The 55,368-nt window shown below is 71.1% G+C and carries 57 protein-coding genes (2 of these 57 running past the window's edge); 35 read left to right on the forward strand and 22 right to left on the reverse strand.

Annotation, left to right across the window (positions count from 1 at the left end):
• From ABKA17_RS18690 to ABKA17_RS18700, 3 genes are all read left to right on the forward strand, one after another.
• On the forward strand, positions 1–38 hold the end of the coding sequence (locus tag ABKA17_RS18690) for a hypothetical protein (protein WP_353693214.1). Its footprint begins 1,294 nt before the window's first position; only the last 38 of its 1,332 coding nucleotides appear in the window; the start codon falls outside the window, past its left edge; the stop codon is at positions 36–38.
• A 71-nt stretch (positions 39–109) separates the two neighbouring features.
• Positions 110–1,036 (forward strand): GNAT family N-acetyltransferase, encoded by a 927-nt coding sequence (locus ABKA17_RS18695; protein WP_353693215.1) that lies wholly within the window; start codon positions 110–112, stop codon positions 1,034–1,036.
• Positions 1,029–1,823, forward strand: a complete 795-nt coding sequence (locus tag ABKA17_RS18700; protein WP_353693216.1) for a class I SAM-dependent methyltransferase — start codon at positions 1,029–1,031, stop codon at positions 1,821–1,823. Before ABKA17_RS18695 ends, ABKA17_RS18700 begins: the two co-directional genes overlap by 8 nt.
• On the opposite strand, the gene ABKA17_RS18705 is transcribed toward ABKA17_RS18700, so the two are convergent.
• Entirely contained in the window at positions 1,787–2,440 is a 654-nt protein-coding gene (locus ABKA17_RS18705; protein ID WP_353693217.1) for a class I SAM-dependent methyltransferase, read from the reverse strand. The genes ABKA17_RS18700 and ABKA17_RS18705 overlap by 37 nt on opposite strands.
• A gap of 80 nt (positions 2,441–2,520) precedes the next feature.
• Here ABKA17_RS18705 and ABKA17_RS18710 point away from each other — a divergent pair, with 80 nt between their 5' ends.
• Entirely contained in the window at positions 2,521–2,997 is a 477-nt protein-coding gene (locus ABKA17_RS18710) for a hypothetical protein (RefSeq protein WP_353693218.1), read from the forward strand.
• A gap of 36 nt (positions 2,998–3,033) precedes the next feature.
• On the opposite strand, the gene ABKA17_RS18715 is transcribed toward ABKA17_RS18710, so the two are convergent.
• The 4 genes from ABKA17_RS18715 to ABKA17_RS18730 all read right to left on the reverse strand — a co-directional run bounded on the left by ABKA17_RS18715 (position 3,034) and on the right by ABKA17_RS18730 (position 7,399).
• Positions 3,034–3,486 (reverse strand): flavodoxin family protein, encoded by a 453-nt coding sequence (locus tag ABKA17_RS18715; protein WP_353693219.1) that lies wholly within the window; start codon positions 3,484–3,486, stop codon positions 3,034–3,036.
• 55 nt (positions 3,487–3,541) lie between these two features.
• Entirely contained in the window at positions 3,542–4,228 is a 687-nt protein-coding gene (locus ABKA17_RS18720) for a hypothetical protein (RefSeq protein ID WP_353693220.1), read from the reverse strand.
• Positions 4,229–4,352: 124 nt separating this feature from the next.
• Positions 4,353–6,710: an ABC transporter permease gene (locus tag ABKA17_RS18725; protein ID WP_353693221.1), complete on the reverse strand. Its 2,358-nt coding sequence runs from the start codon at positions 6,708–6,710 to the stop codon at positions 4,353–4,355.
• Entirely contained in the window at positions 6,707–7,399 is a 693-nt protein-coding gene (locus tag ABKA17_RS18730; RefSeq protein WP_353693222.1) for an ABC transporter ATP-binding protein, read from the reverse strand. Before ABKA17_RS18730 ends, ABKA17_RS18725 begins: the two co-directional genes overlap by 4 nt.
• Positions 7,400–7,605: 206 nt before the next feature.
• Between ABKA17_RS18730 and ABKA17_RS18735 the strand changes: the two genes are divergently transcribed.
• From ABKA17_RS18735 to ABKA17_RS18745, 3 genes are all read left to right on the forward strand, one after another.
• Positions 7,606–8,889, forward strand: coding sequence for a sensor histidine kinase (locus ABKA17_RS18735; RefSeq protein ID WP_353693223.1), 1,284 nt, complete (start codon positions 7,606–7,608; stop codon positions 8,887–8,889).
• Positions 8,886–9,569, forward strand: a complete 684-nt coding sequence (locus tag ABKA17_RS18740; protein ID WP_353693224.1) for a response regulator — start codon at positions 8,886–8,888, stop codon at positions 9,567–9,569. The genes ABKA17_RS18735 and ABKA17_RS18740 overlap by 4 nt, the downstream gene beginning before the upstream one ends.
• A 232-nt stretch (positions 9,570–9,801) precedes the next feature.
• The gene (locus tag ABKA17_RS18745; protein WP_353693225.1) at positions 9,802–10,974 is read left to right on the forward strand and encodes an alanine--tRNA ligase-related protein; all 1,173 of its coding nucleotides are present in this window, start codon (positions 9,802–9,804) and stop codon (positions 10,972–10,974) included.
• Positions 10,975–10,988: 14 nt separating this feature from the next.
• On the opposite strand, the gene ABKA17_RS18750 is transcribed toward ABKA17_RS18745, so the two are convergent.
• A complete protein-coding gene (locus ABKA17_RS18750; RefSeq protein WP_353693226.1) occupies positions 10,989–11,525 on the reverse strand; it encodes a hypothetical protein in 537 nt (178 codons plus the stop codon).
• 189 nt (positions 11,526–11,714) lie between these two features.
• Here ABKA17_RS18750 and ABKA17_RS18755 point away from each other — a divergent pair, with 189 nt between their 5' ends.
• Genes ABKA17_RS18755 through ABKA17_RS18775 form a run of 5 tightly spaced genes read left to right on the forward strand, consistent with a single transcriptional unit; the run spans position 11,715 to position 17,081 of the window.
• A complete protein-coding gene (locus ABKA17_RS18755) occupies positions 11,715–13,049 on the forward strand; it encodes an ABC transporter substrate-binding protein (protein ID WP_353693227.1) in 1,335 nt (444 codons plus the stop codon).
• On the forward strand, positions 13,046–13,960 hold the full coding sequence (locus ABKA17_RS18760; protein WP_353693228.1) for a carbohydrate ABC transporter permease: 915 nt from the start codon (positions 13,046–13,048) through the stop codon (positions 13,958–13,960). Before ABKA17_RS18755 ends, ABKA17_RS18760 begins: the two co-directional genes overlap by 4 nt.
• Positions 13,957–14,901, forward strand: a complete 945-nt coding sequence (locus ABKA17_RS18765) for a carbohydrate ABC transporter permease (RefSeq protein ID WP_353693229.1) — start codon at positions 13,957–13,959, stop codon at positions 14,899–14,901. The genes ABKA17_RS18760 and ABKA17_RS18765 overlap by 4 nt, the downstream gene beginning before the upstream one ends.
• A gap of 24 nt (positions 14,902–14,925) precedes the next feature.
• Entirely contained in the window at positions 14,926–15,834 is a 909-nt protein-coding gene (locus ABKA17_RS18770; RefSeq protein ID WP_353693230.1) for a 5-dehydro-4-deoxyglucarate dehydratase, read from the forward strand.
• Complete coding sequence (locus tag ABKA17_RS18775; protein ID WP_353693231.1) at positions 15,831–17,081, forward strand: glucarate dehydratase family protein; 1,251 nt, start codon at positions 15,831–15,833, stop codon at positions 17,079–17,081. The genes ABKA17_RS18770 and ABKA17_RS18775 overlap by 4 nt, the downstream gene beginning before the upstream one ends.
• 2 nt (positions 17,082–17,083) lie before the next feature.
• Here ABKA17_RS18775 and metG read toward each other — a convergent pair whose 3' ends face one another.
• Complete coding sequence (metG, locus tag ABKA17_RS18780; protein WP_353693232.1) at positions 17,084–18,607, reverse strand: methionine--tRNA ligase; 1,524 nt, start codon at positions 18,605–18,607, stop codon at positions 17,084–17,086.
• Between the two features lie 212 nt (positions 18,608–18,819).
• Here metG and ABKA17_RS18785 point away from each other — a divergent pair, with 212 nt between their 5' ends.
• Complete coding sequence (locus ABKA17_RS18785) at positions 18,820–19,113, forward strand: hypothetical protein (RefSeq protein WP_353693233.1); 294 nt, start codon at positions 18,820–18,822, stop codon at positions 19,111–19,113.
• On the opposite strand, the gene ABKA17_RS18790 is transcribed toward ABKA17_RS18785, so the two are convergent.
• Positions 19,086–19,787, reverse strand: coding sequence for a nucleotidyltransferase domain-containing protein (locus tag ABKA17_RS18790; RefSeq protein WP_353693234.1), 702 nt, complete (start codon positions 19,785–19,787; stop codon positions 19,086–19,088). The two genes, ABKA17_RS18785 and ABKA17_RS18790, sit on opposite strands and share 28 nt — an antisense overlap.
• Positions 19,788–19,955: 168 nt before the next feature.
• Here ABKA17_RS18790 and ABKA17_RS18795 point away from each other — a divergent pair, with 168 nt between their 5' ends.
• Positions 19,956–20,648, forward strand: coding sequence for a lipoprotein (locus ABKA17_RS18795; protein WP_502994282.1), 693 nt, complete (start codon positions 19,956–19,958; stop codon positions 20,646–20,648).
• Positions 20,649–20,725: 77 nt separating this feature from the next.
• On the opposite strand, the gene ABKA17_RS18800 is transcribed toward ABKA17_RS18795, so the two are convergent.
• Positions 20,726–22,087, reverse strand: a complete 1,362-nt coding sequence (locus tag ABKA17_RS18800; protein ID WP_353693235.1) for a glycoside hydrolase family 10 protein — start codon at positions 22,085–22,087, stop codon at positions 20,726–20,728.
• Positions 22,088–22,334: 247 nt separating this feature from the next.
• On the opposite strand from ABKA17_RS18800, the gene ABKA17_RS18805 reads away from it, so the two are divergent.
• Positions 22,335–22,898, forward strand: coding sequence for an AMIN-like domain-containing (lipo)protein (locus ABKA17_RS18805; protein ID WP_502994284.1), 564 nt, complete (start codon positions 22,335–22,337; stop codon positions 22,896–22,898).
• 49 nt (positions 22,899–22,947) lie between these two features.
• On the opposite strand, the gene ABKA17_RS18810 is transcribed toward ABKA17_RS18805, so the two are convergent.
• From ABKA17_RS18810 to ABKA17_RS18825, 4 genes are all read right to left on the reverse strand, one after another.
• Positions 22,948–23,577 carry an SRPBCC family protein gene (locus ABKA17_RS18810; protein ID WP_353693237.1) on the reverse strand — a complete coding sequence of 210 codons (630 nt, stop codon included), beginning with the start codon at positions 23,575–23,577 and terminating at the stop codon, positions 22,948–22,950.
• A 114-nt stretch (positions 23,578–23,691) separates the two neighbouring features.
• Complete coding sequence (locus tag ABKA17_RS18815; protein WP_353693238.1) at positions 23,692–24,630, reverse strand: phosphotransferase family protein; 939 nt, start codon at positions 24,628–24,630, stop codon at positions 23,692–23,694.
• A 103-nt stretch (positions 24,631–24,733) separates the two neighbouring features.
• Positions 24,734–24,970, reverse strand: a complete 237-nt coding sequence (locus ABKA17_RS18820) for a hypothetical protein (RefSeq protein ID WP_353693239.1) — start codon at positions 24,968–24,970, stop codon at positions 24,734–24,736.
• Between the two features lie 261 nt (positions 24,971–25,231).
• Complete coding sequence (locus ABKA17_RS18825) at positions 25,232–25,396, reverse strand: hypothetical protein (RefSeq protein ID WP_353693240.1); 165 nt, start codon at positions 25,394–25,396, stop codon at positions 25,232–25,234.
• Positions 25,397–25,579: 183 nt separating this feature from the next.
• Here ABKA17_RS18825 and ABKA17_RS18830 point away from each other — a divergent pair, with 183 nt between their 5' ends.
• The 6 genes from ABKA17_RS18830 to ABKA17_RS18855 are packed head-to-tail and all read left to right on the forward strand — an operon-like array spanning position 25,580 to position 30,751.
• Positions 25,580–26,926 carry an ATP-binding protein gene (locus tag ABKA17_RS18830; protein WP_353693241.1) on the forward strand — a complete coding sequence of 449 codons (1,347 nt, stop codon included), beginning with the start codon at positions 25,580–25,582 and terminating at the stop codon, positions 26,924–26,926.
• Positions 26,923–27,345 (forward strand): roadblock/LC7 domain-containing protein, encoded by a 423-nt coding sequence (locus ABKA17_RS18835; RefSeq protein WP_353693242.1) that lies wholly within the window; start codon positions 26,923–26,925, stop codon positions 27,343–27,345. The genes ABKA17_RS18830 and ABKA17_RS18835 overlap by 4 nt, the downstream gene beginning before the upstream one ends.
• Entirely contained in the window at positions 27,342–27,692 is a 351-nt protein-coding gene (locus ABKA17_RS18840) for a DUF742 domain-containing protein (protein ID WP_353693243.1), read from the forward strand. Before ABKA17_RS18835 ends, ABKA17_RS18840 begins: the two co-directional genes overlap by 4 nt.
• Entirely contained in the window at positions 27,664–28,293 is a 630-nt protein-coding gene (locus ABKA17_RS18845; protein WP_353693244.1) for a GTP-binding protein, read from the forward strand. Before ABKA17_RS18840 ends, ABKA17_RS18845 begins: the two co-directional genes overlap by 29 nt.
• Positions 28,290–29,528: a cytochrome P450 family protein gene (locus tag ABKA17_RS18850; RefSeq protein ID WP_353693245.1), complete on the forward strand. Its 1,239-nt coding sequence runs from the start codon at positions 28,290–28,292 to the stop codon at positions 29,526–29,528. The genes ABKA17_RS18845 and ABKA17_RS18850 overlap by 4 nt, the downstream gene beginning before the upstream one ends.
• On the forward strand, positions 29,525–30,751 hold the full coding sequence (locus ABKA17_RS18855) for a cytochrome P450 family protein (RefSeq protein WP_353693246.1): 1,227 nt from the start codon (positions 29,525–29,527) through the stop codon (positions 30,749–30,751). Before ABKA17_RS18850 ends, ABKA17_RS18855 begins: the two co-directional genes overlap by 4 nt.
• A 170-nt stretch (positions 30,752–30,921) precedes the next feature.
• Here ABKA17_RS18855 and ABKA17_RS18860 read toward each other — a convergent pair whose 3' ends face one another.
• Positions 30,922–32,394, reverse strand: a complete 1,473-nt coding sequence (locus tag ABKA17_RS18860; RefSeq protein ID WP_353693247.1) for a helix-turn-helix domain-containing protein — start codon at positions 32,392–32,394, stop codon at positions 30,922–30,924.
• 162 nt (positions 32,395–32,556) lie between these two features.
• Between ABKA17_RS18860 and ABKA17_RS18865 the strand changes: the two genes are divergently transcribed.
• The 4 genes from ABKA17_RS18865 to ABKA17_RS18880 all read left to right on the forward strand — a co-directional run bounded on the left by ABKA17_RS18865 (position 32,557) and on the right by ABKA17_RS18880 (position 36,242).
• The gene (locus tag ABKA17_RS18865; RefSeq protein ID WP_353693248.1) at positions 32,557–33,177 is read left to right on the forward strand and encodes an L-threonylcarbamoyladenylate synthase; all 621 of its coding nucleotides are present in this window, start codon (positions 32,557–32,559) and stop codon (positions 33,175–33,177) included.
• 127 nt (positions 33,178–33,304) lie between these two features.
• Positions 33,305–34,060 (forward strand): dienelactone hydrolase family protein, encoded by a 756-nt coding sequence (locus ABKA17_RS18870; protein ID WP_353693249.1) that lies wholly within the window; start codon positions 33,305–33,307, stop codon positions 34,058–34,060.
• A gap of 158 nt (positions 34,061–34,218) precedes the next feature.
• Complete coding sequence (locus ABKA17_RS18875; protein WP_353693250.1) at positions 34,219–35,418, forward strand: glycoside hydrolase family 64 protein; 1,200 nt, start codon at positions 34,219–34,221, stop codon at positions 35,416–35,418.
• 44 nt (positions 35,419–35,462) lie between these two features.
• A complete protein-coding gene (locus ABKA17_RS18880) occupies positions 35,463–36,242 on the forward strand; it encodes an SDR family NAD(P)-dependent oxidoreductase (RefSeq protein ID WP_353693251.1) in 780 nt (259 codons plus the stop codon).
• Between the two features lie 127 nt (positions 36,243–36,369).
• On the opposite strand, the gene ABKA17_RS18885 is transcribed toward ABKA17_RS18880, so the two are convergent.
• Positions 36,370–36,879 (reverse strand): GNAT family N-acetyltransferase, encoded by a 510-nt coding sequence (locus ABKA17_RS18885; protein ID WP_353693622.1) that lies wholly within the window; start codon positions 36,877–36,879, stop codon positions 36,370–36,372.
• Positions 36,880–37,093: 214 nt separating this feature from the next.
• Entirely contained in the window at positions 37,094–37,621 is a 528-nt protein-coding gene (locus tag ABKA17_RS18890) for a heme-binding beta-barrel domain-containing protein (protein ID WP_353693252.1), read from the reverse strand.
• 76 nt (positions 37,622–37,697) lie between these two features.
• Between ABKA17_RS18890 and ABKA17_RS18895 the strand changes: the two genes are divergently transcribed.
• From ABKA17_RS18895 to ABKA17_RS18910, 4 genes are all read left to right on the forward strand, one after another.
• Positions 37,698–37,964 carry a ribosomal protein L7/L12 gene (locus ABKA17_RS18895; protein ID WP_353693253.1) on the forward strand — a complete coding sequence of 89 codons (267 nt, stop codon included), beginning with the start codon at positions 37,698–37,700 and terminating at the stop codon, positions 37,962–37,964.
• Positions 37,965–38,114: 150 nt separating this feature from the next.
• Positions 38,115–39,008 (forward strand): MHYT domain-containing protein, encoded by an 894-nt coding sequence (locus ABKA17_RS18900; RefSeq protein ID WP_353693254.1) that lies wholly within the window; start codon positions 38,115–38,117, stop codon positions 39,006–39,008.
• Positions 39,009–39,114: 106 nt separating this feature from the next.
• Positions 39,115–40,617 carry a metallophosphoesterase gene (locus ABKA17_RS18905; protein ID WP_353693255.1) on the forward strand — a complete coding sequence of 501 codons (1,503 nt, stop codon included), beginning with the start codon at positions 39,115–39,117 and terminating at the stop codon, positions 40,615–40,617.
• Positions 40,618–40,721: 104 nt separating this feature from the next.
• Complete coding sequence (locus ABKA17_RS18910; RefSeq protein WP_353693256.1) at positions 40,722–41,750, forward strand: LLM class flavin-dependent oxidoreductase; 1,029 nt, start codon at positions 40,722–40,724, stop codon at positions 41,748–41,750.
• A 406-nt stretch (positions 41,751–42,156) separates the two neighbouring features.
• Here the strand turns inward: ABKA17_RS18910 and ABKA17_RS18915 are convergent, their stop codons facing one another.
• From ABKA17_RS18915 to ABKA17_RS18925, 3 genes are read right to left on the reverse strand one after another with little or no spacing between them, the layout of a single operon-like run.
• On the reverse strand, positions 42,157–43,128 hold the full coding sequence (locus ABKA17_RS18915; RefSeq protein ID WP_353693257.1) for a TauD/TfdA dioxygenase family protein: 972 nt from the start codon (positions 43,126–43,128) through the stop codon (positions 42,157–42,159).
• A gap of 50 nt (positions 43,129–43,178) precedes the next feature.
• Complete coding sequence (locus ABKA17_RS18920) at positions 43,179–43,751, reverse strand: hypothetical protein (protein ID WP_353693258.1); 573 nt, start codon at positions 43,749–43,751, stop codon at positions 43,179–43,181.
• A 21-nt stretch (positions 43,752–43,772) separates the two neighbouring features.
• On the reverse strand, positions 43,773–45,293 hold the full coding sequence (locus ABKA17_RS18925; protein WP_353693259.1) for a glycoside hydrolase family 32 protein: 1,521 nt from the start codon (positions 45,291–45,293) through the stop codon (positions 43,773–43,775).
• A 181-nt stretch (positions 45,294–45,474) separates the two neighbouring features.
• On the opposite strand from ABKA17_RS18925, the gene ABKA17_RS18930 reads away from it, so the two are divergent.
• Genes ABKA17_RS18930 through ABKA17_RS18945 form a run of 4 tightly spaced genes read left to right on the forward strand, consistent with a single transcriptional unit; the run spans position 45,475 to position 50,079 of the window.
• Positions 45,475–46,884 carry an extracellular solute-binding protein gene (locus ABKA17_RS18930; protein WP_353693260.1) on the forward strand — a complete coding sequence of 470 codons (1,410 nt, stop codon included), beginning with the start codon at positions 45,475–45,477 and terminating at the stop codon, positions 46,882–46,884.
• Positions 46,881–47,828 (forward strand): carbohydrate ABC transporter permease, encoded by a 948-nt coding sequence (locus ABKA17_RS18935; RefSeq protein WP_353693261.1) that lies wholly within the window; start codon positions 46,881–46,883, stop codon positions 47,826–47,828. Before ABKA17_RS18930 ends, ABKA17_RS18935 begins: the two co-directional genes overlap by 4 nt.
• A 14-nt stretch (positions 47,829–47,842) precedes the next feature.
• Positions 47,843–48,697, forward strand: coding sequence for a carbohydrate ABC transporter permease (locus ABKA17_RS18940; protein ID WP_353693262.1), 855 nt, complete (start codon positions 47,843–47,845; stop codon positions 48,695–48,697).
• The gene (locus ABKA17_RS18945) at positions 48,694–50,079 is read left to right on the forward strand and encodes a glycoside hydrolase family 32 protein (protein WP_353693263.1); all 1,386 of its coding nucleotides are present in this window, start codon (positions 48,694–48,696) and stop codon (positions 50,077–50,079) included. The genes ABKA17_RS18940 and ABKA17_RS18945 overlap by 4 nt, the downstream gene beginning before the upstream one ends.
• Here ABKA17_RS18945 and ABKA17_RS18950 read toward each other — a convergent pair.
• The gene (locus ABKA17_RS18950) at positions 50,042–51,103 is read right to left on the reverse strand and encodes a LacI family DNA-binding transcriptional regulator (protein WP_502994314.1); all 1,062 of its coding nucleotides are present in this window, start codon (positions 51,101–51,103) and stop codon (positions 50,042–50,044) included. The two genes, ABKA17_RS18945 and ABKA17_RS18950, sit on opposite strands and share 38 nt — an antisense overlap.
• A gap of 98 nt (positions 51,104–51,201) precedes the next feature.
• Between ABKA17_RS18950 and ABKA17_RS18955 the strand changes: the two genes are divergently transcribed.
• Both ABKA17_RS18955 and ABKA17_RS18960 read left to right on the forward strand, forming a co-directional pair.
• Positions 51,202–52,032 (forward strand): aldo/keto reductase, encoded by an 831-nt coding sequence (locus ABKA17_RS18955; RefSeq protein WP_353693623.1) that lies wholly within the window; start codon positions 51,202–51,204, stop codon positions 52,030–52,032.
• 134 nt (positions 52,033–52,166) lie between these two features.
• Positions 52,167–52,601 (forward strand): cupin domain-containing protein, encoded by a 435-nt coding sequence (locus ABKA17_RS18960; RefSeq protein ID WP_353693265.1) that lies wholly within the window; start codon positions 52,167–52,169, stop codon positions 52,599–52,601.
• On the opposite strand, the gene ABKA17_RS18965 is transcribed toward ABKA17_RS18960, so the two are convergent.
• Positions 52,602–54,941, reverse strand: coding sequence for a SpoIIE family protein phosphatase (locus ABKA17_RS18965; protein ID WP_353693266.1), 2,340 nt, complete (start codon positions 54,939–54,941; stop codon positions 52,602–52,604).
• A gap of 64 nt (positions 54,942–55,005) precedes the next feature.
• Positions 55,006–55,368, reverse strand: the 3' portion of a protein-coding gene (locus ABKA17_RS18970) for a peroxiredoxin (RefSeq protein ID WP_353693267.1). It continues 105 nt past the right edge of the window; 363 of the gene's 468 nt are visible here — the last part of the coding sequence; its start codon lies off the right edge, out of view; it ends in the stop codon at positions 55,006–55,008.

Genomic DNA, 55,368 nt, shown 5'->3' on the forward strand with positions numbered 1-55,368 from the left:
CCCTGCTGCTGAACCATCTGCTGAACACCGGCTGGTGACCGGGGTGTACGGCGTCGGGCCACCGAAAACCCGTTGCGGCCCCCCTCGCTCCCGCTGGAGGCTGGCCCTCATGCCGTACCTCCTGCGACCTGCCCTGTTCGCCGACGGGCCCGCCATCACCGAACTCCTCAACACCGTCGACGAGATCGAGATCGGCCGCCGCGAAACCGACCTGCCCACCGTCGAGGCCGATCTCAAGCGCCCCGACATCGATCTCGAGCGCGACTCCTGGCTGGCCTTCGACGGGGACCGGCTGGTGGTCTACGGGCTGCTGTGGGACGACTCGGCTGGCGAGCGCATCGACATCGACCACTACGTCCTTCCCGACCACCAGGAGGTCGGCGCGCGGCTCCTCGACGCCATGCAGGCCAGGGCCCTGGACAAGGCCCGGGAGAACGGCGCGGCCCGGGCCGTGCTGCATCTGCACCTCAACACGCGGCCCACCCTGGACACTTCGCTGCTCGAGACGCGGGGCTGGCAGGTCGTACGCCGCTACCACGTGCTCCAGCGGCCTCTGGACCCGGCACAGGACCTCGCCCCCGAGCCGCCCGCCGGGGTGCGGATACGTCCCTGTACGACGGACGCCGACCGGGAGAGCGTCCACCGGCTCTACCAGGCGAGCTTCGCCGAGCACTTCGACTTCCAGCCGCGTACCTACGACCAGTGGCTGCACGACATCGACGCCGAGGCCCTCGACTGGTCCCTGGTGTGGATCGCCGGCACCGAGGAGACGGGGGACGCCGGGTTCCTGATCTCCCGGGACGACCGCGAGGCCATGGGGTGGATCCGCAGCATCGGTGTGCTCCGCGAGGCCCGTGGGCGCGGTCTGGGCGGGCTGCTGCTGCGGCACGCCTTCGCCGCGTTCGCCGGGCGGGGGCGGGACACGGTGGGGCTCGGCGTGGACACCGCCAACGCCACCGGCGCGCCGGAGCTGTACGGGCGTAACGGCATGACGCTGCACTACGCCGTCGACACCTGGGAAGTGGTTCTTGACTGAGGGCCGGTCGGATCCGGCCTCCTCGGCGAGGCACTTCTACGACGATCTGGCAGCCGACTACCACCTGATCTTCGCCGACTGGGACGCGAGCATGGCCCGCCAGGCGGCGGCGCTGGACCCGCTTCTGCGCCGGCAGTTGGGCGCCGGACCGCATCGCGTGCTGGACTGCTCGTGCGGGATCGGCACCCAGGTGATCGGGCTGGCCCGGGCCGGGCACCGGGTCGTCGGCAGCGATCTGAGCCCGGTGGCCGCCGCCCGCGCCTCGGCCGAGGCCGCCGCGAGGGGCGTCGAGCTCGCGGTGGCCGCCGCGGACATGCGCCGACTGCCGTTCGCCACCGGGGCGTTCGATGTCGCCGTCTGCGCCGACAACTCGCTCCCGCACCTGCTGTCCGCGCGGGACGTCACGGCCGCACTGCGCGCCATGCGACGGGTCCTGCGCGACGGCGGACTGCTGGTACTGACCGTCCGGGACTACGACGAGATCCTCGCCGCCATGCCACCGGCGCCGCCGCCCCAGATCGCGGAGACCCCCGAGGGCCGGGTCATCACCCTCCAGCTGTGGCACTGGCACGAGGACGGCGAACGCTACGACCTGGAGCACCTACAGCTGATGCCCGCGGGCGACACCTGGACGGTCCGCACCCGCCGGACCACCTACTGGGCGCTGACCCGCGACCGGCTCACGCGCTTCGTGACCGAGGCCGGCTTCACCGACGTCGACTGGCACACGCCCGACGCGACGGGGTTCTATCAGCCGGTGCTCACCGCACGGCGGGCCAGCAGGTAGGCGCGGCGGGTCTCCACCTCGTGGGCGTAGTGGGTGCGTTCCAGGTTCATCTCCACGGTGAACCCGGCCGCCTCCAGCGACTCGGCGATACGGGCGGGGTCGAGGAAACGGAAGTCGACGTCCACCTTGTGTCCCCACCACTCGTCGACGTGCCGGATCTCCTCGCCGATGTGGAAGGAGAGCAGCGCCAGGCCCGAGGGGCGCAGGACGCGTTCCATCTCCTTGAAGGCGCGGTGCAGTTCGCCGGGGTCGAGGTGGATGATCGTGTAGAGGGCGGTCACCGCACCGAACTCGCCGTCCTCGGCGGGCAGTTCCAGCAGATCGCCCTCCCGGAACTCCACCTGCGGGAACCGCCGCCGGCCCGCCGCGACCATGCCCGGCGACAGATCGATCCCGACCGTACGCGCACCCGCCTCGGCGAGCCGGGCCGCCACATGCCCCGGCCCACACCCCAGGTCGCCGATCGTCGTGCCCGGTTCCGTCTGTTCCAGCAGAGCCGCGAGCAACGCCTTGTCGAGCGGCTTGTCGTCGAGTTCGGCGTGCAGACGGGTCGCGTACTCCTCGGCCACGGTGTCGTAGCTGCGACGGACGGAGTCGTGCTGCGCGTGATCACCCATGGGGTCAGCATGCCATGGGTGTTCGAACCCTCCAGGAGCGGAGGCACAACGCGCCCCATGGCCGTGCGAGGCTCTCCGCCATGGAACACCCGAAGGTCCGTGGACACACTCTGCCGGCGAGGCTGGCAGTCCTGATGCGTGAGGGCCGGTGGCAGCACCCCGGTGACGCGGAGTTGACGCGGCTCATCCCGTGGTTCGAGGACCCGCTCGACTTCCTGAAGAGCGTGCCGGAGATGGAGAGCGAGGCCCGGTCGATGGACCTGTTCGCCGACGATCCGCGCTCCAGCGAGCTGTTCCGCGAGACGCGCGGCGGCGGCCGATCCGAGCCGGTGGAGCTGCCGTGGCTGGACGTCGAACAGGCGGTCCTGATCGCGGTCAACCGCCGGCCCGGCGACGACGTGGCGCTGGCTCTCGACTACCGCACCGATCCCGCCGATCCGCGAGTCCTCGGCAGCGACTTCTGGACGAATCCCCGGCAGTGCTCCTGGCGGGTCGTGGCGCCCGCGTTCTCCGCCTTCGCCGACGCATTGGGCCTTCAGCTCCACGACGGCACATGAATCGTCGCCGGATCCGGCACGCAGGTGTGGCCCCGGTCAGGACATGAGCCCGGCGGCGAGGGTCGCTCCCAGTTCCCAGCAGGCCTCGGTGGCGGCCTTGTCGGGTTCTCCGGTCACCGTCACGGGGTTCGCCGCGGGGCTCCAGCCGAGGCCCGTGGTGATCGACTCGATGCCGCGTACCGCGCCGGTGACGTCGTTGCCGCCGTGCACGTAGTAGCCGAACGGCCGGCCTCGTGTCTCGTCCAGGCACGGGTAGTAGACCTGGTCGAAGAAGTGCTTCAGGGCCCCCGACATGTAGCCGAGGTTCGCCGGGGTGCCCAGCAGGTAGCCGTCGGCGGCCAGTACGTCGGACGCGGTGGCCGACAGGGCGGCCCGCCGGACGACCTGGACGTTCTCGATCTCCGGCGCCGTGGCACCGGAGACGACGGCTTCCAGCATCGCCTGGCAGTTGGGCGAGGGGGTGTGATGCACGATCAGCAAGGTAGCCACACCCCGAACCCTGCCGCCGGTCCCGCGTCCCGCGCAAACGCTGCGGCCGTTTCGGCTACTTCTTGACCTCGCCCGTGAAGATGGAGGTCTCCGACTCGTAGTCGGGCGCCACCTCGATCTGGAGGAAGGTCTCGCCCTTGGGCAGTTCGCAGCCCCAGGGCACGGACAGGGACCGGCCGGCGAGGATGCTGGTGTCGGGCAGACCGTCGAGCCCGTCGTCGTAGATGGACTCGCCTTCCTTTCCTTCGTCGCCGTAGGCGCAGTTGACCGTCATCATGCTGGCGTCGACCTTCTTGTCGGACCGGTTGACGATCTTGATGGTGAACTTGGCGTACGAGGTGTTCTCGGGCGAGGCGTAGTCGCTGGAGACCGCGCGGGAGAACTTCGAGAGGCTGACCTCGACGTCGTTGTCGTAGACGATCGTGTCGTCGAACGCGTAGGAGTCGTCGCCCGCCTCCTCGGTGGCCTCGTCGGACCCGGTGTCCGCCACCGGCTCCTCGGAGTCGGCCGGCACCGTCTCGGTGACGGTGACGGTCGGCGCGGCCTCCGCCTTGCCGTCGCCGTCATCGTCGCCGGTGACGGCCACGGTGACGGCGGCGGCGAGGACCGCGGCCACCACGGCGGCAGCGGCGGCTATGAGGACCGTGTTGGTCTTCCTGGGCGGCTGCGGCGGCGGCAGATAACCGGGCGCGGGCGGCGGGGTGTAGCCCGGCATGGGCGGTGGCGTGCTGTCGTGGCTCATGGGTCCCCCCAGGGATGGTGCAGTTGAGTGATCAATGATCACCCGGGAGGCGCCTTATGTGGAGTTGTCGTAATGAAACTGTGCTGATGGCGCTATCCCCTGCTCCGTCCGCAGCGCGTCGCCGTTACTCCGTCCGCAGCGCCGTCGCCGTACGGGCCCTGGCCGCCCAGCCGGCCGGGAGCAGGGCCCCCAGAAGTGCGATGACCACCCCGGCCAGCCCGAGCAGGGCCAGCTCGGGGGCGTTGTAGACGTCGAGGACGGACGCCGGCAGCCCCGTCCCCGCGGCCTCCCCCATCTTCGGCAGCACCAGGCCGTGCAGCGCGAATCCGGACGGTACGCCGACGAGGCCGCCGAGCAGACCGATCCCGGCCACGGAGGCGAGCACCATGCTCACGGTCTGCCGCGGCGACATCCCGAGCGCCTTGCACACGCCCAGGTCGTGGACGCGTTCCCGGGTGTCCAGGACGACGGAGTTGAGCACTCCGAGGCCTGCCACGGAGACGAGCATCAGGCTGAGCAGCGCCGCCATGGTGTTGAGGAGGATGAGGAGGTTGTCCTGCTCGGAGGGCGAGTTGGCGAAGGCTTCGCCGCCGAGGGGGCGGACGGCCGCGGCGAGCGTCTCGGCGTACTCGCTCGCGGAGACGCCGTCCTTCACCTCGACGTTGAACATCCTGGCCTCGGCGTGCGGGAAGTCGGCCAGGTCCGCGTAGACCTCCAGGTTGTCGTCGGAGGTCTCGAATGCCTCGCCGACGATCCGCAGGGCGGCGGTGTCCGCGCCCGTGGTCACGCGCACGGTGTCCCCGATCTCGGTGCCGGTGACGTCGAGGAAACGGGAGGGCACGACGATCTGGCCCGGGCCGTCGATCCAGTGGCCCGAGATCATCTCGTAGGCGCCGGGGCTCGAGTCGCCCTCGTAGAGGTTGGCGTGGACGGTGCCGGAGACGCCGGCCACGGTGCCCTCCTCCTGGGTCATGCCGTAGTACGAGGCGGTGCCCTGCTGCGCCTCGATGGCGGCCTTCAGCTTGGCGGGGTCGGCCGGCGCCGGTCGCGGGGTGTTCTCCGCGGGGACGTGCTCGCCCTTCGCGATGGTGGGACCGCCGCCGAACACGCTGACGTCGGTGCGGCTCTCGGGGTCGAGCGCCGCGCTCACCTCGTTCAGGGAGGAGACCAGTCCGAGGGCGAAGGTCGCCGCGACCGTGCCGAAGGACACCGCGAGGACCATCGCCAGGGTGCGTACCGGGTGGGCGAAGGGACTGGCGAGGCCGTAGGTCACCGCGCGCGGCAGCGGCAGCCGCCCCGCGGCCCGGTGGGCCCACTGACCGCGTCCGGTGCGGGGCGCCCGGCCGACGGCGATGGCCTCGACGGTGCGCAGCCGGCCGGCCCGCAGCGCGGGCACCAGCGCCGCGACCCCGACGACGAACAGCGTGGCCCCCACCACCAGGACGTCCACCCACCAGGCGACCGACAGCGAGGCACTGCCGTAGATCGTCTCGGTGTCCTCCAGGAGCGGCAGCGCCATGAGGTTGCCCAGGACGACGCCCAGGGCGATGCCGACGGCGGCCGGGACGAGCGCCTGGGCGACGTAGGCGCGCACGACCTCGCGCGGGGTGAAGCCGATGGCTTTCAGGATGCCGATCCGGCGCAGGCTGGTGCCGACCGCGCCGCTGATGACGCTGCCCACGATGATCACCGACATGACGATGCCGAGCACCCCGAACGCGATGAGGAAGGGGATGGTCGGGGCCGCGTTCTGGTCGGCGGCGCGCTTGGTGTCGAGGTAGGACTGGGTGCCGAGGAGTCCGCCGGAGGGTACGGCGGCGGTGAGCTTCTTGCGGGCGGCGGCGATGTCGCCCTTGGTGTCGGCGTTCTCGAAGCGGTACAGCATCTGGCTGGTGACCGGTGTGTCCTTGGAGTCGAGTGCCGTGACCTGGGCGGGCGTCGACCAGGCGGCGGCGGTCTTGCCTACGGACAGGGCGAAGCCGACGACGGTCAGGGTCGGGCTGCCCGTGGTGTCCGAGGTCTTCAACCGGGACCCGAGGGCGAGGGCCGGGCCCTCGAACCCCGCCGAGAGGACGATCTCGCCCGGCTTCGTCGCCCAGCGCCCGGACTGCAACTCCAGTCGGTCCACGTCGGTGTCCGGATCGGACCGGCCGACCAGTGTCATCGTCGGCATCTGCCGGCCCTCGTCGTCGACCGGCCGGATCGTCGTCGCCGGGTACGGTCCCGCGGTGGCGGTGACGTCGTCCAGCCGTCCGGTGGCCCTCAGTTGCGCCGTGCTCACCTTCGCCGGGTCGAACTCCGTGGTGAGGTGCGCGCCGTTCTGCCGGGCGAAGGCGTGGTCGAAGGGGGCGTTGGAGGCGACCATGAGGGATCCGGCGACCACGGCCGACGCCACGGCCATCATCGTGGCCAGGGCGATCACGATGGTCTGCACCCGCCGCCTGCCCACCCCGGACCGTACGACCTGGGAGAGGGCGCTCATCGGACGGCCTCCGCCCGGGTGTCGAGGGCGAGGTGGCCGTCGACCAGGTGGATCGTGCGGCTCGCGCAGGCCTCGGCGAGGGCCGGGTCGTGGGTGACCAGCACGATAGTCTGCCCGCCGCGGTGCAGGTCGACGAGGAGGTCCCGGACGTCCTGGCCGGAGGCGCTGTCGAGGGCGCCGGTCGGCTCGTCGGCGAGCAGCAGGGCGGGCCGGTTCACCAACGCCCTTGCCACCGCGACCCGTTGGCGTTCACCGCCGGAGAGCCGGCCGGGGTAGGCGCGGGCGTGTTTCTGAATACCGAGCACCTCCATGAGCTCCTCGGCGCGGGCGGCGGTCTTGCGCCGGGCGGTGCCGGTGAGTTGGGCGGGGAGCTGGATGTTGTCGGCGACGGTGAGGTCGTCGAGCAGGTTGAAGAACTGGAAGACCATGCCGATCCGCTCCCGGCGGAAGCGGGCCAGCGCGTGCTCGCTCAGCTGGTCGACGCGCTGCCCGGCGACGGTGACGGTGCCCGTGGTGGGCTTGTCGAGGCCCGCGACGAGGTTGAGCAGGGTGGACTTGCCGCTGCCGGAGGGGCCGGTGACGGCGAGGGCCTCGCCCTGGGCGACACCGAGGTCGATCGGTCCGAGCGCGGGGGCGCCGGCGTTGTCGTAGCGCTTGGCCACACCCGTCAGTTCGATCACATCAGTCATGGAGTCGGTCCTCGCGGTCGAAGGGGCTCAGGCCCAGCGAAGGTAGGGGCGGGGACGCGTCGGCCGCGTCGCCCGGGGCACCGACATACGGCCCTTCCCGCGGAGGATCCGATCGCGGGGTCATCCCTGCGAAGTACGCCTGGAGGACCGGGCGTCGACCGCGCAGACGGACGCGGGTTCGGCGAGGGGAGTCGCACAATGTGCCGATGGAGACGGTGAACCGTTGGCTGCGAAGGGTGCGCGGTGCTCTGCGGCCCGAGCCCAGGCGTGCCGCGTTGTCGCGGCGAGCGGTCTGGACCGACATCGCCCTCGCGGTCGTGCTGACCGTGGTGGCGCTGATCGTGGCGGCGCGCTATCCCGGCGACGGCCCGGCGAGCCTCGGCGAGGTCAGGTACAGCGTGCCGGAGCCGCCGAGTCCGCCCGTGCCGCCGGGGCCACGGTTCGTGATGGACGAGCCGACGTCCCCCTCCTGGCCACTGGTCGTACTGTCGGCGCTGCCCCTGGCCGCCCGGCGCCGGTACCCGCTCGCCGCGTTCGCGGTGCTGATGTTCGCGGTGCTGGGCATCGGGGACGCCGCGTCCTGGATCAATGTGCTGACCTGTGTGATCGCCGCCTACAGCGCGGTCACGCACAGTCGGCACCGGACGGTGGCGATGGCCGCGATGGTCCTGGCCGCGGTGCTGGCCGGCGTCACGTTCCGGGACACGGAGCCCATCCTGCCGGGATGGTCGAGCCCCGCGGTGGTCCTGCTGATCGCCGGAGTGCTGGCCGGTCTGGTCCGCTACTGGCGGCGGCGTCTGACGGCCGACGGCGAGCGGCTCGCACAGCTCCAGCGGGACCAGGAGGAGTCGACGCGCCGGGCCGTGGAGGAGGAACGGGCCCGTATCGCCGCCGAGTTGCACGATGTCGTGACCCACAATGTGAGCGTGATGGTCATCCAGGCGGGGGCGGCGCGCAAGGTGATGGACGTGGCGCCGGAGCGCTCGAAACAGGCACTGCTGGCGGTGGAGGCGGGAGGACGGGCCGCGATGGCCGAACTACGCCATGTGATGGGCCTGTTGGCCGCCCCGGACGCCGAGCAGCCCGACGCCCTGGAGCCCCAGCCCGGCCTCGGGCAACTGGACGCGCTGATCGAACGGGTCCGCGCCGCCGGTACCCCGGTCGGCATCGCGGTGTCGCTGCCGCCGGACCCGTTGCCGCCCGGCATCGACCTGACGGCGTACCGCGTGGTGCAGGAGGCGCTGACCAACACGATCAAGCACGCGCCCGGCGCCGAGGCCTCGGTCGTGATCGGCTACGCCGACGAGGTCCTCCAGATCGAGGTCGTCGACACCGGCGCCGTCCGCGACGCCACGCGGGCGGACGGGAACGGCCGTGGGCTGATCGGCCTGCGGGAGCGACTCGCGGTCTACGGCGGCGAGTTGACGGCCGGTCCGACCCTCGCCGGCGGCTACCGCGTCAAGGCCGACGTCCCTTGGCGGGCAGCATGAACGGGCCGGCGCTGCGCGCCGTCATCGCCGACGACCAGGCCCTCGTACGGACCGGCTTCGGGATGATCCTCGCCGCGGACGGCATCGAGGTGACGGCCGAGGCGGCCGACGGGGCCGAGGCGGTCGCAGCGGTCCGGGACACCCGGCCCGACGTGGTGCTGATGGACATCCGGATGCCGAACATGGACGGCATCGAGGCCACCCGCCGCATCCTCGCCGACGACGGCGACGCGGGCACCCGGGTCATCATCCTCACCACCTACGACCTCGACCACTACGTGTACGCCGCGCTCACCGCCGGCGCCAGCGGCTTCCTGCTCAAGGACGTCACCCCGGAGCATCTGGTGGCCGCCGTACGCCTGGTGCAGTCCGGGGACGCCCTGCTCGCGCCGGCGATCACCCGCCGGCTGATCGAGCGCTTCGCCCACCGCGAGGAGGCCCGCCCGGCGGCCGGTCTCCAGCGCGACCTGTCCGAACTCACCCCGCGCGAGCTGGAGGTGCTGCGCCTGCTGGCGACCGGCCTGAGCAACGCCGAGCTCGCCGACCGGCTGTTCCTCAGCCCGACCACGGTCAAGACCCACATCGGCCGCATCCTGTCGAAGCTGGACCTGCGCGACCGTGTCCAGGCGGTCGTCCTCGCCTACGAGACCGGGCTGATCACCCCCGGCGGAGCGGACTGAGAACCGGCGGACCGAAAACCGCAGGACGTCCCCGACCCCGCCCGTTACCGTTGATCCATGGAGGTCATCGAGCACACCCACACCGCAGCCGCGCGAGCGACCAGCTCCCCGGCTGCCGACGCCTGACCTCACCCCTCCCCCGGCGGCCGGAAACGGACCGCCGGTGCAGTGCGCCCTTCTCTCCGCTGTCCCCGCGGTTCTTTCCGGTCCCACGACCCGAAGGAACACCGCCATGAACACGGACCTGATCCTGCGCACCTTCACGGACTTCTACGTCGAGCGCGGACACCACCTCCTCACCGGCGGCACCCTGCTGCCGCCGCCCTCCGACCCGGTGCTGTTCACCACGTCCGGCATGCACCCCCTCACCCCGTACCTGGAAGGCCGTCCGCACCCTCACGGCAGGCGGCTGGTCAACGTCCAGCGCTGTCTGCGCACCACCGACCTCGACGAGATCGGGGACTCCACCCATCTGACGGTCTTCGAGATGCTCGGCTCGTGGTCACTGGGCGACTACGGCCACTCCCAGAGCCTGCGTTGGGGGTACGAGCTGCTGCGCGACGGCTTCGGCATCCCGCACGAGCAGCTGTACGTGACGGTCTTCGGCGGGGACGAGCAGGTCGGCCCCGACTCCGAATCCCTGCACACCTGGGGGGAGTTGGGAGTGCCGGTGGAGGAGACCCGGGAGGACAACTGGTGGTCCAACGGACCTGTCGGTCCGTGCGGCCGGGACTCGGAGATCTTCCTGTGGACCGGCGACACCCCACCGGAGGGCACCCCCACCACCGACCCCCGCTGGGTCGAGGTCTGGAACCACGTCAGCATGCGCTACCGCCGCCACGAGGACGGCACCCTCTCCCCGCTGTCACAGCTTTCCATCGACACGGGCATGGGACTGGAACGCCTCGTGACCTTCCTGCAAGGTCGCCGCTCGGTCTACGACACCGACCTGTTCGAGCCCTGGACCCGCCTGCTCCCGCCCCTGTGGGACCTCGACGAACCGTCGCTCCGTCTGGTCCGCGACCACCTGCGCTCCGGCATCGTCGTCATCGGCGATTGCGTACGTCCGTCCAACACCGGCCGTGGTTATGTCCTGCGCCGTCTGATCCGCCGTGTCCTGACCACCCTGCGGCAGTACGACCCCACCCGCACGCTGTCCGACCTGCCCTCGGAGCTCGTCGAGCACACCCTGGACCACTTCGGCCTGTCCGGTGGCACGGACCCGGTCCGCGAGGTGCTGCGGGACGAGGAGCGGCGCTTCACCGAGCTCCTCGACCGGGGTCGCCGTGTCCTCTCCCGCCCGCGCTTCCGAGGGCAGTTGAGCGAGCGGGACTACGACTACCTCCACGACACCCACGGCCTGCCGCGCGACCTGGTCGTCGGGCTCCTGAGCACCGGACGGTAGACCCCGGTCTCTTCTCAGGCGATGAGCGCCTGGTCCGGCGGCCTCAGGTACTCCAGCAGTGGGGCGTGGTGCAGCGCGGCCACGGGTGCGACCAGGTCGGGATGGCGGAGCAGGGCCGCCGCCCGCCGGTCGTGCTCGTCGGGCGCGAGCAGGCGCCGGAACTCGACCGGCGCCCCGGCCGTGTGGGCGCCCGCCACCACGGCGGCGACGGCGAGCCGGGCCAGGTCCGGGTCGGTGAGCAGACAGACGGCCCAGCTCGCGACGACCTCGTCCACCCACGTGCGCCAGGCGTGGTCGTCCATGTGGTCGTCCATGTCCTGGTGCCCGTCCGCGCCGGTGATCCAGTCGAGCCGCGCCGAGCCGCCCGGGCCGGCCATCCCGACCAGCCCGGCATCCATCGGCGTCGGGTAGCGCAGCCATGCCGCGACCGTGACGGCCTGCCGGGCCTGCACCTCGCACAGGGCCGCGGCGAGGGCGCCGCCGGACGCGGGATAGGCGCAGGTCAGCCACTGGGCGGTGGCCGCGATGACCGGGGAGAGAGCTGCTTGCACTGCCGAACCGTCCGTACTGCCGGGTGGGAGGAGGTGCCGAAACGGTAGCCCGTAACGGGGCTCGGCGGGGAAGTTGTGACCTCCGTGAAATCTCCGATCCATGTCTTGACATACGGAGGTAACGATTCTTAGCTTGGGCGATCATTTAGATTCGTGAAGTGAGTTCACGGATATGAACGGAGACAGTTCATGGGCGATCGCCGACGAAGTCGCCGCCTGGCCGCCGTGCTCGCCGTCTCGGCGCTGGCGTTCGGAACGGCAGCCTGCGGCGGAGGTTCCGACAGTGCCGGCAGCGGCGACCCGAACACACTCGAGGTGTGGACCCGCAGCAATCCGGACTCCGCCGCCACGTACGACCGGGTCTTCGCCGCCTTCACCAAGAAGACCGGCATCAAGATCGACTACCAGCCGGTCGTCAACTTCGACCAGCAGTTGCAGAGCCGGGCGTCCACCAAGGACCTGCCGGACGTCATGATCAACGACACGGCCCTGATGGGCAGTTACCAGAGTCAGGGCCTGCTCAAGCCCATCGACCCCACCTCGATCGCGGGCCACGACCAGATCACCGACAAGTCCTGGGCCTCCACCGTCGGCATCGACGGCAAGCACTACGGCATCCCGTACTCGCGCCAGGCCCAGACCCTGATGATCCGCACCGACTGGCTCAGGAAGCTGGGCCTGAAGGCACCCACCACCTGGCAGGAGATGCTGAGCGTCGCCCAGGCGTTCGCCACCCGTGACCCGGACGGCGACGGCAAGGCAGACACCTATGGCATGGTCGTCCCCGGCAGCGCCCAGAACGGGTACGCGGCCTGGTGGGGCGCGAGCTTCCTCTGGCAGGGCGGCGCCCGGATCATCGAACCGGACGGCAAGGGCACGTACACGCCCACCATGGACTCGACGGCCGCGGTGAACACCGTCACCTGGATGAAGGACAACCTCTTCTGCGGTGACAACGCTGTCATCCAGCCCGGCGCGGTGACCGCGGTGACGGGGACGGCGACCAACTTCCAGGACGGCAACGCCGGGATGTACATGACCGGCCCGTACAACATCACCACCTTCGACGGCACGGTCGGCAAGGACAAGTACGAGGTCGTCCCCGCCCCGGCCGGACCGGCGAGCGGCGACGTCCTGGCCGACGGCGAGAACGTCTACTTCGGCGCCAAGACCGGCAAGGCGAAGCAGGAGCAGGCCCTGGCCGCGTTCCTGGTCTCCCCCGAGGGCCAGAAGATCGCCATGACCAGCGTCGACGGCCACCAGCCCGTGGTCCGCATCCCGGTGAACTCCACGCTGGACGCGGCGAAGGTGCGTAACGACCCCCGCTGGAGCGTCGTGCAGAAGGCCTACGAGGACGCCTCCCAGCAGTTCCCCAACGCGCCCGACTTCGCCCCGATCAAGCAGGACACCGCCGACAGCCTCAACGCGATCTTCACCTACTGCGGCGGTGATGTGCGCTCCCAGCTCAAGGAGCTCAACGAGACCCTCGCCGGCGACCTCAAGGACCAGGACCTGTTGAAATGACCGCAACCGTGACCACCCCCGCGGCGCCCAGAGTCCTCGGCGTCGTCAGCAAGAAGGCGGTCGTCCCGTGGCTGTTCCTGGCCCCGGCTCTCCTCCTCGCCCTGGTCTTCAAGTTCTGGCCGATGGCCAAGGGCGTCTGGCTCAGCTTCCACGACGTACGGCCCTTCCTCGGCGACCAGTGGATCGGCCTGGACAACTACACCCGGGTCCTGAGCGACCACCGCTTCCAGGACGCCATCGGGCACACCCTGATCCTGGGCATCGGCCAGTCCCTCGGCGCGATCCTGCTCGGCTTCGTCCTCGCACTGCTCCTGGAGGGCCAGGCCCGCTCGCTGAAGTTCCTCCGCACCGCCGTCTTCCTGCCCGCCGTCACCGCGACCGCGGTCGTCGGTGAGCTGTGGCGGCTGATGTACTACCCGACCTCCGACGGCCTCATCAACAGCGGCCTGCACTTCTTCGGGCTCGGGACCGTCCAGTTCCTCGACAACCCGGACATCGCGCTGTACTCGACGATGGTCATGGGCATCTGGATCTGGGCCCCGTACAACATGGTGATCATCCTGGCCGGTCTCGCCGGCGTGGACCGTTCGCTGTACGAGGCCGCGGCGATGGACGGCGTCTCGTTGTGGCAGCGCCTGCGGTACGTCACCCTGCCCGCGATCCGTCCCGCGCTGAGCATCGTCCTCACCCTCGCCGCGATCCGCGGACTGCGCGTGTTCACCGAGGTCTACGTCCTCACCGGTGGCGGCCCCGCCGGATCGACCGAGGTGTGGATGACCCGCGCCTACACCCTCGGCTTCACCCGCAACGACATCGGCGGCGCCTCCGCGGCCTCGGTCGTGCTGCTCTGCGTGACGCTGCTGCTCACCGTCACGGTCAACCACTTCCGCAAGAGGGGAGACGTGCGATGAGCGCCCCCGTCATCGACCCCGTCCGTCCGACGACCGCCAAGTCACCGACCCGCAGAGCCGCCAGGCCCCAGCGCACCACCCCCGCGCGCTTCGACACCGCCCTCGGCTGGAGCGACAAGCCGGGCCTGTCCTGGGCCCTGCGGATCCTGCTCTGCGCGATAGCGCTGGGCGTGTTCGCGGCGCCCTTCCTGACCATCTTCTCGGGTGCCTTCACCACCAACCCCAGCGGCTCCTCGCTCTCCTTCCTGCCGCACGACAGCACCCTGCTCAACTTCAAGGTGGCCGGCGAGCGCGGCATCTGGGACTACCTCGGCAACTCCCTCGTCATCGCGGGCGGCGGACTGCTGCTCCAGCTCGTGGTGTGCACGCTCGCCGCGTACGCACTGGCCCGGCACCGGTTCCGCGGTCAGGCGCTGATCATGATGCTGTTCATGATGACGCTGATGCTCCCCGAGGAGGTCATCGCGATCCCGCTGTCGCTGGTCCTCGGTGACGTGCCCGTCATCCACCTGGACCTCAAGGGCACGGTGTGGGGCGTCATCCTGCCGCTGGGCGCCTGGGGCTTCTCGGTGATGATGCTGACCGAGTTCATGAAGGACATCCCCACCGAGATCGAGGAGGCGGCCCGCCTCGACGGGGTCGGCGAGCTGCGGATGCTGTGGCAGGTCGTCCTGCCGCTGTGCAAGCCCGCGCTCGGCGTGGCCGGTGTCCTCGGCTTCATCATGATCTGGGACCAGTACCTGCTGCCCCTGATCGCCGCCAAGGACCCCACCGACTACACGGTCACCGTCGCCCTGTCCGTCCTGCGCACCGACCCCGAGGTCGGCTCCGGAGTGGTGCTCGCCGGTGCGGTCATCGCCCTCATCCCCAGCCTGATCGTCTATCTGCTCCTCCAGCGCTCGCTGGTCACCGGCATCGCCGCCGGTGCCACCAAGGGCTGAGCACACCGTAGTTACGAGGGAGACATGAAGTTCCAAGGAGTGCTGTTCTTCCCGGTCACGCCGTTCGCTCCGGACGGCTCGCTGGACGAGGAACGGCTCGCGCAGCACATCGAGGCCGGTGTCTCGGCGGGCGCGGGCGGCGTGTTCGTCGCCTGCGGCACCGGTGAGTTCCACGCGCTGACCCCCGACGAGCTGGAGCGGGCCACGCGGATCGCGGTCGAGACGACCGCGGGCCGCGTGCCCGTCCTCGCGGCGGCGGGCGGTCCGACACCGGTCGCCCGCGACCACGCCGTACGTGTCGCACGTGCCGGCGCCGACGGCATCCTGCTGCTGCCGCCCTACCTGGTCACGGCACCGCAACAGGGCCTGGTGCGCTACGTCGAGGAGGTCACCGCCGCGACCGACCTCCCGGTGATCTTCTACCAGCGCGGCACGGCCCGCCTCACCGAGAGCACGGCCGCCGAGATCGCCGCCCTGCCCAAGGTCGTCGGCCTCAAGGACGGCCTCGGCGACATCGAGCGGATGCACCGCGTCGTCCGCGCGGTACGCGCCCTGCCGAACGGCCGGGACTTCCGGTTCTTCAACGGCCTGCCCACCGCCGAGATGACCGCGCCCGCGTACCAGGGCATCGGCGTCGAGCTGTACTCCTCGGCGGTCTTCGCCTTCGCCCCCGAGATCGCCCTGGCCTTCCATCGAGCACTGGCCGAGGACGACGAGGCGCGGGTCTCGACGCTCCTCGACGAGTTCTACGCCCCGCTCGTCGAACTCCGCGACGAGGTACCCGGATACGCCGTGGCGCTGGTCAAGGCCGGGGTCACGCTGCGCGGCCTGGACGTGGGCGGCGTACGGGCACCGCTCGTGGACCCCACCCCGGAGCACGTGGCCCGCCTCTCCAAACTCATCGACCACGGACTGGAGGTGACCCGCGCATGACCCCCACCAGGATCAGGGAACTGATCGTCACCCCGATCGCGTTCGACGACCCGCCGCTGCTCAACTCCAACGGCGTCCACGAGCCCCTCGCCCTGCGCGTCATCCTCCAACTCGTACTGGAGGACGGCACGGTGGGCCTCGGCGAGTCCCCCGGCGGCACGGCACGCCTGGAACGACTTCAGGCCGCCGCGAAGGTCGTCCCCGGCATGGACGTCTTCGACACCACCGCCGTCTCGGCGGCGATCGACGCCGACCTGCTCCCCACCGTGCCCAGCTCCCACGAGCGCGGCTGGACCACCTCCGCCGTCGAGGTCGCCTGTCTCGACGCCCAGGGCAAGCTCCTCGGCCGCCCGGTCAGTGACCTGCTGGGCGGCAAGGTCCGCGACGCCGTGCCCTTCGCGGCGTACCTCTTCTACAAGTGGGCCGAGCACCCCGCCCTCGACGGCCGGGCGGCGATCGGCGACGACTGGGGCGCGGCCCTGGACCCGGCCGGGATCGTGGAGCAGGCCCGGCTCATGCAAGAGCGGTACGGCTTCCGGTCGTTCAAGCTGAAGGGCGGTGTCTTCCCGCCGGACGAGGAGATCGCCGCGATCAAGGCGCTGGCGGAGGCGTTCCCGGGCCAGCCGCTGCGGCTGGACCCCAACACCGCCTGGACGGTGGAGACATCGCGGTATGTCGCCCGTGAACTGGACGGGGTCCTTGAGTACTTGGAGGACCCGACCAAGGGCATCGACGGCATGGCCGAGGTCGCGAAGGACTCTCCGCTCCCCCTCGCCACCAACATGTGTGTGACCGCCTGGGAGCACCTGAGGCCCGCGATCGAGCAGAACGCGATCCAGGTGCTCCTCACCGACCACCACTACTGGGGCGGGCTACGCCGCACCCGTGAACTGGCCGCCGTCTGCGAGGCGTTCGGACTGGCCCTGTCCATGCACTCCAACTCCCATCTCGGGATCAGCCTGGCCGCCATGACCCATGTCGCCGCGGCCATCCCCAACCTCGACCACTCCTGCGACACCCACTACCCCTGGAACTCCGCCGACGACGTCGTCGTCCCCGGCGTCCTGGAACTGCGCGACGGCCAGGTCAAGGTCCCCACGGGCCCCGGCCTGGGCGTCGAGCTCGACCACGACGCCCTCGACCGGCTCCACCGCCGGTATGTGGACTCCGGGGTGCGCACCCGCGACGACACCGGTTACATGCGGCGCTTCGACCCGACGTACGAGTTGAGGCTGCCGCGCTGGTGACGTCAGCGCTGCTCCTGGAGCCGGGCGAAGAGCGGTTCCGGCTCCGGGAGCGTGCCGTCGACGGAGGTCACCCGGTGTGCGATCCGGGCGGCAGCGTCGGGGATGAAGGGGCTCAGCTCGTCGGCGAGGGTGCGGCAGGCGCCGACCAGGGCGGCGAGGACCGCGTCGAGGCGTTCGGCGGCGTCGGTGTTGCCCTGGCGCTCCGCTCTGGCCAGTTCCCAGGGCCGGGTGACGTCGATACAGCGGTTGGCCTCCTCCACGATGTCCCAGACCGCGTCGGCGGCCCGGCGGAAGTCGAAGTCGGCCAGCGCGGTGTCGATCCGGCCCGGGGTCCGCCGGCACACGTCCAGGAGCGCCGTCACGGCGAACCGGTCCGTGCCGAGGGAGGGCACCGCCCCGCCCCGGTAGCGGTGGACCATCGTCACGGTCCGGTGGACCAGGTTGCCCAGGCCGCCGGCGAAGTCCGCGTCGGCGCGGGCGGTCAGCCGCTCGACGGTGAAGTCGGCGTCACCGACCCGGGGTACATCGCGCAGCAGCCACCAGCGGACCGCGTCCGTGCCGTAGGTGGCGGTGAGGGCGACGGGGTCCACGCTCGTGCCGTTCCCGGACTTGCTGATCTTCCGGCCGCCGACCGTCAGATAGTCGTGGACGAGGATGTCCGTGGGCACCGGCAAGCCCGCCGACAGGAGCATGGCCGGCCAGTACACGGCGTGGAAGCGCACGACGCCCTTGCCGACCAGGTGGGTGCGGCGGTCCCCAGCCGCCCACCACTGCTCGTAGGCGGGGTCGTCGCTGCCGTAGCCGAGGCTGGTGACGTAGTTGCCGAGCGCGTCCCACCACACGTAGACGACCTGGTCGGGGTCGCCGGGCACGGGGATGCCCCAGCCGCGGGCGCGGGTGTGGGAGCGGGAGACGGAGAAGTCGTGCAGGCCGCCGGCGATGAGGGCGAGCACCTCGTTGCGGCGGGCGGCGGGCTCGATGCGCAGGGTGCCGTTTGTGATCAGCTCGTGCAGCCGGTCGGCGTGCCGGGACAGCCGGAAGAACCAGTTCTCCTCGGCGACGAGCTGGGGCTCGGTGCCGTGTTCGGCGCATCTGCCGTCCACGAGTTCGTCCGGCGTGTAGAACTGCTCGCAGCCGACGCAGTACAGCCCCTCGTACTCCTTGCGGTACAGGTCGCCCGCCTCCGCGCAGCGGCGCCACAGCCGCTCCACCCCGGCGCGGTGGCGTGGGTCGCTGCTGGTGCGGATGAAGTCGTCGAGCGACAGCGCCAGCGGGTCACGCAGGGCGGCGAACGCCTCGGCGTTGCGGTCCACGAACTCCCGCACATCGACGCCCGCGGCCTCGGCGGCCAGGACGTTCTTCAGGGAGTTGTCGTCCGTGCCGCTCAACAGGCGTACCTGACGGCCCCGTTGGCGATGGTGCCGGGCCAGGGTGTCCGCCTGCACCAGCTCCAGGGCGAAGCCCAGGTGCGGGCGGGCGTTGACGTAGGGAATGGTGGTGGTGATGTAGTGACGTGGTGCGGTCATCGGTCCTCCTACCGGCGACGGGACCGCTCCGCACAACGCGCCGAGGCCCCGTCCCCGGGGCCTCGGATTGGTACGCGTACGCGCTCAGCAGCCCCGGTGCGGGGGCATCATGCGGTGCTGAGACGTAGGCGTGATCATGGGCTTGAGAGTAGCAACGGGCTCCGTCACCGGGCATCCGGTTTATCGGCCGTCGCGCGCTAGGGTCGGGAGTCATGACGGTTCAACTGTGTGTGCTGCTCTGGGCCCGCCCCGGCGCCGCCGAGGCGATGGCCGCCTACGAGGACAAGGTGCTGGCCCTTCTCGGCGAGCACGGCGGACGGGTGGTGCAGCGGGCGCGGGCCGACGGCGCCGACGGCCGGCCCGACGAGATCCAGCTGATCGAGTTCGCCGGCCAGGACGGGTACGACGCGTTCATGAAAGACGGGCGTCGCGTGGCCCTCGCGGACGAACGCGACGCTACCGTCGCACGGACAGACCTCTACCCCGTCACGCTGAGCGGGGCGTAGAAGGAGGCGCGGACCCGATGCAGCCACGCCTCCACCGCCGCCTCGTCGGGGTGGTCGGGCAGTACGGTGCGGGTCTCGTCGAACGCCTTCTCGTAGTACGCGAGCAGGGGTCGCGCCACTGCGGCGTCGGCGGCGACCCGCTCGCCGAACTCCCGGTACTCGTCGGGGTTCTCGACGCGGATCGTCAGGTGGCCGGTCGCGTACAGCTCCAGGCCCTGGTGGCACAGCCGCTTGAGGTGCCGGGCGTGCTTCGCGGTGCGCTTGCGGGTGTCCGCGGAGAAGGAGCCGTCGGCGCGGTTCTCCAGGCGGCGGAACTGCTGGGTGGCGTAGCCGAGGTAGGCGTCGCGGACCCGCTTGGCGCTCAGGAACGAGGTGCGCAGCGCGACGAGTTCGTCACCGAGCGGGGTGCGCACCTCGTACAACTCCGGTGGCAGCCAGGCGAGTTCCATGGCGGTCGGGTTGCCGCCCAGGGCGAGCCGGCACCACTTCGCGGCCTCGTGCAGGGTGCGGTCGGGGGCCGTGGTGACGTGGGACTCCTTCGGCCCGTGGAGGCCGTGCAGGCTGGTCGTGGGTGCGGCGAACATGCCGAGGCGGTCCACGTCGGAACCGGCGTGGGCGAGCCCGTAGGCCGTGGAGCCGACGATGCCGGACAGCAGTACGTTCGGGACGGTCACGTCGGCCACCTTTCGGGTCGGGGGGTATGGCGCTCCATTGTGCTGACCTGCGCGGACGCCGTCACCCGGGTTTTCCGTGGGCCCTGGACGCCGGAGGGAGGCTCCCGCGTACGGACTGTCGGTGGCCTCCGCTAATGTGTGCGCCCTGAACCGAGGGGAGACAGCGCAGTGCTGGTCAGGGCGGGGAATGCGGGGCGCCGGGTGGCTCAGGTGGCCTTGCTGGTGGGGATGTTGGCGGGCTGTTCCGAGGCCGCCGACGACAAGGACGCCAAGGCGTCGCCGAGTACGTCGGCCAGCGCTGAGAAGGGCGTGGAGAGCGGTGGCAGCATCGGGGTGGCCGGCTCGGCGTGCGAGCTGCCGGTGAGCTTCGAGCTGGCCAAGGACTGGGAGGCGGAGTCCATCGACTCGGCGGCCGCCCAGGACAAGGGCGCCTCGGGCGATGCCGGAGACCTGGAGGACGAGATCGCCGAGGAGGTGCTCGACTCCATCCTCCGTCAGGGTCCGGTCGCCGCCGCGTGCGAGGTGGACGCCAAGCCCGCCGGGTACGTCGGCTTCCTGCGGATCTGGACCGGTGAGGCCGGCGACGACGACGCGCGTACCGTGCTGGAGGAGTTCGTGGCGGCCGAGGCCGACGCGAGCAAGGCGAAGTACAGCTCGTTCGAGTCGGGCGGTCTCGACGGGGCCGAGGTGGAGTACTTCGTCACGAGCGAGCTCCTGGAGGAGACGAAGAAGGAGAGCGCCTTCGCCGTCACCACCCCGGACGGCCCCGTCGTGGTGCACCTGGGCGGTATGGACACCGAGGAGCACCAGAAGATGGTCCCGGCGTACGAACTGGCGAAGAAGACCCTCCAGAAGGTCTGACTCCAGATGGCCTGAGGCATGTCGTTCCGGCGCGGCGGATCGGTCCGCCGCGCCGGTCCGCCGGCATCACACCGTGGTCAGGACGCCGTACAGGATCCGAGGACGGGCGCCGCGGTGTTCCCGTTCTTCATGACGGTGAAGCCGAAGCTCGTCGACGCCCCGGCGGCGAGGCTGCCGTTGCCGTTCGGCTTCATCGTCATCACGTTGCCGCTGCTGTCCCAGCTGGGCGTGCCGTTCCAGGTCGCGGAGACCTTCTGCGGGGACGTCACGGTGACGGTCGTGGTCCAGGTGCTGATCGCGGAGCTGCCCGCGGTGACGGTCACCTTGCCGTTGAAGCGGTCGCTCCACTCCTCCTGCTTGCTGTAGGACACGGTGCAACCGGCCGTGCCGCCACCACCACCGCCGCCACCCGAGCCGCTGCCGCCGAGGGCTGTCAGTACGGCCGTGTAGGCGGCCTTCTTGGCGTAGTTGCCGTCGAAGAGCAGCGGTGTGCCGCTCGCGCGCCACGAGTACTTGTCGGTGACGCCCCACACGGTGATGCCCGTACAGCGGGAGACCGCGAGACAGGCCCTGACCACATTGCCGTAGCTCGTGGCCTGGGAGCTGCCGGAGCCCTCGATGTCCAGCTCGGTGATCTGGACGTCGACGCCGAGGTCGGCGAAGCGCTGGAGGTTCGCCTGGTAGTCGGAGGGGACCGGGGAGGCGCTGTTGAAGTGGGACTGGAAGCCCACGCAGTCGATCGGCACGCCGCGCGCCTTGAAGTCCTTGACCATGGCGTAGACGGCATTGCTCTTCGCATTGACGCCGTCGGTGTTGTAGTCGTTGTAGCAGAGCTTGGCCGCCGGGTCCGTGGCGCGGGCCGTGCGGAAGGCCTCCTCGATGAAGCCGTTGCCCAGCTTGTCCTGGAAGGGCGAGCTGCGCCGGGCGCCGCTGCCGCCGTCCTGGAAGGCCTCGTTGACCACGTCCCAGGAGTGGATCTTTCCCTTGTAGTGGGTCATGACCTGGGTGATGTGGTTGTTCATCGCCGTCCGGAGATCGCCGGCGGCGAGACCGGAGACCCAGCCGGGCAGCTGGGAGTGCCACACCAGCGTATGGCCGCGGACCTTCATGCCCTTGCTCTGCGCACGGCTGACGATCTGGTCGGCGGCGCCGAAGTTGAACGAATTGCGGGTGCTCTCGACGGCGTCCCACTTCATCTCGTTCTCGGGCGTGACCGAGTTGAATTCGGTGTCGAGGGTGGTGGCGTAGGCGGATTCGCCCAGGTGGTTCGCGGCGACCGCGGCTCCGAAGTAGCGGCCCTTCTCGGCGGCGGCCGTGCCGAGGGTGCTCGCGGCGTCGGCGGTGCCCGACAGGGCGGTGACGCCCCCTGCCGCGAGCAGACTCGCCAGGCCGAGAACCAGTGCCCTGCGGGGCAGGAGGATGGATCTGCGGGTGACCATCCCACTCCTTCCGTTCGAATGTTTCGAATCATTTTCGGAAGTGCGCCGAGACCATACGAGCGGCGCATCACAGCGTCAACACACCGCACATCAACCTCAGGAAATTGACTGAAGATGCCCCGGAATTCACCCGACATTCGATCGGACCGCCGAATCTTTCGGAAATGAATATCCGGACAAGCTGCAACCTTTTCTTCAACCGGGTTGTCTCACCAGATATCAGACACATGACATCCCGGGGGACATCATGAGACGCAGTAGAACGACATGGGCCACCGTCGCACTCATGGGCGCGACACTCGGCGTGGCCGCGGTACCCGCGCAGGCCACCACCACCACCTGCCCCACCGGCTGGGGCAGCCTCGACGAGAGCCGCGCGGTCGGCACGGCGGACCCGGTGACAAAGGCGCGGACCGGTCGGCACGCCTGCTACGACCGGCTGGTCGTGGAAGTCCCCGGCGCGGACAGGAGCAGCCTCGGCTATTCCGTCCGGTACGTCGACCGGCTCCATCAGGACGGGTCGGGCCGGGTGATACCGGTCGGCGGCGGCGCCGTCCTGGAGGTGCGGGTGGCCGCACCCGCCTACGACCCCGAGACCGGCTCCCCGACCTATCCCGGGCGGGCGGGCCACCCGCTGCCGGGCGTCGACCTCGACGGGTACCGCACGTTCAGGGACGCCCGCTTCGCGGGCAGCTTCGAAGGAGACACACAGTTCGGCCTCGGCGTACGCGCCCGGCTGCCGTTCCGGGTCCTGCGCCTGGACGACCGGGTCGTGGTGGACGTGGCCCACTCGTGGACCGCCAAGCGCTGACGCCTGCCACCGGGATCCGGGCGGCCACTACGGCGGTGACGGCGGCGACCTACGCCGTGTAGGCCCCGATCGTCGCCTCCGTCGTGGCCGCCACGGTCTCCGGGTCGGCTCCCGAGGCGGCGTAGGCGGCGCCCCACTCCTCGCCGGACCGCCGGAAGAACTCCTTGGCCTCGGACGTGCGCTGCCAGGCCTCGGACTCCTCCCGGCTCATCCCGCGCCCCGCGAGATGCATGCCGAGGCCGAGGGCGATGCTGTCCCAGCCGATGCCGACCGCGCCCGGCCCGAACTGGTTCCAGAACTCCTCCGGCACCACGGCCACGTGCTCCACCTCGAACACGGTCCGCCCCGCCCCCTCCGCCGCGAGCCGCACCTCGACCTCGCTGAAGCCCGGGTCCGGCCCGTACAGCCAACTCACCCGCAGCCGTTCCGGCGCCGCGCACTCGAGGATCTCGCCCCCGGCATGGCCCTGGAGCTGATAGCGGCCGCCGAGCCGGAACTCCCCGGTGACCGGCAGGAACCACGCCCCGATCCGCTCGGGTGAGGTCACCGCGTCCCACACCTCGGCGATCGGGGCCTCGTACGTGCGTCGCAGCAGCACGCCATGGGCCTCCCCCGCCTCGACCTTCCGGGTGCCGACCTCCCGGTGTCCGCGGTCGATCTGGTCGACGATCTCACTCATCCCGCTCACGTCCTCTCTCGGCGCGGCACCCCGGTCGGCGCACCCAGGGCAACGCTCGCACACAGGGGCCGGGATCGCCTGGTCCAGCGGTACGGCGTCGGCGGGACCGCCCTGTCAGACCGAGGGCGAGCCGGCCGCCCCGAACCAGGCGTGGGCGAGCTGGGTCAGGGCGCCCTCGGCGGGGGCCCGCAACTCCCTGAGGTACCAGGGCAGGTTGCTGTAGACGTGCAGCAGCGTGTAGGCGAGCGCGTGGTCCGGGTCGACTGTGTTGCCGTACGCCGTGGTGAGCCGGGCGAGCAGGTGCGGGTCGGCTCCGGTGACGAAGACTCCGACGCCCACGAAGTCGTAGGCGGCGTCCCCGATCATGGCGGGCTCGAAGTCGAAGAGGCCGGTCAGACGCAGGCTGTCGGGGTCGACCAGGAAGTGCTGTCGCATGACCTCGGTGTGCAGCAGCGAACGCCGCGGGGCGCGGGGCAGCGGGACCGCGGCGAGGTAGTCGGGGATCTGTTCCAGCCAGGCGTCCGGCAGGCCGTGGCCGCGCTGGCGTGCCACGGCGTTCGCGCGCTGCCGGTCGAGGAAGGCGCCCCAGTCGCCGGGGCCGAGGACGTCCTCGAGCGGGGCCGGGTCGAGGGAGTGCAGGACGGCGAGGGCCTCGCCGATCTCGGTGACGAGCCGTTCCCGGTCGGGCCGTGGGACGCGGTCCCAGACCTGGGCGAGGTTCTCACCGCGCAGCCGGGACATCAGGACGTACCGCCAGCCGTTCTCGTACGGCCCGGAGTCGTCCACCCGGGGCGTCGGCACCGGGAGCAGCCCGTGCAGCTGGGACAGGACGCGGGCCTCGGTGACGCCGTCCTGGGCGGCGGCGGTGGGGAAGAGCTTGAGGACGTGGTCGTCGCCGACCGCGTAGACCGGTTGCGATCCGTCGGGGAAGCGGGTGAGCGGTGCGTCGCCGAGTCCGAGGCGGGCGCAGAGGTCCGCCGCGCCGGCCCGCATCAGCTTCTCGTCCTTGACGGTCGCGTCCCACTGTTCGTCGGTCTCCACCACAGGCAGCATGATCGCGACCGTAGGCAGGGCCGCCGACAAGACGCAATCGGGTTTCGGACGTGCGGAACGCCCGGCCGGACGGTCCCGGCCGGGCGTTCGCGCCGAGATGCGGTCAGCCGCCGTCGAGCCGCGCGCGCAGCAGCCCCTTGCCGAGTTCGGCGCCCTTGCGGCTGTCGGCCTGCGCCTTGCGGAACAGGTCCGCGACCTGGGTGTCCTTGTTCCGTTCGGCGTCCTGGATGTATGTCTCCAGACGCAACGTGTTGTTCAGGCACGCCTCCACGTACCAGATGAGGTTGTAGTCCTTGTCCGGCGTACCGGTCACGCCGCCGGTCTCCGTACTGCTGGTCATGCGGGCCTCCTCCAGCGGTTTTCGTTCCGGGGCCGCCCGAGTACCCGTCCCACGCGGGTCAATCAGCCAGTTCGGACAGGGCGGCGCCGACCCACTCGGCGTCCTCGGTCGGCACCATCGCCGTTGCGCCGCCGGGGCGGGCGAGTGGCCGGCCATCACGCCGGTGTCGCCGAGACAGAAGTCGATGTACGTGTGCCCGTCGAGGTCGGTGACGCGGGCGGTGTCGAGGTGGCGGGGGAAGGGCTCGGCCGTCTTGTTCATTCAGGTCATCGGCACCCGGCCGAAGAGATGCCCGGCCCGTGCGTAGGCCTCCTTCGAGCGTGGGCAGCGCCGCTCGGCCTCCGCGCTCTCGCGGGTCAGAAGGTGCGTAAGACGGGGGCGGGCCAGGGTGGCTCCGGGAGTGCGGCGGGTTTCGGACAGGCTCAACTCGCCATGACCGTATGGCATTTCAGACAGTCGGCGCAGAAGCGAACAGAGGGCTGTCGGATTCGACGCGAAGTCTCGATCAACCGTGCGAGATGAGTCGATGACGGTGTGTACTGTGCTGCGAGCGCCTCGCCTCCGGGCCTCTGACTCAGTCCTGCCCGACTTCCCCTGGAAACCGATTCGATGATCGAATTACCGGACCTGGCCGTCGGCGGTCTCGCCGTCGGCACACTGTCCGCGCTGGCCCTCGGCGGTGGCCTGTTGCGCTCCCGGCGTCAACTGACCCGGCAGCGAGCGGAGACGGCCGACCTGCGCTCCCGACTGGACGGCGCCCTCCAGGCGTTGACGGCCGAGGTCGAGCACCTGGCGGCCCGGCGCATCCCCGCCGCCGCCCGGCAACTGGCCCATCCGCACATGCCGGTGCCGGGACCGTTGCAGCCGCAGACCGCCGGAACGCCCCTGGGTATCGCGCTGGAGGGCGTCCTGCTGGGCCTGCGCGCCGAACTCGCCACCCAGCGCACCCGCATCGACGCGGCCGCGCAGGCCGGGATGCGCGGCGCGACCCGGGAGATCCAGGCGGCCCTGTACCGCTTGCAGGACGCCCTGCGTCAGCTGCAACAGCGCTACGACGACCCGGAGTTGACGGAGACCCTCTTCCAACTGGACCACGAGAACGAGCAGTCGCTGCGTCGGGCGCAGGTCGCCGCCGTGGTGTGCGGCGCCTGGGTCGGGCTCGCCCGCGAGGAATCGCATCTGGTCGAGGCGGTGACGGGCGGCCAGTCACGGCTCGCCGGCTACCACCGGGTGAAGGTCCACAACCACCTGGAGACGGGCACCGCCCTGGTGTCGCACGCCGTCGAGCCGGTCGCCATCATCGCGGCCGAGCTCCTCGACAACGCGCTGCGCCACTCCGCGCCCGACACCGACGTCGTGGTCAACCTGGAGCACGTCCATCACGGCGTGTGTGTCACCGTCGACGACGCGGGTGTGGGCATGACGCAGGACGAACGGGCCCGCGCCCAGCGGATGGTGGCCGGTTCCGAGCCGATCCTGCTCACCGACCTCGGTGATCCGCCGCGCATGGGCCTCGCCGCGATCGGCCAGCTGACCCGGCAGTTCGATCTGGGCGTGGACCTCTCCTCGCCGTCCCCGTACGGCGGCGTACGCGCGGTGCTACGGGTGGAGAGCCATCTCCTCAGCCGTATCGACCCCGCCGAGCAGCCGCCGGCGGTCAGCGCCCCGCGCTCGACTCGCAGGGCCACGCCGGAGACCTCCCACGGCTACGGCACCGAGGAGGGGGCCGCCGCCGGCTCCGGGCACCACGACGGGCTGCCGCAGCGCCGTCGTCGTACCCGGTCCGCCGCCGCGGAGGCCAAGGCGCCCGCGGCCGAGCGCCCGGCTCGCAGCCCGGAGGACGCCGCCGCCGCGCTCGGTGCCCTCCAGTCCGGCACCGCCGCCGCCCGCGCGGACGGCGCCGCCACCGACGTACCAGACAACGAGACCGACTACGAAGGGGGAGCGGCCCGATGACCAGCCGCGAGGCAGGCGACACGGCCTGGGTGCTGGAGCCGATCCTGGAGGTGCCGCAGGTCGTGGCCGCCGTCCTGCTCACCAGAGACGGCCTGGTGACGGGGTACACGGACGCCCTGGAGCAGGCCTCGGCCGAGCGGGTGGCCGCGATCACCAGCACCGTGCAGGGCGCGTGCCGCACCGCCGCGGCGGCGTTCGCCGACCGGGACCGCGCCGAGGTGCGGCAGGTCGTCATCGAGTCGGACCACGGGTACGTCCTCATCGTGCCCACCGACCACGGCACCTGTGTGGCCGCGTACGGCACCGGCGAGGTGCGTCTGGACCTGCTCGCGCACCGCGTCCACTCACAGGTGGCGCGGCTGGGCGAGAAGGCGATGGCCGCCGCACCCCGAGGGGGCGACGACGGCAATCCGGCATGACCGGCCGCCCCCTGGTACCGGCGTATCTGTCGACCGGCGGTGTCGCCCGGCCCAGCCGCCCGCACCTGGAGCGGCTCTCGGTCCTCACCGGCGGCGGCACGCCGCCACCGGCTGATCTCCCGGCCGCCGAACTGGCCCTGCTGGACGTCCTGGAGGACGGCTCACTGACGGTGGTGGAGGCCGCGGCCCTGTTGCGGCTGCCGGTCTCCGCCGTCCGGGTCCTGGCCGGTGCCCTTCTCGACCGGAAGCTGGTGGTGGCCCGCGCCCCGGTCCCGCCCGCCGAACGGTTCGACCCCGACCTGCTGAAGAGAGTGGCCGATGGCCTCCGCGCCCTCAAGCACGACTAGCAGCGCCCCCGGCGCGCCCAGCCGCGTCCATCTGCCCGACACGGCCCGCGAACTGGTGAAGATCCTCGTCGCGGGTCCCTTCGGGGTGGGCAAGACGACCCTGATCGACTCGGTCTCCGAGATCGTGCCGCTGCACACCGAGGAACGGCTCACCGAGGCATCGACGCAGGTGGACGACCTGGAAGGGGTGCGGGACAAGTCGACGACCACGGTCGCCATCGACTTCGGGCGGATCAGCCTGGCGGGCGGGATCGTCCTGTACCTGTTCGGCACACCGGGCCAGGAGCGGTTCCGGTCCCTGTGGGAGGACATCGCCTACGGGGCCCTCGGCGCCCTCGTCCTGGTCGACTCCCGCCGGATCGACGCCTCCTTCGACGTGCTCGGCCTGGTGGAGGAGACCGGTCTGCCGTACGCGGTAGCCTTCAACGCCTTCCCGGACGCACCGAGCCACCACACGGACGAACAACTCCGAGCCGCCCTCGACCTGGAGCCCGGCACACCGATGGTCCACTGCGACGCGCGGGACGCGAACTCCTCGATCGACGCGCTGCTCACCCTCGTCCAGCACCTCATCGACCGCGACCCCTCGGAGAGCCGGTGACCACGTACCCGCCCGCCCGCCAGGACTTCTCCCGCTCCGCGCCGGTCCGGCTGTGGGAGGACGGTTTCGCCTCGGACCCCTACCGCTACTACGACGACCTGCGGGCCCAAGGTCCGGTCGGTTTCGCGGAGTTGGCGCCGGGCGTCCCGGCGTACGTCGTCACCGACCGGCGGGCCGCGCTGGAGCTGCTGCACGACACGGAGACGTTCTCGCACGACCCGCGTCCCTGGGAGTCCACGGTCGCCGACGACTCCCCCGTGCTGGGCATGATGCGCTGGCGGCCCAACTCGCTGTTCGCGGACGGCGCCGCCCACCAGCGCTACCGCACCTCGCTGATCGACACCTTCGACCTGATCGAGCCGCACGATCTGCGGGCGCGCGTGCACCGGGCGGTACGTCTGCTGGTGAGCCGGATCGGCCCGAAGGGCGAGGCGGACCTGGTGGGCGAGTTCGCCCGGCCGCTGATGGCGCTCGTCTTCAACAGCCTCTTCGGACTGCCCGACAGCCAGAGCGACCGGCTCGAGCAGGCGCTCGGCATGATGATGGAGGGCGGCGCCCAGGCGGCCGCGGGCGAGGCGGAGTTCGGGGGCTACGTACTGGAGTTGATCGCCGCCAAGGCCGAGCGGCGCGGCGACGACCTGCCCAGCCGGCTCCTGGACCACCCGGCGGGTCTGACCCCGGAGGAGGTCACCTGGCAGGTGTTCCTCACCCTCGGCGCCGGTCACGAGCCGACCGCGAACCTGGTGTCCAACGCGCTCTCCCGCATCCTCGGCAACCCGCTCTACTACTCCACCCTCACCAGCGGCGCCCGCCCGGTGATGGACGCCGTGGTCGAAGTGCTGCACCACGAGACCCCGATGGCGAACTACGGCATCCACTTCGCGCGCCGGCCGGTGACCTTCCACGGTGTGTGGGTCAGGGCGGCGGTGCCGGTCGTGGTGTCCTACGGGGCGCTCGCGTACTTCGCCGAGCAGGAGGCCGTCAGCGGCCGCCACCCGAAGGATGCCTCGCATCTGTCCTGGTCGGCGGGCCCGCACACCTGCCCGGTCAAACAGCACACGCTGCTGATCGCCACCGAGGCGATCGAGCGCCTCACCCAGTGGCTGCCCGACCTCGCGCCCGCCCTGCCGCGTGAACGGCTGACCTGGCGGCCCGGCCCGTTCCACCGTTCGATGACGGCGCTGCCCGTCCGGTTCAGCCCCCGCTCCCCCGACCAGCCAGGAGATCCGTCGTGACCGTCACCGACCGCATCGCCCTCGACCCGTTCGGCGCCGACATCGCGGCCGAGTGCGCCCGGCTGCGCGCCCTGGGCCCGATCGTCCCCGTCGAACTGCCCGGCGGCATCCCCGCCTGGGCGCCCACGGACCACGCCACCCTCAAGGGGCTCATCCTCGACCCCCGGGTCAGCAAGGATCCCCGGCTGCACTGGCGGCTGTGGCCCGAACTCGGCGAACATCCCTCGTGGGGCTGGGTCCTCGGCTGGATCGGCGTGGTCAACATGCTCTCCACGTACGGCGCCGACCACACCCGGCTGCGCAAGCTGGTGGCGCCGAGCTTCACGCACCGGCGCACCGAGGCGATGCGCCCCCGGGTGGAGGCGATCACGACGGAGCTGCTGGACGCGGTGGCGGCCGACGACGCCGAGGTGGTCGACCTGCGGGCGGCCCTCGCCCATGCCCTGCCGATGCGGATCATCTGCGAACTCTTCGGTGTCCCCGACGAGTTGGTGGCCGACACCGCGCGGATGATAGCGGCCATCATGGACACGTCCGACCCGTCCCCCGAGCACGCGGCGTCCGTGCAGCGGCAGATCGGCACGGTGCTGCCCGCGCTGATCGCCCACCGCAGCGCACACCCCGGCGACGATCTGACCACCGAGCTGATCCGGGTCCGGGACGAGGACGGCGACCGGCTCAGCGACGAGGAGCTGCTCTACACGCTGCTGCTGGTCATCGGCGCCGGCTTCGAGACGACCGTCAACCTCATCGGCAACGCGATCGTCGCCCTGCTGCTGCACCCCGAGCAGCTGGCCGCCGCGCGCTCCGGCGAGATCGGCTGGGACGCCGTCATCGACGAGACGCTGCGGGTGCAGCCCTCCATCGCCTCGCTGCCGCTGCGGTTCGCGGTCGAGGATCTGGAGGTGGGTGACGTCACCGTCCCGGCGGGCGACGCCATCATCACGACGTTCGCCGCGGCGGGCCTCGATCCCGCCCACTACGGTCCGGACGCGGCCGCCTTCGACGCCGCGCGCGGCGCGGACGACCATCTGGCGTTCGGGATCGGTGTGCACCGGTGCATCGGCGCCCCGCTCGCCCGGGCGGAGGCGCTCACCGCGCTGCCCGCGCTCTTCGACCGCTTCCCCGAACTGCGGCTCGCCGTCGGTGCGCAGGAGCTGCGGCAGGTGCCGTCGTTCATCGCGTTCGGCTGGCAGGAGGTACCCGTGCGACCGCGCGGCTGAGCACACGAACGGGGGGCGCGACCGGTCCCCCGTTCCGGTCGTGCCCCCCTGACCCCGTCGAACTTACGTGAACGGCGGCGCGGTTGTGAACCGTGTTCATGCCCGCTGCGGGGGCCGTAGGACTCACCTGTGCACAGATGAGTCCGAATGGCGCGTTTTCTCTGCGGGTTCTATGCGGCCAGCCGGGGCGGATCCAGGTCTCCGGTCGCCAGATGGGCCAGGACGACCTCGTAGAGGTCGCTGCCCGCGGCCAGAAGTTGCCGTTCCAGGACGGGCTCCGCGCTGCGGACGTGCTCGCGCACGGTCTGTGCGTGCACGCCGAGGGTCTGCGCGGTCCGCTCGGAGTTGCCGCCGGCGGCGATCCAGGTCCGCAGGGTGCGGCGCAGGTCGCGAGCGTCCGGGTCGAGCCTGCCGAGCAGGTCCAGGGCCCAGGCGCGCAGGGCGGGCCCGGTCAGCAGGTCCCCGAGCGCGACGGGCGCCGACTGCTCGGCGCCGGGCCCCTGTTCCATGCCGACCTGGGTGTTCAGTGCCAGGTGGACCAGGGCGCGCACGGTGAGGTCGGAGAAGTCCGTGCCCAGCAGGCCCTCCACGCGCTCCATGCGGGCGCGCACGGTGTTGCGGCTGACGCCCAGGACCTTGGCCGCGTTGACGGCCGTGAACTCCAGGCCGAGCCGGGTGGTGGCGAGGAGTTCGCCGTGGGTGTGGTGGGCCAGCGTGTCGAGCGGGCGCAGCAGTTCCGCGGTCCAGGCGTGCAGCAGCGCCGGGTCCATGAGGCGTTCGGGGTGGGTGCGCTCGGCGTAGACCGCGGCGTTGTCGGGCCGGAAGTGCGCGACGGCGAGGGCGCTGACTGCCTGTCCGTAGGCGGTGGCGGTCCGGGCCAGGCTCTGCCGGGAGCTGCCGCCGATGAACGTCTGGGGGCGCCCTTCGATCAGGGATCGCAGCTCCCGGGCGAGGTTCTCGTCGGGGGCCACGATGATCACGTGCTGGTCCACGGCCGGGCAGCGCACGACGAGTGCCTGCTCGTCGGTGGCGCGCAGACAGTCCTCGGCCAGCCGGTCACGTTCCTCGGCGGTGCCCTCCAGGACGTAGACGCAGGCGGAGTCCGTGTCGAGCAGTCCGGGCCACAGGCCCGCGGCGACCCGGCGCGCCGAGACGATGTCCTCCACCATCAGCAGCTGGAGTATCGCCAGGCGCAGATCGGCGGTGGCCCGCTCGAGGCGGCGCCCGGCGGCCGTCGTCTCGCGTGCCCTGAGCAGGAGCTCGACGACCTGGGCGGTGTGCGTGACCATGTCGGCGGCCCGTCGGTCGAAGGGCGCCGCGCGGGACACTGCCAGCACGCCCGGCGTCGCGGAGTGCGGCCGCTCCACCCTGACCAGGCGCTGATGGCGTCCGTCGCCCTCCCAGGCGGCGGAGGCGATCCGGCCGGCGACGATCTCGGCCACCAGGTCCTCGTCCAACGGGACGCGGGTTCCGGCGAGGAGGGCGCCGGTGGCGTCCTCGAGAGCGGCCGTCCCCTCCACTCCGTCCGCGAGCCAGGCGACGACCCGGCGGACGTCCCGTCCGTTGGGCCGCAGATGGTCGAGCAGCTCCTCCGCCCACGGCGTGCCCGCGCCCTTCACCGGTCCGTCCTCCCTGCCTGTCACGGCACCCTTGTCCTCGTCCGTCGCCTCGAGTTCGGCACAGTGGTCCGGGACGTTACCTCACCTGCGCCCGGGGGTCCTCCCGCACCGGGCGGCGAGAGGGGCGGACGGCCGTCCGGCCCGGGCCTGCGCCGCCGCCGTCCCGGAACGGCATAAGCTCGGCGGATGGCGAAGTACTTCGACGTGCACCCCGACAACCCCCAGCCGCGGACCATCTCCCAGGTCGCCGACAGCATTCGCGACGGGGCCCTCGTCGCGTATCCGACGGACTCCTGCTACGCGCTCGGCTGCCGGCTGGGCAGCCGTGACGGTATCGACCGGATCCGCACCATCCGCCGGCTGGACGACCGGCACCACTTCACCCTCGTGTGCCAGGACTTCGCGCAGCTCGGCCAGTTCGTACGGGTCGACAACGACGTGTTCCGGGCGATCAAGGCCTCGACGCCGGGCAGTTACACCTTCATCCTGCCGGCGACCAGGGAGGTGCCGCGGATGCTTCAGCACCCCAAGAAGAAGACGGTCGGGGTGCGCATCCCCGACCATGTGGTCACCCAGGCGCTGCTCAGCGAGCTCGGGGAGCCGCTGCTGTCCAGCACGCTGCTGCTGCCCGACGAGGACGAGCCGATGACCCAGGGCTGGGAGATCAAGGACGTGCTCGACCACGCGGTGGACGCGGTCGTCGACTCGGGCGAGTGCGGTACCGAGCCGACGACGGTCATCGACTTCTCCAACGGGGAGGCGGAGATCATCCGGCACGGAGCGGGCGACACGAGCCGGTTCGAGTAAAGCGGTCCTCAAACGGGAGGGGGCCAGGGCGGCCGGTTGGGCGGTGCATGCAAGCATGTGCCCGGCCCGGTTCCGCCGAGCCGAGCCGCAGACCGGCTCGCCGTCGCATGCGCAGAGAGGCACCCCCATGACCTCCATACAGGGAACGGACGTCGACGTCCCCACCGAGGACGGCGTCGCCGACGCCTATCTGGCCCACCCGGCCGACGGCGCGCCCCACCCCGCCGTCCTGCTCTTCCAGGACGCTTTCGGGCTGCGCCCCCAGCTGAGGTCGATGGCCGACCGGCTCGCCGAGGCCGGTTGCACGGTCCTCGTGCCCAATGTGTTCTACCGGCACGGACGCGCGCCGGTCTTCGAGCTGCCCGAGTTCATCGACCCCTCCGCGCGACCGGAGATCTTCGAGAGGATCGGTCCGGTGATGCAGGCGCTGACACCCGAGCTCGCGATGCGGGACGCCGGGGCGTATCTGCGCTGGCTGGCCGAGCGCCCCGAGGTCGCCGAGGGCCCGGTGGCCCTCACCGGCTACTGCATGGGCGCCCGGCTCTCCCTGCTCACCGCGGGCACCTACCCGGACCGGGTGGCCGCGGCGGCCGGCTTCCACGGCGGGCGCCTGGCGACCGACGCCCCGGACAGCCCGCACCTGGTGGCCGAACACATCACCGCCGAGCTGTACTTCGGCCACGCCGACAACGACCACTCGCTGCCGCCCGAGCAGATCGAGCGCCTCGACGCCGCGCTGACCGAAGCCGGGGTCCGGCACCGCTGCGAGGTCTACGAGGGCGCCCCGCACGGCTTCACCCAGGCCGACACCGCCGCGTACCACCAGGAGGGCGACGAGCGGCACTGGGCGGCGCTGCTGGATCTGCTGAAGCGCACGTTCTGAACCGTTCACAACCGAAGGGCGGCACCCCCGGGAACACCGTGGGCGCCGCCCTCAGTTCTGCGCACAGCATTGACATGCCCCCGTCGTGACGCAACTCTGAGAGCGCTCTCAAAACTGGTACGGACCAATCTCCCCCGATCCCCCCACGGAGGTGGAGCGTGCTCAAACGACTCAGGCACCAACTTCTCGCCACAGCCGCGGCGGCCACGCTGCTCGGCGGCCTGCTCGCCCTCGGCGCGGCGCAGCCCGCCAGCGGCGCGGTGCCCGCCACGATCCCGCTGAAGCTGACCAACAACTCCGGCCGCGGAGACGCGGTCTACGTCTACAACCTCGGCACCAACCTCGCCACGGGCCAGCAGGGCTGGGCCGACGCGAACGGCACCTTCCACGCCTGGCCCGCGGGCGGCAACCCGCCCACCCCTGCCCCGGACGCCGCCATCCCCGGCCCGGCCGCCGGCCAGTCCAAGACGATCCGGATCCCGAAGTTCTCGGGGCGCATCTACTTCTCGTACGGCCAGAAGCTGGTGTTCCGGCTGACGACCGGCGGTCTGGTGCAGCCGGCCGTGCAGAACCCGAGCGACCCGAACCGGGGCATCCTCTTCAACTGGTCGGAGTACACGCTCAACGACTCGGGGCTGTGGCTCAACAGCACCCAGGTCGACATGTTCTCCGCGCCCTACGCGGTGGGCGTCCAGCGTGCCGACGGCAGCGTCGCCAACACCGGTCACCTCAAGTCGGGTGGCTACAACGCCGTTCTGAACGGTCTGCGCGGACAGTCGGGCGGCTGGGGCGGTCTGATCCAGACCCGCTCGGACGGCACCGTACTGCGCGCCCTGTCGCCCGCGTACGGTCTGGAGACCGGGGCGCTGCCGGCCTCCGTCCTGGACGACTACATCAACCGCGTCTGGCAGAAGTACGCCACGACGACGCTGACGGTGACCCCGTTCGCCGACCAGCCGGGCACCAGGTACTTCGGCCGGGTCTCCGGTGGCGTCATGAACTTCACCAACTCCTCGGGCGCGACCGTCACCAGCTTCCAGAAGCCGGACGCGAGCAGTGTCTTCGGCTGTCACAAGCTCCTCGACGCCCCCAACGACGCGGTGCGCGGCCCGATCTCCCGCACCCTGTGCGCGGGCTTCAACCGCTCCACGCTCCTCACCAACCCGAACCAGCCGGACACGTCGTCGGCGGGCTTCTACAAGGACGCGGTGACCAACCACTACGCCCGGGTCATCCACTCCCAGATGGCCGACGGCAAGGCGTACGCGTTCGCGTTCGATGACGTCGGCAACCACGAGTCCCTGGTGCACGACGGGAACCCGCAGCAGGCGTATCTCACACTCGACCCGTTCAACTGACCCGACACGTCGGTTCGCTGATCACTGCGTCTAGGGTGCGGGGCATGAGCTCGCAGACGTATCTCTCCGACATGTTCTCCCTGAACGGCCGGGTCGCCCTGGTGACCGGTGGCAGTTCCGGCATCGGCCGGGCGATCGCCGGGGCGCTCGGCCGGGCCGGGGCGAGTGTCGTGGTCATGGCGCGCAAGGAGGCCGAACTGGCCGCCACCGTCGAGGAGTTGACCACGGAGGGCGGCCGGGCGGCCTGGGTGAGCGGCGACCTGGGCACCCGTGAGGGGGTGCGGTCGGCGGCGGAGCGGGCGGTCGAGGTGTACGGCGAGCCCGACATCCTCGTGAACAGCGCCGGGATCAATCTGCGGCCGCCGATGGGTGAACTGGGCGAGGACGTCTGGGACACGACGATGGCGGTGAACCTGGAGGCGCCGTTCCTGCTGGGGCAGCGGTTCGGACCGGGCATGGCCGAGCGCGGCTTCGGGCGGATCATCCACGTCACCTCCCAGCAGGCGCACCGGGCGTTCGTCCAGAGCGGCGCCTACGGGGTGTCCAAGGGGGCGCTGGAGTCGCTGGCGCGTTCGCAGGCCGAGGCCTGGTCGTCGTACGGCGTCACCTGCAACACGCTGGTGCCGGGTTTCGTGATGACGCCGCTCAACGCGCGGCTGGCGTCCGACCCCCAGAAGGTGGCGGAGCTCGCCGCGCGCACGATGGTCGGCCGCAACGGTCTGGCCGAGGACTTCGCGGGCGCTGCGGTGTTCCTGGCGAGCGGCGCCTCCGCGTACGTCACCGGGCAGTCGCTCTTCGTCGACGGCGGACTGTCGGTGCACTGACCTCGCGGAACGCCGTGCGGGAGCGCGGGGCTCCCGCACGGCGGGTGCCAGGGCCTGTCGTTTGGATCAGGTCGGCCGTGAGAAACGGCACTTCCGGCCGACGCCGAGCTGATCCGAACGGCGGGCCCTAGATACCGAAGGGTGCCGCGTAGCGGATGGTGCCGCTGGGCAGCGGGTGTTCGGCGTCGAGGGCGAGGGCCATCATGGCCTCGTCCGGGACGTCGAGGGTGATGCGGATGCCGTACGCCGAGGCCCTGGTGAAGCCGAAGCGCGGGTAGTACGGCGGGTGTCCGAGGACGGTGACGAAGCGTTCGCCGGCCTTGGTGGCCGCCTCGATCGAGGCCCTCACGACCGCTGATCCGGCACCGGTGTTCTGGTACTCGGGCAGTACGGCGACGGGGCCCAGGCACAGGGCCGGGGTGTCGTCGATGTGGCAGCGGGTCAGCACCGCGTGCCCGACGACCTTGCCGGCCGGGTCGGTGACGACGAGGGACAGTCCCTCGATCCAGGCGGTGTCGGCGCGCAGCGCTTCGACGAGGTCGGCCTCCAGCGGAGTGTCGAAGGCCGCCAGGTCGATCTCGCGGACGGCGGGGATGTCGGCGCCGGTCTCGGCGCGGGTGATCCAGTCGGTACGCATGCTCATGACGGGATACGGATCCGTTCCATGGTGGTGTTCGTGTGGGTGATGCCTCGCGGGCTCACGCTCCCGGCGAGACGGTTCCGGTCGGGGTCAGACCGTCGCCCGGGAGGTGCGGAGGGTCCGGGCGCTGCGCACGGCAGTGGCCTTGAGCGCGGTCATCGACTCGCCTCCCCGTATTCCTCGACTCGGGCACACACGAACACGGACGAGGCTACCCCTTCTGCCGCAGGCTCGCCGAGAGATGGTGCTGCAAAGGCTGACCGACCGCCGCGAGATCGTGGACGAAGGTGAGGCTGCCGTCCTCGGTCAGGGTGTAGCGGCGGCGGGTGGCGGTGACGTCCTTGGCGGTGGGGGTGAGGGCCACGTCGTGGGTGGCGAGGTCGACGACGCCGTCCGCCGCCCGGCCGACCGCGATCTCCGTGATGCCGGTCGGCTGGGTGATCAGCGCCTCGACGCGCCCGTCCGGCTGCATCCGCCACCACCCGCTCTCCCGCGCCGCCGGCCGCAACGGCCGCCCCTCCGCGTCGACCAGCCAGGCCCGGGCCTCGTACCGGAGAAAAGGACGCCCGTCATGACTGAAGCTGACGTCCTGCGCATACCTGAAGTCCCCGTCAAGGGTCGGATACCCACCCTGCCCCCACCCGTGCCACTCCCCCAGCAAACCGAGCACGGGCCCGAGCAACGCATGCGGAACAGGGACTTCGTCAGGCCCGTGGCCATCGGGGTACGGGGATTCCATGCGCGCTCCTCGGGGTGTGCCAATGCCGAGTGAGAGCCTAGGACGCCCGTCCCTTCGGCACGAGGAGGCGCCCGCCATGGCGGAGCCCGACACCCATGTGACGCTGATCTGCGACGAGGAACCGCACGCCGCGGTGCTCACACGGGTCGGCGACCGCCCGCTGGACGTGGTCCGCGCCGTCCGGCGACTGACGGGACTGAGTCTCTGGTCCAGCAAGGTGCTCGCGTCCCAGGCTCCCATCATCGTGCTCGACGGCCTGCCGCCGGACCTCGCGGAGCGGGCCGTGAGCGAGTTGGTCGCTGCGGGGGCGGAAGCGGAGGTGCGGCCTGGGAGTTGGAAGTAGTTTATGGCTGAATCTTTTCGTTCTGTGACCAGAGTGAACCTATGACAGTTCAGAGTTCGCTGGTTACCGCTGGTAAATGCTTGCTTTGCACGGCCCTTACCCCGTAGACCTTCCTCCATCAGCAGCCGTGACTCTGGGGGGAGTTGGCTTATGGAAGGCACGGTTGACGGGTTTCGCTACGGTGTCGTGACTCCGGTGGCGGCCTATCTCATGGCCTGTCTGGGCGGGGCGCTGGGGCTGCGCTGCATCGTCCGGTCCCTGCTCAACGACCAGTCGTGGAAGCCCGGTTGGCTCGCGCTCGGCGCCGCGTCGATCGGCTGCGGCATCTGGACGATGCACTTCATCGCCATGATCGGCTTCCAGGTCGAGGAGACCCGGATCCGCTACGACGCGGGCCTCACCCTCCTCAGCCTCGCCGTGGCGGTGGTCGTGGTCGGCATCGGCGTGTTCATCGTCGGCTACCGCGGCGCCAGCACCACCAACCTGGCCCTGGCGGGCGTCGTCACCGGGCTCGGCGTCGCCGCCATGCACTACCTGGGCATGTACGCGATGCGCCTCAACGGGGCCATCCGCTATGACGCGTTCACCGTCGCCCTGTCCATCCTGATCGCGATCGTCGCCGCCACCGCGGCCCTGTGGGCGGCCGTCACCATCCGCGGGTTCCTGACGAGCCTCGGCGCCAGTCTCGTCATGGGCGTGGCCGTGTCCGGCATGCACTACACGGCGATGGCCGCCGTCAGCGTCCATGTGCACGGCACGACCGGGGGCACCTGGGACGGCGACTCGGCCTCCTCGCTGCTGCTGCCGATGCTGCTGGGGCCGATCATCTTCCTCGTACTGGCCGGTGTGGTCGTGATGTTCGACCCCCTGCTCGTACTGGGCGACGGCGACTGGAACCGCCCCACCGCGCAACGGCGTGCCGCCCAGACCCCCGCCGAGGAGCCGCCCGCGACCCGGCACGGCTCGGTCTTCGACCCGTCCGCGGCGCCCCCGCGCGCCCGGCAGCACCCCTACGAGGCCTCCCAGCGCACCGGCGAGAGGTGAGGCCGAGGCGCCGCCGCCGGGCAACGGCGCCCCGGTCCAGGGACGTTCACACACAGCAGGGCACTCCCCCGCTCGACCTCCACCAGCTCATTGTTACGGTGCACCGGTGTCTGACTCTTCACGCGATACCGCCGAGGGCGCCGGCTGGGGAGCCGCGGAACGCGGCGAGTACCACAAGCTCATGCCGACCAAGGTCGAGAAGCTCTCCTGGCTCGACCCCAGAACCCTGTGGGCCGCCCGCAACGGCGTGCTCGCCTCCTGGTTCGGGGACCCCACGGGCCGGACCCGGAGCCGCTGGGTCGCGCAACGGGCGGCGGCCGGCGCACCCGCCGACAAGGTGATCCGGCGGGACGACCCGGACCGCTTCTCCTTCATGGTGATCGGCGACACCGGCGAGGGCGACGCACCCCAATACGCCGTCGTGCCCGGCTTTCTGAAGGTCAGTCAGGACACCCGCTTCTCCGTCGTCGCGAGTGACGTGATCTACCCCGTCGGCAGCGCCGACGACTACGACACCAAGTTCTTCCGCCCGTACCAGGACTACCGGGCGCCCATCTACGCGATACCGGGCAACCACGACTGGTACGAGGACCTGGGCGCCTTCATGCGGGTCTTCTGCGCCGACACCCCGCCCCTGACACCCGAGCCCAGGTCCCGTCCGCTCAGCCGGGCCTGGCTGCGCTCCCTCCTGTGGCACCGCCCTAGCCCCCACGACGGCCAACGCCTGGACACCGCACGCCAGTTGCGCTCGGCCCCGGACCAACAGGCCGTCCAGCCGGGCCCGTTCTGGGCCATCGACGCCGGACCGGTGCGGATCATAGGCATCGACACCGGGCTGCTCGGGACCGTCGACGCCGAACAGGGCGCGTGGCTGCGCGAGGTGTCGCGAGGGCCCCGACCGAAGATCCTCATCACCGGCTCGCCCCTCTACGTCGACGGCGAGCACCGCCCCTGCCCCATCGACGGCGGCGGCACCGTCGACGACATCGTGCGCGCCCCGGAGCACCACTACGTCGCGGCGATAGGCGGCGACATCCACAACTACCAGCGCTACCCCGTCGACGTGGACGGCCGCACCATCCAGTACGTCGTCTCGGGCGGCGGCGGGGCCTTCATGCACGCCACCCACACCATCCCGCGCGTCTCCGTCGGACACGTCACGGAGCGGGACTTCCGCTGCTATCCGTTGCGCGGCGACTCCCTCGCCTTCTACAGCACGCTCTACGGACGCCGGCTGCGCCTGCGCCGCTTCTTCACCCTCACCGCGGAGGAGTCCGCGGCGGTCATCGCCGAACGCCTGGGCATCCCGCTGACCCGCACCCCCGGCGAACCCGCGCGCGTCACCCTCCGCACCCGTGTGGTCGCCAGCCTGCTGGGCGCCGGCGGCCGCCCCGACCGCACCTCACGGTTCCGGCTCCCGGTGCGCAAGATCTACACACAACTGTTCTCGCCGAGCTCGGCGACCTACAGCCCGCCCTTCTTCAAATGCTTCCTGCGCCTGGACGTCACCCCGGAGTCCATCCGGCTGCGCTGTCACGCGGCGACCGGCAACCTGGCGCAGGAACTGGACCCCCCGATCGAGGACGAGGTCACCATCCCCCTGACCTGATCGCGGCGTCTCCCCGACCTGATCGCGACGGCGGGAACATCGCAGGCCACGATCGAGTTGGCATGTGCCGTACGACGTCGATCGGTGCTCACCTGGAGGAGCCGGTGCCCCCTACCTCACGCCCGTTGAAGAAGCTGGGCTTCCTCACCATCGGCCTGTTCGACGAGGCGGATCCACGCCGCGGCCACGAGTCCACCCTGGAGGTCATCGAGCTGGGCGAGCGGCTCGGCTTCGACAGTGCCTGGCTGCGCCACCGGCACCTCCAGTACGGCATCTCCTCCCCGGTCGCCCTCATGGCGGCGGCGTCCCAGCGCACCAGCCGGATCGAGCTCGGCACCGCGGTGATCCCGCTCGGCTGGGAGAACCCGCTGCGCCTCGCCGAGGACCTGGCGACGGTCGACATCCTGTCCGGCGGCCGCGTCAACCCGGGCGTGAGCGTAGGCCCGCCGATGCACTACGACCAGGTCAAGGAGGCCCTCTACCCGGACACCGCCGACGTGGAGGACTTCTCCTACGAGCGGGTGCGGCGGCTGCTGGACTTCGTGCGCGGCAAGTCGGCCACCGACTTCAGCGGTGTCGAGGGCTTCGAGGTGTTCTCGGACCGGGTGCAGCCGCATTCCCCCGGTCTGGGCAGCCGTCTCTGGTACGGGGGCGGCAGTCTGAGCTCGGCGCGCTGGGCGGGCGAGCACGGCATGAACTTCCTGACCAGCAGCGTCGTCAAGGCCGAGAACCCGGACGAGTCGACGGACTTCGCCGAGATCCAGCTCTCCCACATCCGCGCCTTCCGCGCCGCCCACCCCGACGGCGACGCCGCCCGCGTCTCCCAGGGCCTGGTCGTCATCCCCACCGACTCGGCGACCCCCGAGCAGCGCGCGCGGTACGAGGAGTACGCGGCGAAGCGCACCCCCCGCACCACGTCACCGCAGGGCCCGGCCCGTCTGATGTTCGCCCCGGACATCGTCGGCACCTCGGCCGAGATCGCCGAACGACTGCACGCCCACGCCGCGTTCCGCGAGGTGGACGAGGTGGCCTTCGCCCTGCCGTTCACCTTCGAGCACGAGGACTATGTACAGATCCTGACGGACATGGCGACGGCGCTGGGCCCGGCCCTGGGCTGGCAGGCGTCCGCCTGACGCACGGACGGCCGGTGCGGGACGATCGGCCATGGCGTTCAACGTGGCGTCGACGTGGGGCATCGGAAAACAGGTCGCGCGCTCCAGGGCGGAGAGCGACCGGGCGTGGACGACGGAACTGCTTCTCACTCATGTACGGGACCGCGACTTCCAGAGAGACCAGGCGTGGGTCCTGACCCGGCTCGACGAAGAGCACAGCGGCGATCTCCATCACCCAGCACGTCGACATCGTCAACGACGGCATTCTGACGAGCCTCGTCCACTATCGGCTCATCCGGACCTGGGAGGCGATCGAACCCTTCTGTACTGGCGCAGCGGGCGAGAAGGGGCAGCGTGGTCTTCCTTTTCTTCCTGTACCGCCGGCTCGCTCTGCTCGAGGCGGACGGAACGCCGCGTTAGACCACGCTCACCAGTGGCCGGGCTGCGTCCCGGTGATCGGCTCCGACGCCTTGCCGTCCACGCCCACCGGCACGTCCCCGGTGAGCATCACGCGGTGCATGGTGCGGGGGAAGTCGAGGTGGGCGTTGTCGGCGGGGGCGAGGTGGATGGTGGCTCGGTTGTCCCAGAAGGCGACGCTGCCGGGTTCCCAGCGGAAGCGGACCGTGTACTCGGGTCGGACCGCCTGCTCGAGGAGCATGTCCAGCACGGCCGTGCTCTCGGCGCGGGAGAGGTCGGCGATCTGCTCGACGTAGTAGCCGTTGACGTAGAGGATCCGCTCGCCCGTCTCGGGGTGGACGCGGACCAGCGGGTGGAGCGAGGCGACCTGGTGGTCCAGCAGGTGGCGGACGTACGCGTCCTCGCCGGGGCGTGGCTGGTAGCCGACGCCGAGCCGGTGCTCCACCCGTAGTCCGTCCACGAACTCCCTTACGGGGGCCGAGAGTCCGGCGTACGCGGCGGCCAGGTTGGACCACGTCGTGTCGCCGCCGTACGGCGGGACGGTCTCGGCCCGCAGGATGGTCGCGGCGGGCGGGTCGACACGGGCACCGTGGTCGCAGTGCCAGCCGCGCAGCAGGGTGTGCCTACGCCGCTGGAGCCACTCGTCGTGCTCCATGCCGAACCTGCCGCCCAGTTCCAGCCGGTCGGCGGTCGTCTCGACCTCGGGGAAGTCGGGCGGCGAGGCTCCGCCCCGCTTGCGCAGTACCACCGGCTCTCCGAACCGGCGCGCGAACGCCACGTGCCCGGCGTGGTCCAGCCGCTGTTCCCGGAAGAAGACCACCTTCCAGCGCAGCACCGCCGCCCGGATCGCGGCGACCACGGCGTCGTCGAGTTCCCCGGCCAGGTCGACGCCCGTGATCTCCGCCCCGATGTGCCCGGCGACCGGTTTCACCTCGATCCCCGGGATGTACTCCGCCTGCGCCGTGCCCGTGTTCGTCGTCATCCGTGCTCCGTCGGTCGTCCTCGGCTGCTCCGTGAAGATCGTGACAGCGATCACGGTCCCTGGCGACAGGGCCTCGCCAGGACCGCGTCCACCAGTTCGGCCACACCGCGGTCGGCCGTGTCGATCCGGCACAGGCCGTGCGCGTCGACGGACTCCACCATGAGCCGCTGATAACGCACGCTGCGGGCAAGGAACTTGTCCACCAGGGGGCGCTGCTCGGCGGGCGGCTCCGACTCCCGCATCCGAGCCCCCAGCACCTCGTCGTCCACCGTGAGCCAGACCGCCTCCGTGTGCGGGACGTCCAACCCGGCGACGCGGTCGGGCCACAGGGCGGAGCCCTCCAGCACCAACCTCGGCCCGGCACCCTCCGCCCGCTCGGTGATCAGCTCCTGGATGCGCGGCCACAGGCGTGCGAAGTGGTCGAGCACCGACCGGATCAGTTCGTCGACGGACAGCGTCCCGTAGTGCCTGACGACATGCTCGGGCACCGTCCCCCAAGGTCTCCCCGGGTGCCGGGCCAGCCCGTCCGTCGAGAGACACTCCCAACCGAGCCGCTCCCCGACGGCCCGGGCGAGTGTCGACTTGCCCGTGTGGGACGTGCCCCCGATCAGCAGCACGCGCATCTCACCGACCCTAGGGCCTCATCAACCGAACTCGCGTATCACGACGTCCCCGAACACGGCCCTGCCGTCGATCGTGAACAACGCCAGCCCTGTGTCGAGCAGGTACGGGAACGCCGCCGTCGAGTGCGTGTACCGCCCGTCGTCGACGAACATCTCCACCGAGGTGCGGTCCACCAGGATCCGCAGCCGGACCTTGCGCGCGGCCGGGTCGAAGGGGCTGTGGCTCTCCTGCCATCTGCCCGAGGAGTCCGGGCCCGCGGCGCCGCGCCGGTTGAGGAAGGCGTAGTCGCGGTAGACGCCGGCGTCGATGTGCCGGTTCCCCTCCGGCGAGCGCCGCAACTGCACGCCCGCACCGGTGAGCTGGTCCCAGGTGATCTCGCAGGTCAGTTCGTAGGCGGTGCCGGTGTAGTCGAGTACGCGGGTGCCGTCGACCTCCAGGTCGCCGAGGCTGACCGTGCGGGTGACGTGGTCGTCCAGGGCGGTGACGGGCTGGGAGGCGAGGTACAGCGTTCCGGAGGCGGCGCGCTTCAGGACGATCTCGCGGACCACGGAGTCGGTGCCGTTGAAGCCGTCGCTGTCGATGGTCGGCGCGAAGTGGGCGTAGTCCCAGTTGTTCAGCCAGCCGATCGCGTACCGGACGCCGGGGTCGACCGAGCCGTCCGCGCGATGTTTGTCGAAGGTGACGGCCCCGTACCAGTCGAAGCCGTGGTCCAGCCACTGCGGCTCGGCGGTGTCGGCGGTGAAGGCGGTGCCGTCGAAGGAGCCGGTCCAGTAGGCGTAGGTGTTGGGCAGCCCGACGCCCTTGCCGTTCGCGCTCACGCCCAGCACCCAGGTCGCCGTGCCGTCGGTCGCCGTGATGCGGAACAGGTCCGGGCACTCCAGCGTCCCGATGCCCTCCTTGAAGAAGCCGCCCGCGTACGTCCATGCCCTGAGGTCGGCGGAGTGGTAGAAGCCGACCTTGGTGCCCTCGGCAAGGGCCATCACCCACCGGTCGTGCTCCTCGTCGCGGATCACCTTGGGGTCGCGGAAGTCACGCACCCCGGGGTTGGGCAGGACCGGATCCGTGCCGTGGTTGCGGAAGGTGCGGCCGCCGTCGGTGGAGTAGTACAGGTACTGCGCCTGGGACGTCGGACCGTCGCCGGGCGCCATGGTCGCGAGGACGACGACCGCGCCCGCGCCGAAGCCCGCCGTACCGTCCGTGTCCACCACGGCGCAGCCCGACCAGACGTCACCGTTGGGGGTGGTGTCCTTCGGTACGGCGACCCCTCGGTCGGTGAAGGAGACCAGGTCGGCGCTGGTGGCCAGGCGCCAGGCGGTGCCCACGGCTCCGGTGAGGTAGTCCGCGTTGTACAGGTAGTAGTAGTGGTACTCGCCGTCGATCCAGACCGGTCGCTGCGGGTCGTTCTTCCATCCGTCGGGGACGGTGAAGTGGTACGCGGCGCGGTAGCCCGGAACCGCCGGCGCCGTACGTTCCGGCCGTGCCGAGGCCGGTTCCGCAGGCAGCACCGCGACGGCCGCCCCGGCCGCCGATCCGGTCAGCAACGCTCTCCTGGACACCCCACCCGTCACGCGACGCCCCTCTCGTCAGTACTGCGGCTCCTGGCTCCAGGACTGTGGGACCTAACTCGTTAAAGGTCAAGGGGTGCACGACTCTTGACAGGACCCTGCGCGGCTTTCCATCATCTGGGGCGTCAACCTGAACTAACACGAGTTAGGCGCTTGGATGACCGACTCGCACCTCGACCGCCGCACACTGCTGCGGTACGGCGCCTACGGCGCGGGCGCCGCCGCGCTCGCCGGTACCGCCGCCAGTTGGGACCGGCTCACCGGAGCCGACATCCCCGGACGCGACGACGGCTCGCTCGTCGTCGCCACGCTCGGCCCCGCCTACGGCCCGGAGGCCGTGCGCACCCTCACCGAGGGCTTCAAGGAGGTCCACCCCGACATCAAGCTGCGGATCAACGCGGTGCAGGCGGTCGACTGGTCGGACTTCTTCGCCAAGATCCTCACCCAGATCGCGGCCGGCACCGCGCCCGACCTCGTGTACGTCGCCACCGAGGGCGTCCAGCTGTTCGCGCAGCGCCTCGGGGTCGCGCTCGACGACTGGGTGAAGCGGGACGCCGAGGAGCTGCGGGAGTACTTCGCCGACGTCCACCCCTCGCTGGTGGAGTCGATGATGTACGAGGGCAGCCTCTACCAGCTGCCGGTCGAGTTCAACGCGGCCGACATGTACCTCAACGACCAGGTGCTGAAGCGGGCGGGCGCGGACTTCCCGGCCCCCGACTGGACCCGCGACGACTTCACCGCGCTGCTGCGGGACATGAAGAAGTCCAGCGGCTCGCAGTTCACGCCGTACTTCTGGACCAACCGGCTGTGGGGCGGTGTGGTGCCGTGGCTGTTCGCCAACGGCACCAATCTGCTCGCCGAGTCCAAGGCGCCCGGCGGCAGCTGGCTGTGGGACTCCTTCTACCCGGCGGCCCAGCGGCAGGGGCGCGGGGGCGGGTTCCGGTGGACGACCCCGCAGGCCACCCGTGAGCGGGTGGAGGAGGCGTACGACTATCTCGCCTCCCTCATCCAGGAGGACCTGTGCACCCGCCCCGAGGGTGGCAACGGGCAGAACCTGATCGGCGTGTTCTCCACCGGCCGGGTCGGGGTCACCCCGGCGGGCGGCTTCTGGGCCGGCGGGTTGAACCTGGCCGGAATGAAGCCCGGCAGCTTCGACGTGCAGTACTTCCCGCGCTGGCGCACCCAGCGCATGCAGTTCGGCGCCGCCGGATACGCGCTGCTGCGCACCTCCAAACGGCAGGACGAGGCCTGGGAGTTCATCAAGTACGCCGCCCGCAAGGACACCCTGACGCGTCTGTTCAAGACCAACCAGACCACCCCCGCCCGCCGTTCGATGCTCACCGCAGACCGCTACCGGGAGATCGGCCCCAAGCACTGGCAGGTCTTCTACGACACCCTCGACAAGTTCCCCGACACCGGCCCCATCCCGGCGCCACCGCAGGTGGCCGAGGTCGAGCAGGTGCTGCTCAAGCACACCGGCACCGCGCTGGCCTCCCGGCGTTCGGTGGCCCCCGCGCTGCGCCGGATGCAGGGCGATCTGGAGAAGGCCATGGAGCGTGACGTATGACGAACACTCAAGTCCAGGCGCCCGTACAGACGTTCACGCCCCCCACGGTTCCCGCGCGGCCCTCGGCCCGCGACCGGGGCACCCGGCTGCTCGCCACGCTCTTCCTGGCGCCCACGATCGTCGGAATCGTCGTCTTCACGGTCGTGCCGATCGTCGGTTCGGTGGTGCTGAGCCTCTTCCACTGGAACGTGATCGACGACCCGAGCTTCGCCGGGGCCGCCAACTACCGTGAGGTGTTCGGCGATTCGACCGTGCTGGTCTCCTTCCGCAACACGCTGGTGTTCATGGTGTTCGCGGTCGCGCTGCAACTCCTGATCGCCCTGGTGCTGGCGCTCGCGGTCAACGGCCGGATGCCGATGTGGCTGCGGTCGGTGTTCCGCTCGGCGTTCTTCTTCCCGCTGGTGCTGTCCGCCGCCTCCATCTCGGTGGTGATGAAGTACCTGTTCAACCAGGACTTCGGAGTGGTGAACTGGCTGCTCGGCACGGTCGGGATCGCTCCGGTGCCCTGGCTGACGTCCGAGAACGGGGCGATGGCGACGGTCGTTCTGGTCTACGTCTGGCAGCAGTTCGGGTTCTCCTTCCTGCTCTTCGTCGGGGGCCTGAACAACATCCCCAAGGAGATCCACGAGGCCTCCTCCCTCGACGGCGCCACCGGTCTGCGCAAGCACCTGAGCATCACGCTGCCGCTCCTGTCCCCCACCCTGCTGGTCGCCTCGGTGGTCGGGATCATCAACGCGCTCCAGGTCTTCGAGCAGCCGTACGTCCTCACCAACGGCGGGCCCGGCGACTCCACCCGCACCGTGGTGATGGTGATCTACGAGAGCGCCTTCGAGCAGCTCCGCTTCGGTGAGGCGTCGGCGGTGGGTGTGCTGCTGTTCGTGCTGATCATGGCGGTCACCGCCCTCCAGTTCCGGCTCAGCCGGCGTTTCGTCCACTACCAGTGAGCCGGGTGACCTCCATGAGCCAAGCGACCCTGAATCTGAGCCGTGCCCGCCATTCGCTGGCGCCCTGGGCGCGGATCGTCACCCTCGCGGTGTGCGCGCTGCTGACCCTCGGCCCGGTGATCTGGACCGTCTCCACGTCCCTGCGCACCCCGGCCGAGTCCTTCGACCTGCCGCCGAAGATCATCCCGACGGACCCGACGGTGGAGTCGTACCGGGGGGTCTTCGACCAGATCGACGTCTGGCTGCTGGCGCTCAACTCCACGCTGGTGACCGCGCTGATCGCCCTCGGTCAGATGATCACCGCCGGTCTTGCCGGATACGCCTTCGCACGCCTCGAATTCCGGTTCAAGAAGCCGCTGTTCGGCCTGGTGCTGGCCACCATGATGGTGCCCTTGCAGGTGACCATCGTGCCGGTGTTCCTGGTGCTGAAGTCGATGAGTCTGACCGACACCCTGCTCGGGCTGATCATCCCGGCCTTCCCGACCGCGTTCGGCACCTTCCTGATGCGCCAGTACTTCCTCGGCATGCCGAAGGATCTCGGCGAGGCGGCGATGCTGGACGGCTGCGGGCCCTGGCGGATCTTCCGGTCCGTGTACGCGCCGCTGGCCGCGCCGGGCCTCGCCATCGTCGGTGTGCTGGCCTTCAACTACCACTGGAACGAGTTCTTCCGCCCACTGATCCTGGAGACCTCGGGCCAGAACTACACCTTGCCCCTGGGCCTGGTCTCGCTCCAGGGCAACCTCGGCACCGGCTCCATCTCGGTGGTGCTCGCCGGTGTCGTGCTGTCCATGCTCCCCGCCGTCGCCGTGTTCCTCGTCGGCCAGCGCCCTCTCCGTGAGGGCATCACCTCCGCAGGAGTCAACCGTTGAGTCACACCTTGGGCGCCCCCCGGTTCCGGGTCCGTCCGCCCGCGAACTGGATCAACGACCCGAACGGGCCGTTCCGTTGGCGGAACCGCTATCACCTGTTCTTCCAGCACAACCCGAACGCGCCCGTCCACACCGACGTCCACTGGGGTCATGTCTCCAGCGCCGACCTGGCCCACTGGGAGCACCATCCGATCGCCCTCACCCCGACGCCGGGCGGCCCGGACGAGGCGGGCTGCTGGTCTGGGTGCGTGGTCGACGACGAGGGCATGCCGACCGCGGTCTATACCGGCGTCGACCGCCATCACACCGGGCTCGGCTCGATCTGTCTGGCGCGGGCTCTGGTGCCGGAGGACGAAACGCTGACCGACTGGCGGCCACTGCCGGCGCCCGTGGTGGCCGGCCCGCCCGCCGGTCTGGACGTGGTGATGTTCCGCGACCCGTTCGTCTTCCACCACGGCGGCCACCGCTGGGCACTGGTCGGCGCGGGGCACGCCGACGGCACCCCCTCGGTGCTCGTGTACGACTGCGACGACCTGACCGACTGGCGGTTCGCCGGAGTGCTGCTCGACGGCGCCGACCCGGTCGCGGTGGACGCCTTCGGGCACAAGGCGGTCGGCTGGGAGTGCCCGCAGCTGTACGCGACGGCGAGCGGGGAGTGGGTGCTGGCGGTGGCGCTGTGGGACGGCGACCCGTGCTCCACCGGCTATCTGACGGGCTGTCTCCAGCCCTATGGTCAGGGCGAGTTGCGCTTCGAGGCCCGTACCGGTGGGCGCCTGGACCACGGGCGGGACTTCTACGCGCCCGCCGTGCTCCAGGAGCCGGACCGGGCGCTGATGTGGGGCTGGTCCTGGGAGGCCCGTGAGCAGGCCGAGGTCGACCGCGCCGGGTGGGCCGGTGTCCTGACCGCGCCCCGGGTGGTGGACGTCCATCCCGACGGCGCCTTGCGCGTCGTACCGGCTCCGGAGCTCGAACTGCTGCGGGCGGCCCGGCCGTTCGTCACCGCACCCGATCGGCGTACCCCACTGCCCCCGGCGTACGACCTGACCGTCACCGCGGCCGATCGCACCACCGTGAGTCTGCTGCGGTCGGCCTCGGGCGCGGAGCTCACGGTCGTGCTGGATCCGGACGCGGGCACGGTGACGCTCGATCGCGCCGACTGGCCGCGCTCGCGGCCCGACGGTTCGGCGCCGATCGTGGTGCGGGCACCGGCCGACCAGGTGCGGGTCCTCGTCGACGGCTCGCTGTTGGAGGTGTTCGTCGGCGACCGGGCCACGGTGACCGAGCGGGTCTACCTACGGCCGGACGATGTGCCGGAGCTGTTCGTGACGGGCGCCGGTGCCACGGTCACCGGCTGGGAGCTGGTCCCACCGACGCACGACTGATCACCTCGCAGGCCAGACGGCGTACCGTCGCGGGCGGCGTCCGGCCGGTGTCGATGGAGTCGAGGACCAGCCGGGCGGCGGCGTCGCCCATCGCCCGGTGCGGCAGCGCGACCGTGGTGAGGGCCGGGGTGAGGTAGGCGGCCATGTGCTCCTGGTCGTCGTAGCCGACCACCGACAGTTCCGCCGGGACGGCGATCCCGAGCCGGGTCGCGGCGTGCAGGACGCCCGCCGCGACCCGGTCGTTGTAGCAGAAGATCCCCGTCGGGCGCCGGTCGGCGGGGACACCGTCCAGGACGCGCAGCGCGCCCTCGTAGCCCCCGGAGATCTCGCCTCCGCTGCGGACCACCCACTCCTTGGGGACCGTGACGCCCTCGGCGCGCAGGGCGTCGCGGAAGCCGCGCAGACGGTCGACGGAGGCCATGTCCTCCTGGCCGCCCACCATGGCGACCCTGCGGTGGCCCTCGTCGAGCAGCAGCCGGGCCGCGGTGCGGCCGCCGGCCCGTTCGGCGGGGATGACGGCGGGCAGGGAGTCGTCCTCGGGCACACAGTTGGCGAGGACGGAGTGGGTGCGGTGCAGGCCCTCGGGGACGCGGACCCGGCGCAGGGACATGGCCGCGTAGATGATGCCGTCCACGCGCCGGTCGAGGAGTTCGGCGACCGCCGCGTCCTCCTTGGCCGGGTCGCCGCCGGAGTCGATGGTCAGGACCAGGTGCTCGCTGGCCCAGGCGGTCTCCATGGCGCCGCGCAGCAGCCGGCCGGCGAACGGTGAGGAGGCGATCTCGTCGGTGACCAGGCCGATCACGGCCGTACGGCGGCGGCGCAGCCCTCGGGCGACGGGGTCGGGGCGGTAGCCGAGCTGGGCCGCGGCCTGCCGGATGCGTTCCTGGGTGGCGGGCGAGAGGTTGCCCTCGGCGCGGCCGTTGAACACGAAGGAGACCGCGGTGTGGGAGACCCCGGCGAGCCGGGCGACGTCCTTGGACGTGGGGCGCCCGCCCGTCTGCCGCTTCTCCTCGGTGCCGCCCATGCCGTCCGCCGCCCTCATCCCCCACCCGTCCGGTTGATCACGGCTCACCCTATCCGTGAGGCTGGGGGGACGACATGGTCGAGGAGAAGGGTCCGGCAGTGATCAGCATCCCGGTACACACGCTCAACGACGGCACGAAGTTCCCGGCCATCGGCCTGGGCACCTGGCCCATGGACGACGCGGAGGCCGAACGGGCGGTGGCCCGGGCCCTGCGGCTGGGCTACCGCCTGGTCGACACGGCGACGAACTACCACAACGAGGCCGGAGTGGGCCTCGGCGTCACCCGCAGTGACGTTCCCCGTGAGGACATCGTGGTGACCACGAAGCTTCCGGGCCGGCACCACGGCTACAAGGAGACCCTCGCCTCCTTCGAGGAGTCCCGCCGTCGCCTCGGCCTGGACCACGTGGACCTGTACCTCATCCACTGGCCGCTCCCCCGCGTCGACCGGTACGTGGACTCCTGGCGGGCCATGATCAAGCTGCGCGAGGAGGGTCTGGTGCGCTCGATCGGCGTCTCCAACTTCACGGCGGCCCACATCGAGCGGCTGGAGAAGGAGACCGGGGTGCTGCCGAGCGTCAACCAGATCGAGCTGCACCCCCTGTTCCCGCAGGACGAGCTGCGGGCCTTCCACACCGCCAAGGGCATCCGCACCGAGAGCTGGAGCCCGCTGGCCCGCGGCGCGGAACTCCTGGACGACCCGGTCGTCGCCGGGGTCGCCGAGGCGCACGGGGTCACGCCGGGGCAGGTGATCATGCGCTGGCACACGCAGCTCGGCGCGGTACCGATCCCGAAGTCGTCGGACCCGGAGCGGCAGCGTCTGAACCTGGACGTCTTCGGCTTCACGCTGGACCCGGCGCAGCTGGCGGCGATCGGTGACCGGGCCCATCGCCGCACGGGCGGGGACCCGGAGGTGCACGAGGAGTTCTGAGGCGCGCGTGGCCCGAGGCGCGGATGAACGGCAGCTCTCAGATCTGTTGATTCCGGTCCCAACTCCCCATCTCTGCCTCTATGTTCGCAGCGGCACGTCCTCGATCGTCCGCTCCAGCGTCTGGAGGCACCCGTATGCGCACCTCGCTCCGCGTCGGCATCGCCGGGGTGGTGGCCGCGGCCACCACCCTCACCTGCGGCACCGCTCAGGCGACACCGCCGGGACCCGGCGTCACCGCGAAGCTGATCAGTCAAAGGACCGTGGGCGACACGGACTACGTCCTCAGGGAGATCACGATTCCGCCGGGTCAGGCGACCGGCTGGCACTACCACGACGGTCCGCTCTACGCCTTCGTGCAGCAGGGCACGCTCAGCCACTTCGACTCCACCTGCGCCTCCGACGGGGTGTACGACAAGGGCGACTTCATCCAGGAGCCGGCCGGGCCGGGGAACGTGCACATCGGGCGCAACCTCGGCGACACCCCGCTGGTGCTGGACGTGCTGTACGTGCTGCCGCACGGGTCGCCGTTCTCCGAGGACGCGCCCAACCCGGGCTGCCCCTTCGAGTGATCAGTCCGGGGGCAGCGGCTGTTCGGCCCAGATCGTCTTGCCGGAGCCGGTCTGTCTGCTGCCCCAGCGCTGGGTGAGCTGGGCGACCAGCAGCAGACCGCGCCCGCCCTCGTCGTAGGCGTGGGCGCGGCGCAGATGGGGCGAGGTGGAACTGCCGTCGGAGACCTCGCAGATGAGGGTGCGGTCGCGGATCAGCCGGAGCTGGATGGGCGGCGCGCCGTAGCGGATGGCGTTGGTGACCAGTTCGCTCACGACGAGTTCGGTGACGAAGGCGGCCTCGTCGAGGCCCCACACGGTGAGCTGCTCGGTGGCGGCCTGCCGGGCGGCCGCCACATGGGCGGGGTCGGGCGTGATGTCCCAGGTGGCGACCCGGTCGGCGCCGAGGGCGCGGGTGCGGGCCAGCAGGAGGGCCACGTCGTCGCTCGGCTCCTCCGGCAGCACGGCTTTCAGCACGCTGTCGCAGAGGGCGTCGAGGCTGCTGGCGCGGGCCGTGAGGGCGCGGCACAGTTCGCCGGTGGCGTGGTCGATGTCGCGGTCGCGGTCCTCGACGAGGCCGTCGGTGTACAGGGCGAGGACGGCGCCCTCGGGCAGTTCCACCTCGGTGGCCTCGAAGGGCAGTCCGCCGACGCCGAGCGGGGGGCCCGCGCTCATCGGGACGAGTTCCGCGGTGCCGTCGGGCAGCACGAGGACGGCCGGCGGGTGGCCGGCGGCGGCGAGGGTGAGGCGGCGCGAGACCGGGTCGTAGACGGCGTAGAGGCAGGTCGCGCCGAGTTCCGCGATGTCGTCGTCGCTGTCGTAGGCGGCCAGATGGGTGACCAGGTCGTCGAGGTGGGTGAGGAGTTCGTCGGGCGGCAGGTCCACGTCGGCGAGGGTGCGTACGGCCGTGCAGAGGCGGCCCATCGTCGCCGAGGAGGTGATGCCGTGCCCCACGACGTCGCCGACGACGAGGGCGACCCGGCTGCCGGAGAGCGGGATGACGTCGAACCAGTCGCCGCCGATGCCCGCGAGGGACCCGGAGGGCAGATAGCGGTGGGCGACCTCGACGGCGGCCTGTCCGGGCAGGCCCCGGGGCAGCAGGCTGTGCTGGAGGGCCAGCGCTGTGGTCCGCTCGCGGGCGAAGCGGCGGGAGTTGTCGATGCAGACGGCGGCCCGGCTGGCCAGTTCCTCGGCGAGGGCCGCGTCGTCCGGGACATAGGGGTCGGTGGGACCGATCCGTACGGTGACGGCGACACCCAGTGTGATCCCGCGGGCCCGCAGCGGGACCGCCAGCATCGAGTGGGTGCCCTCCCGGTAGGGGCGGCCCTTGGGCGCGCGGGCGTTGCGCTCGCGGACCCAGCGGTCGAAGGAGGGTTCGCCGGCCCGGCTGAGCACGGCCCGGCCTTCACGCAGGGCTCGTGCGGGCGGGGAGTACGGCGGGTAGACGTCCAGCGCGCCGAGGTGCACGGCGGCCTCCGGGGTGCCCTCGTGGGCGGAGCCGTGGGCGACCCGACGCAGGACGACGTCCTGGGGCATCGCGGTCGGCGGCTCGTCGGGGCCGAGGACCCATTCGAGGAGGTCGACGCTGGCGAAGTCGGCGAACCGCGGGACGACGAGCGAGACCAGTTCCTCGGCGGTGCGGACCACGTCGAGGGTGGTGCCGATCGCGTCCGCGGCCTCGTTGAGCAGCGCCAGGCGCTGCCGGGCCCAGTGCTGCTCGGTGCTGTCGAACGCGGCCAGCGCGACCCCGACGACATCGTCGACCCCGTTGCGCACCGGCCACATCTCGATGTTCCAGGCGTGGTAACGGCTGCCGGACGGGGCGCGCGTGTAGCTCTCGTAGTGCAGGGGCTCGCCGGTCTCGGCGACCCGCTGAAGATGCCAGTGGAAGCCCTGGCTGTGCTCGGCGTCCTCCACGGTCTCCGGGAAGAACCGGCCGAGCAGGGCCTCCTCCGGGACGCCCATCACCTGGCAGGCGACGCCGTTGAGCCGCAGATAGCGCTGCTCGGGATCGAAGACCGACATGGACATGGAGGCCTGCTGGAAGGCCTGCCCGGCGAGGGTCGGCTCCGCCCCGCCGGGCTGCTCCGCGGTGATCACGAATCCGCCGGGGGAGCCGTCCGGGCCCAGCACCTCGCACGCCCTCAGCGGAAGGGCGACGGGGGTGCCGTCCCGGTGCCGCAGGACGACGGTGCCGGTCCGGGCCGCCACGACGTCGGGCGACGGCTCCTCGGCGAGCAGCTCACGCACCGGAAGTCCCACGGCCTCCTCGGCCGGGTATCCGGTCAGCCGCCGGGCACCGTCGCTCCACCCCGTCACCATGCCGCGGGCGTCGATGACCGCCGCGGCCGAGGCGTGCTCCATATCGTCCAGGATGGTCCCTTTGCCGCACCGCAACAACCTCGGTACGGCTACCAGGACTCGTACGTCACTTGCGGTGGTCGCGCAACGCGGCGAGTGCCCGGTCGGCGTGGGTGTTCATCCGCAGCTCGCTGCGGACGACCTCCAGGACGGTGCGGTCCTCCGCTATGACGAAGGTGACGCGCTTGGTGGGCGCCAGTGAGAAGCCGCGGGTCACCCCGAACCGCTCCCGGATCGCGCCGTCGGCGTCGGACAGCAGCGGCATGCCGAGGGTGTGCTTGCCGGAGAACTCCTGCTGCCGCTCCACGGAGTCACCGCTGATCCCGACGGGACGGGCGCCGACGGCCTCGAACTCGGCCGCCAGGTCGCGGAAGTGGCAGGCCTCGGCGGTGCAGCCGGCGGTCATGGCGGCGGGGTAGAAGAACAGGAC

Source organism: Streptomyces sp. RG80 (assembly GCF_040446465.1).
Taxonomy (GTDB): Bacteria; Actinomycetota; Actinomycetes; order Streptomycetales; family Streptomycetaceae; genus Streptomyces.

Coding starts and splice junctions, on each gene's coding strand:
- ABKA17_RS18730 (WP_353693222.1), bottom strand. CDS start 7,399: ATGACTGATGTGATCGAACTGACGGGTGTGGCCAAGCGCTACGACAAC.
- ABKA17_RS18900 (WP_353693254.1), top strand. CDS start 38,115: ATGGAAGGCACGGTTGACGGGTTTCGCTACGGTGTCGTGACTCCGGTG.
- ABKA17_RS18940 (WP_353693262.1), top strand. CDS start 47,843: ATGAGCCAAGCGACCCTGAATCTGAGCCGTGCCCGCCATTCGCTGGCG.
- ABKA17_RS18755 (WP_353693227.1), top strand. CDS start 11,715: ATGGGCGATCGCCGACGAAGTCGCCGCCTGGCCGCCGTGCTCGCCGTC.
- ABKA17_RS18775 (WP_353693231.1), top strand. CDS start 15,831: ATGACCCCCACCAGGATCAGGGAACTGATCGTCACCCCGATCGCGTTC.
- ABKA17_RS18950 (WP_502994314.1), bottom strand. CDS start 51,103: ATGGGCGGCACCGAGGAGAAGCGGCAGACGGGCGGGCGCCCCACGTCC.
- ABKA17_RS18895 (WP_353693253.1), top strand. CDS start 37,698: ATGGCGGAGCCCGACACCCATGTGACGCTGATCTGCGACGAGGAACCG.
- ABKA17_RS18810 (WP_353693237.1), bottom strand. CDS start 23,577: ATGAGTGAGATCGTCGACCAGATCGACCGCGGACACCGGGAGGTCGGC.
- ABKA17_RS18830 (WP_353693241.1), top strand. CDS start 25,580: ATGATCGAATTACCGGACCTGGCCGTCGGCGGTCTCGCCGTCGGCACA.
- ABKA17_RS18890 (WP_353693252.1), bottom strand. CDS start 37,621: ATGGAATCCCCGTACCCCGATGGCCACGGGCCTGACGAAGTCCCTGTT.
- ABKA17_RS18920 (WP_353693258.1), bottom strand. CDS start 43,751: ATGCGCGTGCTGCTGATCGGGGGCACGTCCCACACGGGCAAGTCGACA.
- ABKA17_RS18820 (WP_353693239.1), bottom strand. CDS start 24,970: ATGACCAGCAGTACGGAGACCGGCGGCGTGACCGGTACGCCGGACAAG.
- ABKA17_RS18695 (WP_353693215.1), top strand. CDS start 110: ATGCCGTACCTCCTGCGACCTGCCCTGTTCGCCGACGGGCCCGCCATC.
- ABKA17_RS18725 (WP_353693221.1), bottom strand. CDS start 6,710: ATGAGCGCCCTCTCCCAGGTCGTACGGTCCGGGGTGGGCAGGCGGCGG.
- ABKA17_RS18800 (WP_353693235.1), bottom strand. CDS start 22,087: ATGGTCACCCGCAGATCCATCCTCCTGCCCCGCAGGGCACTGGTTCTC.
- ABKA17_RS18705 (WP_353693217.1), bottom strand. CDS start 2,440: ATGGGTGATCACGCGCAGCACGACTCCGTCCGTCGCAGCTACGACACC.
- ABKA17_RS18965 (WP_353693266.1), bottom strand. CDS start 54,941: ATGGAGCACGCCTCGGCCGCGGCGGTCATCGACGCCCGCGGCATGGTG.
- ABKA17_RS18930 (WP_353693260.1), top strand. CDS start 45,475: ATGACCGACTCGCACCTCGACCGCCGCACACTGCTGCGGTACGGCGCC.
- ABKA17_RS18960 (WP_353693265.1), top strand. CDS start 52,167: ATGCGCACCTCGCTCCGCGTCGGCATCGCCGGGGTGGTGGCCGCGGCC.
- ABKA17_RS18735 (WP_353693223.1), top strand. CDS start 7,606: ATGGAGACGGTGAACCGTTGGCTGCGAAGGGTGCGCGGTGCTCTGCGG.
- ABKA17_RS18840 (WP_353693243.1), top strand. CDS start 27,342: ATGACCGGCCGCCCCCTGGTACCGGCGTATCTGTCGACCGGCGGTGTC.
- ABKA17_RS18845 (WP_353693244.1), top strand. CDS start 27,664: ATGGCCTCCGCGCCCTCAAGCACGACTAGCAGCGCCCCCGGCGCGCCC.
- ABKA17_RS18915 (WP_353693257.1), bottom strand. CDS start 43,128: ATGACGACGAACACGGGCACGGCGCAGGCGGAGTACATCCCGGGGATC.
- ABKA17_RS18770 (WP_353693230.1), top strand. CDS start 14,926: ATGAAGTTCCAAGGAGTGCTGTTCTTCCCGGTCACGCCGTTCGCTCCG.
- ABKA17_RS18865 (WP_353693248.1), top strand. CDS start 32,557: ATGGCGAAGTACTTCGACGTGCACCCCGACAACCCCCAGCCGCGGACC.
- ABKA17_RS18835 (WP_353693242.1), top strand. CDS start 26,923: ATGACCAGCCGCGAGGCAGGCGACACGGCCTGGGTGCTGGAGCCGATC.
- ABKA17_RS18880 (WP_353693251.1), top strand. CDS start 35,463: ATGAGCTCGCAGACGTATCTCTCCGACATGTTCTCCCTGAACGGCCGG.
- ABKA17_RS18805 (WP_502994284.1), top strand. CDS start 22,335: ATGAGACGCAGTAGAACGACATGGGCCACCGTCGCACTCATGGGCGCG.
- ABKA17_RS18745 (WP_353693225.1), top strand. CDS start 9,802: ATGAACACGGACCTGATCCTGCGCACCTTCACGGACTTCTACGTCGAG.
- ABKA17_RS18935 (WP_353693261.1), top strand. CDS start 46,881: ATGACGAACACTCAAGTCCAGGCGCCCGTACAGACGTTCACGCCCCCC.
- ABKA17_RS18885 (WP_353693622.1), bottom strand. CDS start 36,879: ATGCGTACCGACTGGATCACCCGCGCCGAGACCGGCGCCGACATCCCC.
- ABKA17_RS18720 (WP_353693220.1), bottom strand. CDS start 4,228: ATGAGCCACGACAGCACGCCACCGCCCATGCCGGGCTACACCCCGCCG.
- ABKA17_RS18710 (WP_353693218.1), top strand. CDS start 2,521: ATGGAACACCCGAAGGTCCGTGGACACACTCTGCCGGCGAGGCTGGCA.
- ABKA17_RS18870 (WP_353693249.1), top strand. CDS start 33,305: ATGACCTCCATACAGGGAACGGACGTCGACGTCCCCACCGAGGACGGC.
- ABKA17_RS18785 (WP_353693233.1), top strand. CDS start 18,820: ATGACGGTTCAACTGTGTGTGCTGCTCTGGGCCCGCCCCGGCGCCGCC.
- ABKA17_RS18760 (WP_353693228.1), top strand. CDS start 13,046: ATGACCGCAACCGTGACCACCCCCGCGGCGCCCAGAGTCCTCGGCGTC.
- ABKA17_RS18740 (WP_353693224.1), top strand. CDS start 8,886: ATGAACGGGCCGGCGCTGCGCGCCGTCATCGCCGACGACCAGGCCCTC.
- ABKA17_RS18765 (WP_353693229.1), top strand. CDS start 13,957: ATGAGCGCCCCCGTCATCGACCCCGTCCGTCCGACGACCGCCAAGTCA.
- metG (WP_353693232.1), bottom strand. CDS start 18,607: ATGACCGCACCACGTCACTACATCACCACCACCATTCCCTACGTCAAC.
- ABKA17_RS18815 (WP_353693238.1), bottom strand. CDS start 24,630: ATGCTGCCTGTGGTGGAGACCGACGAACAGTGGGACGCGACCGTCAAG.